The 57,671-nt window shown below is 70.3% G+C and carries 48 protein-coding genes (2 of these 48 only partly in view); 7 read left to right on the forward strand and 41 right to left on the reverse strand.

Annotation, left to right across the window (positions count from 1 at the left end):
* The 13 genes from OEB96_RS28515 to OEB96_RS28575 form a co-directional block, all read right to left on the reverse strand.
* On the reverse strand, nucleotides 1-795 hold the 5' portion of the coding sequence (locus OEB96_RS28515; RefSeq protein ID WP_266219925.1) for a sigma-54 interaction domain-containing protein. The gene continues 573 nt to the left of window position 1, outside the view; the window shows 795 of its 1,368 coding nt (coding positions 1-795); its start codon is at nucleotides 793-795; the stop codon falls past the left edge of the window.
* Nucleotides 796-949: 154 nt separating this feature from the next.
* The gene (locus OEB96_RS28520) at nucleotides 950-1,087 is read right to left on the reverse strand and encodes a hypothetical protein (RefSeq protein ID WP_266219926.1); all 138 of its coding nucleotides are present in this window, start codon (nucleotides 1,085-1,087) and stop codon (nucleotides 950-952) included.
* 511 nt (nucleotides 1,088-1,598) lie between these two features.
* On the reverse strand, nucleotides 1,599-2,252 hold the full coding sequence (locus OEB96_RS28525; RefSeq protein ID WP_266219927.1) for a hypothetical protein: 654 nt from the start codon (nucleotides 2,250-2,252) through the stop codon (nucleotides 1,599-1,601).
* Nucleotides 2,249-2,728: a 3-hydroxyacyl-ACP dehydratase FabZ gene (gene fabZ / locus OEB96_RS28530; protein WP_266219928.1), complete on the reverse strand. Its 480-nt coding sequence runs from the start codon at nucleotides 2,726-2,728 to the stop codon at nucleotides 2,249-2,251. The genes OEB96_RS28525 and fabZ overlap by 4 nt, the downstream gene beginning before the upstream one ends.
* 71 nt (nucleotides 2,729-2,799) lie before the next feature.
* On the reverse strand, nucleotides 2,800-3,363 hold the full coding sequence (locus OEB96_RS28535) for an OmpH family outer membrane protein (protein ID WP_266219929.1): 564 nt from the start codon (nucleotides 3,361-3,363) through the stop codon (nucleotides 2,800-2,802).
* A gap of 8 nt (nucleotides 3,364-3,371) precedes the next feature.
* Complete coding sequence (locus OEB96_RS28540; RefSeq protein ID WP_266219930.1) at nucleotides 3,372-3,914, reverse strand: OmpH family outer membrane protein; 543 nt, start codon at nucleotides 3,912-3,914, stop codon at nucleotides 3,372-3,374.
* 243 nt (nucleotides 3,915-4,157) lie between these two features.
* Nucleotides 4,158-6,821: an outer membrane protein assembly factor BamA gene (bamA, locus tag OEB96_RS28545; protein ID WP_266219931.1), complete on the reverse strand. Its 2,664-nt coding sequence runs from the start codon at nucleotides 6,819-6,821 to the stop codon at nucleotides 4,158-4,160.
* Nucleotides 6,781-7,545 carry an ABC transporter ATP-binding protein gene (locus tag OEB96_RS28550; protein WP_407674685.1) on the reverse strand — a complete coding sequence of 255 codons (765 nt, stop codon included), beginning with the start codon at nucleotides 7,543-7,545 and terminating at the stop codon, nucleotides 6,781-6,783. Before OEB96_RS28550 ends, bamA begins: the two co-directional genes overlap by 41 nt.
* 171 nt (nucleotides 7,546-7,716) lie before the next feature.
* The gene (locus OEB96_RS28555; protein WP_266219932.1) at nucleotides 7,717-8,529 is read right to left on the reverse strand and encodes a hypothetical protein; all 813 of its coding nucleotides are present in this window, start codon (nucleotides 8,527-8,529) and stop codon (nucleotides 7,717-7,719) included.
* 60 nt (nucleotides 8,530-8,589) lie between these two features.
* Entirely contained in the window at nucleotides 8,590-10,626 is a 2,037-nt protein-coding gene (locus OEB96_RS28560; protein WP_266219933.1) for an FtsX-like permease family protein, read from the reverse strand.
* 133 nt (nucleotides 10,627-10,759) lie between these two features.
* Nucleotides 10,760-11,930, reverse strand: a protein-coding gene (gene prfB / locus OEB96_RS28565) for a peptide chain release factor 2 (RefSeq protein ID WP_407674686.1) whose coding sequence is annotated in 2 segments (ribosomal slippage) — nucleotides 10,760-11,827 and nucleotides 11,829-11,930 — 1,170 coding nt in all. Because the reading frame shifts where the segments join, the coding sequence is not laid out codon by codon here.
* 3 nt (nucleotides 11,931-11,933) lie between these two features.
* Entirely contained in the window at nucleotides 11,934-13,364 is a 1,431-nt protein-coding gene (gene purF, locus OEB96_RS28570; RefSeq protein WP_266219934.1) for an amidophosphoribosyltransferase, read from the reverse strand.
* Between the two features lie 93 nt (nucleotides 13,365-13,457).
* Complete coding sequence (locus OEB96_RS28575) at nucleotides 13,458-13,817, reverse strand: phage holin family protein (protein WP_266219935.1); 360 nt, start codon at nucleotides 13,815-13,817, stop codon at nucleotides 13,458-13,460.
* Between the two features lie 100 nt (nucleotides 13,818-13,917).
* Here OEB96_RS28575 and OEB96_RS28580 point away from each other — a divergent pair, with 100 nt between their 5' ends.
* Nucleotides 13,918-14,376 carry a hypothetical protein gene (locus OEB96_RS28580; RefSeq protein ID WP_266219936.1) on the forward strand — a complete coding sequence of 153 codons (459 nt, stop codon included), beginning with the start codon at nucleotides 13,918-13,920 and terminating at the stop codon, nucleotides 14,374-14,376.
* Here OEB96_RS28580 and OEB96_RS28585 read toward each other — a convergent pair.
* From OEB96_RS28585 to OEB96_RS28640, 12 genes are all read right to left on the reverse strand, one after another.
* Complete coding sequence (locus OEB96_RS28585) at nucleotides 14,351-15,382, reverse strand: Rpn family recombination-promoting nuclease/putative transposase (RefSeq protein ID WP_266219937.1); 1,032 nt, start codon at nucleotides 15,380-15,382, stop codon at nucleotides 14,351-14,353. The genes OEB96_RS28580 and OEB96_RS28585 overlap by 26 nt on opposite strands.
* Before the next feature lie 16 nt (nucleotides 15,383-15,398).
* Nucleotides 15,399-16,373, reverse strand: coding sequence for a phosphoribosylaminoimidazolesuccinocarboxamide synthase (locus tag OEB96_RS28590; RefSeq protein WP_266219938.1), 975 nt, complete (start codon nucleotides 16,371-16,373; stop codon nucleotides 15,399-15,401).
* 94 nt (nucleotides 16,374-16,467) lie between these two features.
* On the reverse strand, nucleotides 16,468-18,756 hold the full coding sequence (locus OEB96_RS28595) for a protein kinase domain-containing protein (RefSeq protein WP_266219939.1): 2,289 nt from the start codon (nucleotides 18,754-18,756) through the stop codon (nucleotides 16,468-16,470).
* 83 nt (nucleotides 18,757-18,839) lie between these two features.
* Nucleotides 18,840-19,316, reverse strand: coding sequence for a dUTP diphosphatase (gene dut / locus OEB96_RS28600; RefSeq protein WP_266219940.1), 477 nt, complete (start codon nucleotides 19,314-19,316; stop codon nucleotides 18,840-18,842).
* Between the two features lie 74 nt (nucleotides 19,317-19,390).
* The gene (gene pnp / locus OEB96_RS28605) at nucleotides 19,391-21,496 is read right to left on the reverse strand and encodes a polyribonucleotide nucleotidyltransferase (protein WP_266219941.1); all 2,106 of its coding nucleotides are present in this window, start codon (nucleotides 21,494-21,496) and stop codon (nucleotides 19,391-19,393) included.
* 324 nt (nucleotides 21,497-21,820) lie between these two features.
* Nucleotides 21,821-22,090 (reverse strand): 30S ribosomal protein S15, encoded by a 270-nt coding sequence (gene rpsO, locus OEB96_RS28610; protein ID WP_266220085.1) that lies wholly within the window; start codon nucleotides 22,088-22,090, stop codon nucleotides 21,821-21,823.
* A gap of 110 nt (nucleotides 22,091-22,200) precedes the next feature.
* Nucleotides 22,201-23,268: a tRNA pseudouridine(55) synthase TruB gene (gene truB / locus OEB96_RS28615; protein WP_266219942.1), complete on the reverse strand. Its 1,068-nt coding sequence runs from the start codon at nucleotides 23,266-23,268 to the stop codon at nucleotides 22,201-22,203.
* Entirely contained in the window at nucleotides 23,265-23,708 is a 444-nt protein-coding gene (gene rbfA, locus OEB96_RS28620; RefSeq protein WP_266219943.1) for a 30S ribosome-binding factor RbfA, read from the reverse strand. The genes truB and rbfA overlap by 4 nt, the downstream gene beginning before the upstream one ends.
* An 86-nt stretch (nucleotides 23,709-23,794) precedes the next feature.
* Complete coding sequence (infB, locus tag OEB96_RS28625; protein ID WP_266219944.1) at nucleotides 23,795-26,752, reverse strand: translation initiation factor IF-2; 2,958 nt, start codon at nucleotides 26,750-26,752, stop codon at nucleotides 23,795-23,797.
* Between the two features lie 3 nt (nucleotides 26,753-26,755).
* Entirely contained in the window at nucleotides 26,756-27,172 is a 417-nt protein-coding gene (locus tag OEB96_RS28630; protein WP_266219945.1) for a YlxR family protein, read from the reverse strand.
* Nucleotides 27,169-28,563, reverse strand: a complete 1,395-nt coding sequence (nusA, locus tag OEB96_RS28635) for a transcription termination factor NusA (RefSeq protein WP_266219946.1) — start codon at nucleotides 28,561-28,563, stop codon at nucleotides 27,169-27,171. Before nusA ends, OEB96_RS28630 begins: the two co-directional genes overlap by 4 nt.
* Before the next feature lie 66 nt (nucleotides 28,564-28,629).
* On the reverse strand, nucleotides 28,630-29,256 hold the full coding sequence (locus tag OEB96_RS28640) for a ribosome maturation factor RimP (RefSeq protein WP_266219947.1): 627 nt from the start codon (nucleotides 29,254-29,256) through the stop codon (nucleotides 28,630-28,632).
* A gap of 402 nt (nucleotides 29,257-29,658) precedes the next feature.
* Between OEB96_RS28640 and OEB96_RS28645 the strand changes: the two genes are divergently transcribed.
* A complete protein-coding gene (locus OEB96_RS28645; protein ID WP_266219948.1) occupies nucleotides 29,659-30,426 on the forward strand; it encodes an RNA polymerase sigma factor in 768 nt (255 codons plus the stop codon).
* Here OEB96_RS28645 and OEB96_RS28650 read toward each other — a convergent pair.
* On the reverse strand, nucleotides 30,311-30,826 hold the full coding sequence (locus tag OEB96_RS28650) for a hypothetical protein (RefSeq protein ID WP_266219949.1): 516 nt from the start codon (nucleotides 30,824-30,826) through the stop codon (nucleotides 30,311-30,313). The genes OEB96_RS28645 and OEB96_RS28650 overlap by 116 nt on opposite strands.
* A gap of 30 nt (nucleotides 30,827-30,856) precedes the next feature.
* Between OEB96_RS28650 and OEB96_RS28655 the strand changes: the two genes are divergently transcribed.
* A complete protein-coding gene (locus OEB96_RS28655; protein WP_266219950.1) occupies nucleotides 30,857-31,315 on the forward strand; it encodes a hypothetical protein in 459 nt (152 codons plus the stop codon).
* 6 nt (nucleotides 31,316-31,321) lie between these two features.
* On the opposite strand, the gene OEB96_RS28660 is transcribed toward OEB96_RS28655, so the two are convergent.
* The 7 genes from OEB96_RS28660 to queA form a co-directional block, all read right to left on the reverse strand.
* Nucleotides 31,322-32,239 (reverse strand): hypothetical protein, encoded by a 918-nt coding sequence (locus OEB96_RS28660; RefSeq protein WP_266219951.1) that lies wholly within the window; start codon nucleotides 32,237-32,239, stop codon nucleotides 31,322-31,324.
* Between the two features lie 113 nt (nucleotides 32,240-32,352).
* The gene (recJ, locus tag OEB96_RS28665; protein WP_266219952.1) at nucleotides 32,353-34,158 is read right to left on the reverse strand and encodes a single-stranded-DNA-specific exonuclease RecJ; all 1,806 of its coding nucleotides are present in this window, start codon (nucleotides 34,156-34,158) and stop codon (nucleotides 32,353-32,355) included.
* A 160-nt stretch (nucleotides 34,159-34,318) separates the two neighbouring features.
* Nucleotides 34,319-35,803 (reverse strand): protein translocase subunit SecF, encoded by a 1,485-nt coding sequence (gene secF / locus OEB96_RS28670; RefSeq protein WP_266219953.1) that lies wholly within the window; start codon nucleotides 35,801-35,803, stop codon nucleotides 34,319-34,321.
* Nucleotides 35,804-35,826: 23 nt separating this feature from the next.
* Nucleotides 35,827-37,986: a protein translocase subunit SecD gene (gene secD, locus OEB96_RS28675; protein WP_266219954.1), complete on the reverse strand. Its 2,160-nt coding sequence runs from the start codon at nucleotides 37,984-37,986 to the stop codon at nucleotides 35,827-35,829.
* A gap of 24 nt (nucleotides 37,987-38,010) precedes the next feature.
* Entirely contained in the window at nucleotides 38,011-38,493 is a 483-nt protein-coding gene (yajC, locus tag OEB96_RS28680) for a preprotein translocase subunit YajC (protein WP_266219955.1), read from the reverse strand.
* 181 nt (nucleotides 38,494-38,674) lie between these two features.
* The gene (gene tgt / locus OEB96_RS28685) at nucleotides 38,675-39,922 is read right to left on the reverse strand and encodes a tRNA guanosine(34) transglycosylase Tgt (RefSeq protein ID WP_266219956.1); all 1,248 of its coding nucleotides are present in this window, start codon (nucleotides 39,920-39,922) and stop codon (nucleotides 38,675-38,677) included.
* Entirely contained in the window at nucleotides 39,919-40,983 is a 1,065-nt protein-coding gene (gene queA, locus OEB96_RS28690; protein WP_266219957.1) for a tRNA preQ1(34) S-adenosylmethionine ribosyltransferase-isomerase QueA, read from the reverse strand. Before queA ends, tgt begins: the two co-directional genes overlap by 4 nt.
* A gap of 89 nt (nucleotides 40,984-41,072) precedes the next feature.
* Here queA and OEB96_RS28695 point away from each other — a divergent pair, with 89 nt between their 5' ends.
* The gene (locus OEB96_RS28695; RefSeq protein ID WP_266219958.1) at nucleotides 41,073-42,647 is read left to right on the forward strand and encodes a hypothetical protein; all 1,575 of its coding nucleotides are present in this window, start codon (nucleotides 41,073-41,075) and stop codon (nucleotides 42,645-42,647) included.
* Nucleotides 42,648-42,753: 106 nt separating this feature from the next.
* Here OEB96_RS28695 and OEB96_RS28700 read toward each other — a convergent pair whose 3' ends face one another.
* On the reverse strand, nucleotides 42,754-44,784 hold the full coding sequence (locus tag OEB96_RS28700; RefSeq protein WP_266219959.1) for a Kelch repeat-containing protein: 2,031 nt from the start codon (nucleotides 44,782-44,784) through the stop codon (nucleotides 42,754-42,756).
* A gap of 172 nt (nucleotides 44,785-44,956) precedes the next feature.
* On the opposite strand from OEB96_RS28700, the gene OEB96_RS28705 reads away from it, so the two are divergent.
* The gene (locus tag OEB96_RS28705; protein ID WP_266219960.1) at nucleotides 44,957-46,825 is read left to right on the forward strand and encodes a serine/threonine-protein kinase; all 1,869 of its coding nucleotides are present in this window, start codon (nucleotides 44,957-44,959) and stop codon (nucleotides 46,823-46,825) included.
* Nucleotides 46,826-46,858: 33 nt separating this feature from the next.
* Here the strand turns inward: OEB96_RS28705 and OEB96_RS28710 are convergent, their stop codons facing one another.
* Nucleotides 46,859-48,085 carry a hypothetical protein gene (locus OEB96_RS28710; protein WP_266219961.1) on the reverse strand — a complete coding sequence of 409 codons (1,227 nt, stop codon included), beginning with the start codon at nucleotides 48,083-48,085 and terminating at the stop codon, nucleotides 46,859-46,861.
* Between the two features lie 12 nt (nucleotides 48,086-48,097).
* Here OEB96_RS28710 and amrB point away from each other — a divergent pair, with 12 nt between their 5' ends.
* A complete protein-coding gene (gene amrB / locus OEB96_RS28715; RefSeq protein ID WP_266219962.1) occupies nucleotides 48,098-49,294 on the forward strand; it encodes an AmmeMemoRadiSam system protein B in 1,197 nt (398 codons plus the stop codon).
* A 112-nt stretch (nucleotides 49,295-49,406) separates the two neighbouring features.
* Here amrB and OEB96_RS28720 read toward each other — a convergent pair whose 3' ends face one another.
* A complete protein-coding gene (locus OEB96_RS28720) occupies nucleotides 49,407-50,075 on the reverse strand; it encodes a TetR/AcrR family transcriptional regulator (protein WP_266219963.1) in 669 nt (222 codons plus the stop codon).
* Between the two features lie 300 nt (nucleotides 50,076-50,375).
* On the opposite strand from OEB96_RS28720, the gene OEB96_RS28725 reads away from it, so the two are divergent.
* Nucleotides 50,376-50,912 (forward strand): hypothetical protein, encoded by a 537-nt coding sequence (locus tag OEB96_RS28725; protein WP_266219964.1) that lies wholly within the window; start codon nucleotides 50,376-50,378, stop codon nucleotides 50,910-50,912.
* A 93-nt stretch (nucleotides 50,913-51,005) separates the two neighbouring features.
* On the opposite strand, the gene OEB96_RS28730 is transcribed toward OEB96_RS28725, so the two are convergent.
* The 5 genes from OEB96_RS28730 to OEB96_RS28750 form a co-directional block, all read right to left on the reverse strand.
* Nucleotides 51,006-53,816: an MMPL family transporter gene (locus OEB96_RS28730; RefSeq protein WP_266219965.1), complete on the reverse strand. Its 2,811-nt coding sequence runs from the start codon at nucleotides 53,814-53,816 to the stop codon at nucleotides 51,006-51,008.
* Nucleotides 53,817-53,915: 99 nt separating this feature from the next.
* Nucleotides 53,916-54,587, reverse strand: a complete 672-nt coding sequence (locus OEB96_RS28735; protein WP_266219966.1) for an HU family DNA-binding protein — start codon at nucleotides 54,585-54,587, stop codon at nucleotides 53,916-53,918.
* A 475-nt stretch (nucleotides 54,588-55,062) separates the two neighbouring features.
* On the reverse strand, nucleotides 55,063-56,109 hold the full coding sequence (locus OEB96_RS28740; RefSeq protein WP_266219967.1) for a uracil-DNA glycosylase: 1,047 nt from the start codon (nucleotides 56,107-56,109) through the stop codon (nucleotides 55,063-55,065).
* Nucleotides 56,106-57,458 (reverse strand): bifunctional phosphopantothenoylcysteine decarboxylase/phosphopantothenate--cysteine ligase CoaBC, encoded by a 1,353-nt coding sequence (coaBC, locus tag OEB96_RS28745; RefSeq protein ID WP_266219968.1) that lies wholly within the window; start codon nucleotides 57,456-57,458, stop codon nucleotides 56,106-56,108. Before coaBC ends, OEB96_RS28740 begins: the two co-directional genes overlap by 4 nt.
* A protein-coding gene (locus OEB96_RS28750; protein ID WP_266219969.1) for a riboflavin synthase crosses the window boundary here: on the reverse strand, nucleotides 57,455-57,671 show its end. 461 nt of this gene lie beyond the right edge of the window; only the last 217 of its 678 coding nucleotides appear in the window; the start codon falls outside the window, past its right edge — the gene reads right to left on this strand; it ends in the stop codon at nucleotides 57,455-57,457. Before OEB96_RS28750 ends, coaBC begins: the two co-directional genes overlap by 4 nt.

Genomic DNA, 57,671 nt, shown 5'->3' on the forward strand with positions numbered 1-57,671 from the left:
CGCAATCACGCGGATGTCGACGGTGAGTTCCTCGGTTCCCCCGACCCGCCGCAAGCGATGGTTCTCGATCACCCGCAGCAGCTTGGGCTGCAGATCCTTGGGAAGCTCTCCGATCTCGTCGAGGAACACCGTGCCGCCATCGGCGAGCTCGAACGCCCCAGGTCGAGTCTCACCGCCCTCCTCGCGGCCAAACAGCTCGCCTTCGATGAGCTCGGGAGCCACGGCCCCGCAGTCGACCACGACGAACGGCCCAGTGGCGCGCGCCGAGGCCTGGTGTACGGCTCGCGCCACCAGATCCTTGCCCGTTCCCGTCTCGCCCTCGAGCAGGATGGTCACCTCCGTGGGGGCCACGCGCTCGAGGACCCCGAAGATCTTCCGCATCGCCAGGCTGCGTCCGAGCACCTCGCCAAAGCGCTCCTGATCGCTTGGCAGGATCTCGGCCCGCGCATCACGAGGCAGGAAGCGCAGCTGAACCTTGCCGACGCCGAGCACGTCGCCTGGCTTGAGGAACGCGTCGGTGATGCGCGCGTTGCCGATGAAGCTACCGTTGGTCGAGCCCCGATCGATCACGCGATAGGTGTCCCCTTCGCGCTTGATCTCCACGTGCTGTCGACTCACCGACTCGTCGGGCAGCACCACGTCGCACTGGCGGGACTTGCCGATCACCACGCGATCGGTCTGCACCTCGATTTCTCGACCGCGTAGCTCGCCGCTCAGTACCTGCAGTCGATACCCCTGGTGCCGAACTTGGAGCGCCTCGGGTTGAACCTGCGTGGAGTCACCAACGTCGTGCACGCCCTCACGCTACCAGCGCTCGCGCGGCCTCAAAAGGAGGCATCGAAAACGTGGGGCCGGGACGCCCACGCAAAGAGAGGGACGCCCACGGGGCGTCCCTCTCTCGCGGAGTCCCGGGCGGAACCCGGGATGAAGCTGGCCGGTCGAACCGGCGCTAGATGTAGAAATCGACGACCACGGCTCCGCGCCGGGCCTGCTCCCCAGACTCGACTTCGGGGCTGGGCTTGGCGCGCTCGAACGCAGGCTCGTGCAGCGGAAGCTCGAGGCGGGGAGCCTCGACGGGTCGCGGCACGCGATGACGATGGGTCGGACGCTCGGTGATCCAGTTCGCTGGCATACGTGGTCCTCGTGAGTGGCTTGGACGCAACGCGATGGCCTCGACTTCGACCCGAGTCGCCGAGCCGGCGACTCGACGACCGAGCTCGAGCCCGTTGGGGGTGCCCGCACGAATGGTTGAATTTTCGGCGATGCCCCCCACGAAGTCGACTTTTTGCCCAAGTGAAGACCCGGACTCTGGGTCCTCCGCTTGCCGCAAAATGCCGCTGCGCGCCGTCACCACTGAGATCAGAGTACCGCCGCTGTTCTCTCGCGCAAGGAGCCTCACATTTCACATCACCGCACCTGTGTGTCACTCCCATGCATGTGAGCGCCGGTCCCAAGGCCACACACAGGTCGAAGGGCGGGGCGCGCATCCCCATGTCGCGGAATTGGCAACGACACGACGTCGACTACGCCGCGGGACATCGCGCAAAGCACGCTCCATCGATGGGGCCTCGGTCACCTCGCCGAGATCACTGCGGGTTTCAGAACTCGACGACCACCCAGTGGTCGCCTTCGCGCTCCAAGCGGGCCACGTGCCCCTGCCCCATGTCCAGCGCCGCCTCGTCCGCATCGGCCAAGATCGGATCCGCAAGATGACTCGCCAACCGGTCGCGAGCCGCGCGGAGCGCCTCCCCCTGCTCGCCTTCGGTCCAGGCCCGACGGAGATCTTCCTCCGACAGCCCAAGCCGATAACGCCGGGGCGCGAGCCGCAAGAGCACGTCCCAGCGCTCTGCGCGGGTCGCTCGCACCAATGCCCCAAGCGCCTGCCGGGGGGTCCGCTGCGCATATCCGTCGGTAGGATCCTCGCCAAAGCGCCAGCCGTCGGCGGTCCACACCACGCGCACCGGGTGATCGGGGCCAAGGAAGACCACCGCTTCGGGGATGACCTCGAGCGGCTCGTCGAGCGCCTTGACCCAGCTCCGTCGGGCGGTCCCGGTCAACATCGAGTCCACATCGACGTGCCCCCGCGCCCCCATGACGACGAACTCGCGGATCGCCTCCGCGTCACTGCGGGACACGGCCCGTGACAGATCGCGCGACGCCACGCGCAGCGTACGCCCCTGACGGGGCACTCCGCAGCCGAAGCAAACCATCGTCGCGATCGCCCAGGCGACCAGCGTGCCCCGACGACTCATGTCCGGTCCTGCTCCTCGTCCTTGGGCCCGTTGCTCTTGGGCTCGATGACGGCGGTGATGGTGGCGCTGCTCTTGATCTGCGACCCCACCCGGATCTCGCCCTCGAACTTGCCGACCCTTCCCAGGCGCAGCGCCTTGACGCGGATCTCGAGCCGCTCGCCGGGAACCACGGGGGCGCGAAAGCGGGCCTTCTCGATGCCCAGGAACAAGCAGTGGTGGTGCTCCTGATCGAAGTGGCCCACGAGGTGGGCGAGCACCACGGCTGCCTGTGCCATCGCCTCGACCTGCACCACGCCGGGCATGATGGGGTTGCCCGGGAAGTGGCCCTGGAGGATGGGATCGCTCATCGAGACCATCTTGATGGCCACGATGGAGGGTCCTCCTTCCGCCGCTTCGTCGACGGATTCCACCCGATCGATGAACAGGAACGGGTAGCGATGCGGCAGGATGCGTTGGACCTGGACGGCGTCGAGCATGGCTGGAGACGGCGGCCGAGCATATCAGCCACCGTCTCGACGATCACGCGGGGACTTCCGATGGCCAGCCCCTACTTGGGGTGCTTGGCGTCGTATCGCTTCACGACCTCGGCGGTGATGTCCAGGCCGTCCTTGGCGTAGATGACGGTCATCGGATCACGCACCAGCACCAAGTCGAGGCCCATCTCCTTGGCGAGGTCGGCGACGATGGTCTGCGCGTTGGCGTACATCGTCTCGAGCAGCTTGTTGTGCTGATCGCCGAGTTCCTGTTCGAGCGCCATGAGCATGTTCTGCAGCTCGATCGACTCGCGCTGCAGCTTCTCCTGGGCAACGGCGAGTTCTTGCCCGCTGAGGCTGCCCAGCTTGGCGGCCTCGGCCTCGAGCGCGCTGCGCTTCTTGTCGAACTTTGCTTGCTTGGTCTTGCTGCTCTTCTCGAGCTTGGCCCGGGCCGCCTTGCCGGCCTTGGTCTCGTTGATCACGCGCTGCATGTCGACCATCGCGAGCTTCTTGACCTTGGGGACCTCGGCCGCGGCGGAGCTCGGGCCGAGCCCGGCGGCGAGGCCGGCCGACAGCGGCGCCCCCACGAGCATGAGCCCGGCCAGGAGGGTGCGGAGAGAACGGTGGGTCTTGTCCATCGGGGCGCTCACTTGTGCTGCTTGTCGTAGCGAACGATGACGCGGTTGGTCAGATCGAGCTTGGGGTCGGCCCAGAGCACGGTCATCTCGGAGCGGACGAGCACGACCTGGATCTTCTCCTCCAGGGCGATCTGCTCCACGATGTCCGCCACACGGGTGTAGATCTGCTCGGTGAGGAGGGCTTCCTTCTCCATCACCTCCTGCTGCAGCTCCATGCCGAGCTGCTCGAGCTCGGCCTGGCTGCGCATCAGCTCCTCCTGGCGCTTCATCAGCTCGGCCTGGGAGAGCATGGGCGCCTTGGCCTGCAGATCGGTCAGCCGCTTCTGCAGATCCTTGGCCTTGCGATCGATGCGGGCCTGGCCCTTGGCGAAGGTATCCTCGAGATCCTTCTTGGCGCGCTTGCCCTCCTTGGTCTCCATGATGCATCGCTGCACCTCGACGATGGCGATGCGCTCGAGCACGGGGACCTCGGCGGCCGCCGCCTCGATGACGGGTGACGCAACGGTCAGCAAGGCGGCGGCGGCAAGGGTGAGGCGAAGCATGCGGGGCATGACGGCGGGAACCTTATCGGCGGCCCTTGGGGGCGGCAAGCGTCGCCCTCAGACGTTGGGCCCCCGAAAGCATTCAGGGCCCCACGTTCGACGTGCGCAGGGTCGCATTCCAACGAGGGCCCGGGTCACGGCTTGCACCACGGAGGCCTGGCTCCAGGCCGTCGCGCCGGCATCGCACCGTGAAGGGGCACCGCCTTCCGAGCGGCCCAGCCGCGCCCCGCCGTCCTGACCCCGCGGGTGGGGCTAGAACGAGTTGCCGATCGAGAACTCGAAGACGATCGGATCTTCGCCTCGTCGCAGGTCGGTGGCGCGCTGGCGATCGAGCGGAATGCCCCACTCGAAGCGCAGCGGTCCGATCGGCGACTGCCAGCGGAACCCGAAGCCCACCGAGTATCTCAGGTTTCGCAGGGCCCAGATTCGCTCGCGACCGCCGATCTCGGCCGGGCAGGGATCGGCCTTGGGCAACAGCTCCGGGTTGGCCTCGGCACAGTAGAGGGGCTCGGTGTTGAACGCGTTGCCCATGTCGAAGAACACGACGCCCTTGATGTTGGCGGGCGGGATCATCATGAACTCGAGCTCGGCATTGAGCGAGGTGAGCAGGTTGCCGCCGATGCCATAGGGGAACAGGGTGGCGGTGGGATCCGGGGAGCTGGCCACCAGGATCCGCGGGCCGAGCGAGCGCAGCGGGAAGCCGCGGATCTGGCCGTCGCCGTAGATGCCGCCCGGGAAGTAGCGCTCGAAGATCGGCACGCCCTGGTCGAGGTTGTTGTGGATGAAGCCGATCTGCAGGCGGGTCTTGAACACGAGCCAGGCCCGGAATGCCTGCTTGCTCTTGATCACCGGGAAGTAGAACCGCGAGTCGAGCAGGTAGCGGTTGTACTCGTTCTGCGAGCCGAGGTAGCGGCTGGCGAACTCGGTGTTGAGCTGGTGGTACATCCCCTGCGTGGGGAACAGGAAGTTGTCGCGCGTGTCGTACACCAGCCGCGCGGTGACGGCCGAGGTCAGGCCGTTGGAGAACAGGTTGTTGATGAGGGCCTGCTGCGGGATCGACACCAGCGAGCCGGGCGAGAACACGCCCGCCACGCTGCCCGGCAGCCCGAAACCCACGGTGACGTACTCGAGGTTGTAGCCGAGGAACGCCGTCAGGTTGCGAACGATGGGGTAGCCCCAGCTGACCCGAAAGCCGGTGGACTCACGGGAGAAGCTCGGGAAGATGTTCTGCGAGTTGAAGACGTTGAGGACGAAGTTCCACTTGCTGTCGAGGAAGTAGCGCGTGAAGTACGAGACGTTGAACAGACGGCGCAGGCTCGACCACTGCACGACCACCGACACGGTGGATCCCCGGCCCAGGAAGTTGTCGTAGTTGACCTGGCCCTGCAGCACGAAGTTCTCGATGGTCGAGAAGCCGGCGCCGATCTGGAAGGTGCCGGTGAGCTGCTCGGTGACCTCGACGTTGAGCACCACCTTGTCCTCGGCGGAGCCGCGCGAGGTGGACACGTCGACGTTGGAGAAGTAGCCCAGGCGCAACACCCGGAACTGTGACTCCTCCTTGCCGGTCTCGGAGTAGAGGTCGCCCTCGGACAGCAGGAGCTCGCGGCGGATGACCTTGTCGGCCGTCTTCTCGTTGCCCGAGATCTCGATGCGCTCGATGTAGACCAGCGGGCCCTTCTGGACCTCGAGGGTGGCGAACAGCTCGAGCGTCTCCTTGTCCTGCCGGGCATTGTTGATGACGTTGACGTTGGCGTAGCCGGCGTCCTTGTAGCGCAGCTCGATGTCCTCGCGGATCTGCTGGACCTTGCCCAGCGAGGCGACATCGCCCTGCTTGAGGACGGGGGTGATGGACTCGGCGAGGACCTCCTCGGAGAACAGCTCTTCCTCGCCGGGCGCGAGGATCTCGCGTGCTCGGAGCTCGCCGATGGTGTACTGCGGGCCCTCGTCGATGGGGATGGTGAGGTAGACGAAGCGACGGTCGGGCGACAGCGAGAGCTCGGGGTCCTTGGGGCTGGCATCGAGATAGCCGCGATCGCCGTAGAACGAGCGGATGAACTGGTAGTCGGTCTGGAACGCGTCGCGGTTGAACACGCCGCCCGCCCGCTTGGGGAACGCGACGGACAGATAGCCCCCGACCCGGGTGCCGATGTTGCGGCGCAGCTCGCGGTCGGTGAAGGCGGTGTTGCCCACGAAGTCGATGCCGCGCACGATGACCTCGGTGGACTCGCTGATGACGATGGCGAGATCGATCTTGCCGGGCTCGTCGGGGACTTGCCGCAGCTCGTAGGACACGTCGGCGAGGAACAGGCCCGAGTCGGTGTAGAGGACCTTGACCTTCTCGACGTTGTCCTTGACCTTGCCGAGGTCGAGCACCTCGTTCTTCTCGAGGTCGAGCACCTCGTTGATGTCGTCGAGCTTGACCTTGTCGTTGCCCTCCACGACGATCTTGCGGATGGTCGGGCGCTCGGTGACGACGTAGGTGAGCAGCACGCCGCGCGAGGTGAGCTCGCCCTCGACCCGCACGTCCTCGAAGTAGCCCAGGCTCCACAGGCGACGCAGGTCGGAGGCGAGCTTGCCGCGGGTAGCCAGCTCGCCGACCGAGCTGTCGAGCTCGAGGAGCATGGCTTCGGACTCGACGCGGCGGTTGCCCTCGAAGCGGATCTCGACGATGGGCTGGCCGTAGATCTCGCCGGGGACCTCGGCGAGCACGAGCAGCGGCCGCAGCTGCAGGCCGTGCGCGACGAGGGAGGGCCCGGCGGCGGAGGCAGCGGGAGCGGCACGGCCAAGCGAGGGCCACACGAGCACGAGCAGGCCACAGAGCGCGGCGCACAGCCCCCACGGGAGCCAGGCGCCCGACGGTCCGCGAGTGCGCGCGCTAGGGAGCAGCCGCAGCATCGGCCTCGCGGGCGCGCGCATCGTCCTCCCTGGCTCGATCCCCCGTGGTGTCTCCGATGAGGTGCCCGTCGGCCATGCGGATGACCCGCGGGAAGCGGTGCGCCAGGTCGAGGTTGTGGGTGACCACCAGCATGGTGATTCCGTGCTCCTCGTTGAGCCGGAACATCAGCGCGTGGACTTCCTCGCTGGTGCGCGTGTCGAGGTTGCCGGTGGGCTCGTCGGCGAGCAGGAGCTTGGGGCGCATGACGAGCGCACGGGCGATGGCGACCCGCTGCTGCTCGCCGCCGGACAGCTCGCCGGGACGGTGGCGCAGGCGATGCGACATGCCGACGGCCTCGAGCATGGCCTCGGCGCGCGCGCGCGCCTCTCGCTGGGGAACGCGACCGATCATGGCCGGCATCATCACGTTCTCGACCGCCGAGAACTCGGGCAAGAGGTGGTGGAACTGGAACACGAAGCCGATCGACTCGTTGCGAAACCGCGCGAGCTGCGGGGGAGGCAGCTGCACGATGTCGACGCCGTCGAACAGGATCTCGCCGTCGGTGGGGAGGTCGAGCGTGCCCAGGCAGTGCAGCAGGGTGGACTTGCCGGCCCCGGAGGCGCCGATGATGGCGACCATCTCGCCGCGGTGCAGGACCAAGTCGATGCCTTCGAGGACCCGCAGCGAGCGGGCCCCTTGCACGAACTCCTTGGTCATCTCCCGCACCTGCACGAGGACGGGCGCCGATTCGGCGGGCTGGCCCATGGGCGGCAGACCCTAGAATGGGCCGCGCGGGGGTGTCAACGCGATGCGCGGGGGCCTGTGACGTGCGGCAGGCCCGGGATGATCCGGGCTCGGGGCAAGGGATCGGGAGGGCCGAGCCATCCCTCCGCCCTTGCCAAGGTGGGCCCCTACCCCCTCGGGGTGGTCATCGGGTCAGTTGCGGCAGCACAGTACGCCGCCGGACTCGGGGCCCCCCTTCACCACGAAGTCGGCCTCCAGGAGGCTCGAGGGGCCGCAATCCCACGGAGCCGGTAGTGCGTTGCAGAGGTTTTGACTGTCGCGGTTCAGCGGAGCGCAGCCGTTGAGCATGTCCCAGCCGATGTCGCCGCAGCCGAACACGTCGTCGACCCCGGCGGAGCAAGTGTGCCCGCCCATGCTCGACTGGCCGGTGGCGAAGAACGCATTCCCAAAGGTCTCGGTGTTGCAATTGGCGACGCCGGCCGCCATCACCTCGAAGCGATCCGCGCACACGTGCCAGCCCTCGCTGCACAGATCCTCCACCGAGCACCCGGCGCCCGCGGGCAAGGGGCCGTCGTCACCGCCGGCGCGACCGCAGGCGGGCACGTTGGCGTACATGCCGGGCACCATCCACCCGCCGGCACACGCAGCGATGTCGGGGTAGGCGACCTCGTCCACGAAGGCCTCGCGCTCACCGTCGGCGCAGCCGTTGACCGGGACGGGGCCGGTGCTCTCGCTGCTGCTGCTCTCGCCGGGGCCGCTGCTGCTGCCGCTGGTACCGGTGCCGTCGAGCACGCCGGAGGTGCTGCTGCTGCCGCTGCCGGTGGCCGATCCGGTGCCGGCGGTGGTGTCGAGCGAGCCCGTGGTCGATTCGGCGGGAGTGCCGGAACTCGACGAACTGCCGGAGGTGGATCCGGTCTCGCCGCCGTGGGAGACCTCCTTGGCCGGTTCGTTGCAAGCGAGCAGCAGGAGCACGCTCGCGAGGAAGGAGGCGGGACGTGAACGCATCACGCCCGCCATGGTGACCCGCCCGACGCCCCGTGTCGACGTGGGTGGTCTCGGTCCGCCTCAGTCCGCCTGGCGCAGGCCGTCGACCGGACGTAGGCGTGAGGCGACCAGTGCCGGGTAGAGGCTGGAGAAGCACACGATGATCAGCGCGGCCACGCCGACCAGGGCCACCTCGACCGGGTTGACGACGACGGGGAGCTTCTCGATGTAGTAGACGTTCTCGTTGAGCGGCAGGCCGAAGCGATCGAGCGCCCAGCAAAGGCCCAGGCCCATCGCGATTCCGCCGAAGCTGCCCAGGATCCCCACGCACAGCCCTTCGGCGATGAACACCCGCAGGATGCCGGCGTCGCGGGTGCCCATGGCCTTGAGAATGGCGATCTCCTTGGCCTTCTCCATCACGCTCATGAGGTTGCTGGCCAGGATCCCGAACGAGGCGACGAGCACCACGAACAAGAGCGCGATGAACATGGCGACCTTCTCGAGGAACATGGCCGAGAACAGGTTGCGGTTGAGGTCGCGCCAGTCCTCGACGATGATCTCGTCGTCGCGCCCCTGCGCGGAGACGACGGCCGACACGGCGGCCTTGCCGGCATCGACGGCCTCGATGTCGTGGAGCTTGATCTCGATGCCGGTCACGCGGTCGCCGACGAGCAGGAACTTCTGCACGGTGCGCAGCGGGGCGTAGACGTTCTTGCGGTCGTACTCGTACATGCCCGAGAAGAACACGGCCGCGACCTTGGTCCACAGCTGCCCGGGAATGCGACCGGCAGGGGTCAAGCGACCCACGGGGGTGATGAGCTGGACCTGTGCACCCACGCCCACCGAGAGTTCCATCGAGAGCTCCCGCCCCACGAGCACGGGCTCGAGCACGACGTCGGCATCGTCGACCAAGGAGCCGAGCTCGTCCTTGGGCTCGCGGGGCTCGTCCCGAGGCGGAGAGGACTCGCCCTCGCCGCCGTCGTCCGCCTCGTCGCCACCGTCGGGGGCCGGCGGGAGCACGCCCTCTTGGCGTAGCTTGGGGATCTCCACCTCGGGATCCTCCCAGCCATCGGCCGCCCACTCGTCCTCTTGGTCGTCGTTGGCGGCATCGTCGGAGGCACCGTCGTCGGAGGGGGGTGGCGGTGGGAGCACGCCCTCGTCGCGCAGCTTGGGGATCTCCACCGCGGGATCCTCCCAGCCTCCGTCGTCGCCGGTGTCTTCGGACGGACCGAGCAGGAGGGGATCCTTTCCCAGTCGGGGCAACGCCCCCAACGGATCGCCCTTGGGAAGCTTGCCGGCCGGGCTCTCGCCCTTGGCTCCGGCCTCGTCGGACTTGCCCTCGGACTTGCCGGGCTTGCCCTTGATGCCCTCGAGGTGTCGCAGCCGCCATGGTTTGTCGTCGATCACGGCGAGCGGATCGGGATCGGGGATCGCGGCGGGATCGTCGAGATAGGCGTAGTCGCCCTCGCGGACCAGCGAGGGCAGGTTGGTCACGGTGGTGTGCCGGTCGGGCAGGATCCCGGTGAGGATGGCGCCCTGCCGGTTCAGGCCGCTGCGCACCATGATCTCACCCTCGAGGTAGGGGCTGGCCCCCGCGACCTCGGGCACCTGCGCGATGGCATCGGCCAGCGGCAGGTAGTCGGGGAACGGGCGGCCGTCGGCTCGCGACACGCGAATGTGGGCCTTTTGGTTGAGGATCTTGTCGCGAAGGTCGCCCTCGAGCCCGCTCATGAGGCTGAGCACCACCACCAGCGCCATGCAGCCCAAGAGCACGGACATGGTGATGATGGTGGGCAGCAGGTTGAAGAAGAACGACAAGAGCCCGAACACCAGCGCCATCAAGCCGATGACGAGGGTGAGGCCTCCGAACGCCCCGTAGTACTGCTGCAAGGGGGTGGGCCCCATGTCGGTGCCGGGGACCTCGTAGCCGCCGCCCATCACCTCGGGGCCCACGCCCACGTCGAGGGTGCTGGCGTACCAGGCCATGCCGCCGCCCACGAGCATCAAGTAGATGGCCCCGATGATGAGCGGCATGACCCACACGGGGCGCTCGTCACCCATCCGCAGGTGTCGCCAGGCGATGATCCAGTCGAGGCGGGTGAACAGCCAGGCGCTCATCGTGGGGTCCCTCTCGGGGCAGTCCGCGTACGGCCTGCCCCCCTCCGGGGGGCAAGCTGGTTGCGTGCTCGCTCGACATCGGGTGCGGGGGGCATGTCGGGTGTGGGGGGCATGGCTACTGCGGGGGGCATGGCTAGTCGTCCTCGGCCGTGGGCGCGCCCTCCTTGCCCTGGGCGAGGAGGTAGGCCTCGACGAACGCCTGGAGGTCGCCGTCGAGGACGGCGCTGACGTTGCTGACCTTGAGCGCGGTACGGTGGTCGTTGACCTGCTGATAGGGGTGCAGCACGTAGGAGCGGATCTGCGAGCCCCACTCGATGCTCTTCTTCTCGCCCTGCAGGGCGTCGAGCTTGGCCTGGCGCTTCTGCTCCTCGAGAGTCCACAGGCGGGCCTTGAGCATGCGCATGGCCTTGTCGCGGTTCTTGTGCTGCGAGCGCTCGGCCTGGCATGCGACCACGATCCCGGTGGGAAGGTGGGTCAGCCGTACGGCGGAGTCGGTCTTGTTGACGTGCTGCCCGCCCTTGCCGGAGGCGCGATAGGTGTCCTCGCGGAGGTCGACGTCGCGGATCTCGATCTCCACGTCGTCGTCGTCGAGATCGGGCATGACCATCACGCTGACGAAGCTGGTCTGACGCCGGGCCTGGGCATCGAACGGGGAGATCCGCACGAGGCGATGGACTCCGATCTCCGCGCGGAGGTAGCCGTAGGCGTACTCGCCATCGATCGACAGCTCGGCGCTGCGGATCCCGGCCTGCTCGGCCTCCTGCACGTCGAGGATCTGGACGCGAAAGCCCATGCGCTCGCCGTAGCGGTGGTACATGCGCAGGAGCATGTCGGCCCAGTCCTGCGAGTCGACCCCGCCGGCCCCGGCGTTGATGCTGACGATGGCCCCGAGCGCGTCGTGAGGACCGGCGAGCATGCGGCGGAACTCGAGCCGGGCCACCAGATCTTCGGCGTGCTCGAGCTGGGTCCAGGCCTCGCGCACGCTGTCGTCGTCACCCTCCTCGCGGGCGAGCTCGTAGAGATCGCGGCCGTCCTCGTAGACCTTGGTGGCGTCGTCGATGGTCTCGATCAGCTTCTTGATCGTGGACTGCTCGCGCACGACGTCCTGGGCGCGCTCGGCATTGCTCCAGAACTCGGGATCGGCGGTCTGGGCGTCGAGTTCCTCGAGCTTCTCGCGCTTGGCTTCGTAGTCAAAGATGCCTCCGCAGCTCGCCGATGCGCGCGTCGAGGTCGGAGATCCGAAGGGCGACCTTGGCGTGCTCGGGCAACGCGGTGAGGGAGGCGGTGATGGGCGCTTGGGGCATGATCTAGACCTCGATGAGCCGGAGCTGACGGGGGGACGGCTCGCGGGCGATGGGAACGGGATAGTCCCCGGTGAAGCAGGCGTCGCAGAAGCTCTTGTGGTCGTCGGCGCCGACGGCCCGGCGCAGCCCGGGTGCGCTGAGGTAGCCGAGCGAGTCGGCCTCGATGGCGCTGCAGATCTGCTCGACCGACTGGGTGGAGGCGGCGAGTTCGGCCCGCGTGGGCGTGTCGATGCCATAGAAGCACGAGCCATTGACGGGGGGCGACGAGATCCGCACGTGGACCTCGCGAGCACCGGCATGCCGAATGAGTCGCACGATCTTGCGCGAGGTGGTGCCGCGCACGAGCGAATCGTCGACCACCACCACACGCTTGTCTCGCAGCAGGTGCGGCACCGCGTTGAGCTTGAGCCGCACGCCGAAGTGACGGATGGAGTCGGAGGGCTCGATGAAGGTGCGGCCCACGTAGTGGTTGCGAATGAGCCCCATCTCGAACGGGATCCCGCTGTGCCGCGCGTAGCCGAGCGCGGCCACGACCCCGGAGTCGGGCACGGGGACGACGGCGTCGGCGGGCACGGGGTGCTCTTGCGCGAGCTGCTCGCCCATGGCGATGCGTGCCTCGTAGACCGACGCGCCGTCGAGCAACGAGTCGGGACGCGCGAAGTAGACGTGCTCGAACACGCACAGCCGACGTGGCGCACGAGGCAGGCGATGCGAGGTCAGGCCGTGCTCGTCGATGACGAGCAGCTCGCCGGGCTCGATGTCTCGCACCCGCTGGGCCTCGAGCAGGTCGAAGGCGGCGGTCTCGGAGGCGACGACCCAGCCGCCCGCGCGGGGGTTGGCGGCCAGGCCAGCGGGGCCGGTGGGATCGCCGTAGCCCGACAGCCGCCCGAGCACGAGCGGCCGAAAGCCATGGGGGTCGCGAACGGCGATGAGCTTGTCCTCGGTGGTGAGGACCAGGCTGTAGGCGCCGCGCACCTGGCCGAGGGCGTCGACGAGCTGGGCCACGAAGTCGTCGGCCCGGCTGCGGGCCATGAGCTGGAGGATGACCTCGGTGTCGCTGTGCGAGGAGAAGATGGCGCCCTGCTCCTCGAGCTTGGCGCGCAGCTCGGCCTCGTCGACGAGGTTGCCGTTGTGGGCGACGGCGATGCTGCCCAGGCGGCTCTGGGCCCACAGCGGCTGGATGTTCTTGACCAGGGAGCCACCCGAGGTGGTGTAGCGAACGTGGCCGATGGCGATGTCACCGGGGAGCTGGGCCAGCGCGTCGCGCGTGAAGATCTTGCGGACCTGCCCCATGGCTCGCACGGCGTGGAGGATGCCACGATCGTTGCTGACCACGCCGGCCGACTCCTGGCCGCGGTGCTGGAGCGCATGCAGCCCGAGGTAGCTGAGGTTGGCCGCCTCGGGGTGTCGCCAGATGCCGAAGACGCCGCACATGGGTGGGTCCGCCGAAAAACGCCATGGTGCTAGCACACTTCGAGGCAGGTCGGGGCGAGCGCGACCGAGTGGTGCCCGAGCGTCGGGGACCGCTCAGAGGAGCAGCCTGGCGATGGTCTGCAGCGCCGTGAGCGCAACAGCCGCCCACAGCACGCTACGGGTGCGCTCGAACTCCAGGCCGTCGACGATGCGGGCGGTCAGCCCCAGCAGGATGGCGTTGACGAACGCCTGCACCGCGAACACGCCGAAGGGCCCGGTGAGCACGATGGGCAGCAGGAACACCAGAGTGAGCAGGGCCACGAGCAGCTTGCCGAGCACGACCGACAAGATCCCGCAGACCAGGCCGGCCCGCAGGGCGCTGCCGGTGCCCTTGATCCGAACGCCGCGGATCATCGCGGGGAGCAGCAGGAGGCCGAGGGCAAAGCCGAGGACGGAGGCGACGAACGAACCCATGGGAGTTCCCTTGATGGAGATGGTTGGCCGGGTGCCGTGAGCCAGGGCTGATGACGTGCGCCTTGCACCGACCCCCGAGCTTCGAACACTCTAGCGCACGATGAGCAAGCGCCTGCCACCCATCCTGGGATTGGGCCTTGGAATTGCGTTGGCGGCCGGCCTGGGGGGCTGCCGGACGATCAAGGCGGATGCACCGGTCGAGGGGGCGGCCGAGGCCTGCTGCACCCACGCCGATTTCGAGCTGAAGAACTTCGAGGGCTGCCGGATCCCGGGGCGCCACTGCGGCGGCGAGGAGAAGTTCTGGATGCGTGGCAACGTGGTGTGCGGGCCCGTGGACGCGGCGCAGTGCGAGGGCGGGCGCTGCTGCTCGTATCGGCCGATCTATGATCCGAGCCTCGGACAGTCGGTCTCACCCGAGGATGCCGCCGCGACCCAGCCGGACGCGCCCGCGTCGAGCGAGCCGGCCGAGCCGGCACCGACGCCTCCTCCTCCGGCCGAGCCGAGCGCGCCGGCCACGAGCGAGCCGGCCGAGCTCAGCCCTGACGCCCCGTCTCCCTGACAGCGGCGCCCGGCACCATCGACGAGCCCAACGACTCGAAGACGTCGTCGATCGCCTCTGCCGTCAGAACTCGCTCGACGTAGCCGTCCAACTGCTCGGCGGTCGCCCCGGCAATCCGCGCCTCGTGCTTGGGGGTCAAGCGCTTGAACTTGAGCACCAGCAGCTTGGTCAGCATGGTGCGCTGTCCCTTCACTTCACCTTCTCGGAGCATCTGCTCGGAGACCTCTTGGCGAATCTGCTCGGCGATGGTCATGGCGGCTTGCTCGGCCTCGGGGGCTTGCTCCCGGATCTTGGCACGAAACGCCTCCAGGCGCAGTTCGTCGCTGACCAGGGCGATGTAGCGCACCAGCTGCGCCAGTGCGGCCACACCATGGGGCGTGCAGGCGGCCTCGGCGAACGCGGCGCCCCAGTGGCCGAGGTTGTTCAGCAGCTGCGTGGCGTCTCGAGCGTCGCGCAAGACCCACAGCGCCAGGGTGGGGAACGTTGCCAGCGCTCTCGCCTTGATGTCCTCGTTGGATAGGTGGGCGAGATCCTCGACCATGAGCGTGAAGCTCGGCACGAACTGCGCGAGGCCGGCGATGCTCGCTGGGGCAGGGGCGAACATGTCGTGAAAACTACGCGGCGCCGTCCAGCCGCCAGGGGCATGGCTGACGAGCGCCGGGATGATCGGTGGCAGCGGGTCGCCCTCGTGTACTTTGCGGAAGCGTTCCCAGATCCGTGCGAGGTAGGTGAGCATCCGCAGCGGCATGTCGGGGTCGTTGGTGCTCTGGTGCTCGAGCAGCAGGTAGAGGAACGCGCGACCGCCTCGGAGATCGACGGAGAACAGCAGGTCGCTGTGTCGACCTGCGAGTTCGGGGTCGATGAACGAGCCCGGCTCGCAGGCTACGGTGTCCCACGCGATGGCCTCGACGACGGTGGCAGGGAGCATGCTGCGGAACAAGCCGGCGGCGTGCTCGGGGTTTTCGAACGCCGCCTTGAATAGGGCGTCGTGCGGCGTTCTGGTCATCGGGGCCACCTCCGTCTCACAATCCCAGGTTCTCCCGCAGCCGCGGAAGCGGTGGTCGTAGATCCGGCTCGAAGGACTCTCCGGTGACCTGCTCGAAGGCCTCGATGTATCGCCGCGCGGCCTCGAGGCGCACCTCGTCCGTCAGCGCAGGCGGCGGGCCGTCGCCAGCAAAGCCCTGCGAGACGAGCCACCGCCGCACGTACTCCTTGTCGAGCGAGCGCGGATCCTCGCCCGCGGCCATCGCAGCCTCGTAGCCCTCGGCGTACCAATAGCGCGAGCTGTCGGGCGTGTGGATCTCGTCGATGAGCACCACCGTGCCGTCGGAGGCACGCCCCAGCTCGTACTTGGTGTCGACGAGGATGAGCCCACGCTCGGCTGCGAGGCGCTGCCCGAAGGCGAACAGCTCGAGGGCCCGGGCCTCGAGCCGCTCGAACTCCGCGGGCTCGATGAGACCGCGGACGAACAGCTCGTCCTTGCTCACGCTGACGTCGTGCTCGCCCTTGGGCGCCTTGGTGGAGGGCGTGACGACATTGCTCGGCAGGCGCTGGTGCTTGCGCAGGCCGTCGGGGAGCGCATGCCCGCAGAACACCCGATCCCCGCGCTCGTAGGCCCGCCAGATGCTGGTGGAGGACACGCCGGTCAGGTAGCCACGCACGACCATCTCGATCGGGATCGGCTCGCACTCGACCACGCGCATGGCCTGTGGATCGCAGACCTCCCGCAGGTGATTGGGGAACCGGCTCGCGGTCTGCCGAAACCAGTACGCCGCGAGCTGGTTCAGCACCTGCCCCTTGAACGGGATCGTGCCCAGCACGCGGTCGAACGCGGAGATCCGATCGGTGACCACGATGGTCCGCACCCCGTCGCGGGTGAAGTTCTCGCGGACCTTGCCGCTGTAGCGCCCGCCGAGGGCATCGAACTCGGCGGGCAGGACGTCGAGGGCGCCCCCGGGGGCAAGGGCAGCACGGAGCGTGGCGTCGGCGACCGGCATGGCCGCGGAGGGTACACCGCCCATGCCGGGCGGGCTGCGCCTCGAGGTGAGCGAGCCGAGACGACCCAAGCAAGCGTCGTCAGCCCGACGAAAGTCAGGGCGCCAACTCGGCGTCGCTCTCGCCCGGATCCCCGCCCGATCCCCCCGCCACGTCGGTACAGCAGCGAAAGCCCACCACGGGGTTCTTGCTCTTGGCCTTGAGCTTTTGGCGGCTCTGACAGCCCGTGCCGGGGTCGGAGCGAATGCTGCCCCCCATCACCGCACCGTTGGCCGTCCACTCGGCCACGTTGCCGACGAGGTCGAGGACGCCCTCGGGGGTGATGCAGTGGGGATCGGCGCCCGCCTTGCCGGGCGTGCCCGACTCCTGGCCGACCCGACAGCGGTCGGCCTCGCGCTGCGGACCGTAGGGGAAGCTCCAGCCCGCCCGTCCCCGACACGCGCGACTCCACTGGGCCTCGGTGCACAGGGCATGACCACGCACCTCGCAGGCTTGCTTGGCGTGCGCGAGGTCGACGTCGATGGCGGGATCACGATCGACGCCCGGGTACTCCGCACGATCGATGCAAAAGGGCTCGGACTCGGCCTCGATCGCCACCATGCCGTTGGGGCAGCGCTCTGGCCCGTCCGGTGCTGGCGCGTCGGCTACCTCCGGTGGCTCGGCGGGGTCGACGGGATCGGTGGGCCCAGACGGCGAGCCCCACAGGCGCGCGAAGCCGCCACGCGCCGAGGCGGCGGCGAGGGTGCTGCCCACCGCGACGAGACCACAGAGCACGGCCACGATCGTCACCATGAGCCACCCGGGCGGACCGTGGGGGCCGGGCGTCCGGGGCACGCGGAACGGCTCGCGAGCCTGGGCGCGCGCGGGCGAGGAATCGGCGGCTTCGTCGGGGGGCGGCAGCTCGTCGGGAGGCGGCAGCTCGTCCTCGTCGCCGGGAGGAAGCTCGGGCAAGAGGATCCCGATGTCGGGCGAGGTCTCCTTGTCGGGTGGCGCGACGTCCTCGACGTCGCCGAGCAGCGCGTCCAACCCACCACTGGACGGGCGGACGGCCCCTCGAGATGGCCCGGACGGGGGACGGGAAGGCGGCCGAGACGGTGGATGGGCAGGCCCGGAAGGCGGCGCATCACCGAGCGGAGTTCCGTCCGGCGGGGTCTCGTCGTCGTTGATGCTCGCGGTGGGAGCCCCGGTGACGGCGCGGTGAGGCGGGGTCCGATCGGGTGGGCGTGGTCGCGGGGTGGCACCGGCGAGGACCAAGCGCTTGCGCACTCCGTGCTCGCGCTCCTCGTAGGGCATGCGATCCTGGAACAGGCCCCCTACCCCACCGTCGGCGGCCCGATGCCCCGCCGGGCGCAACCAGGCCGATGCGCTGCGTCGCGGGTCTCGTCCGCCCACGAGGATCTGCGCCTTGGCCACGAAGGGCTGCGCCCGCGAGGAATCCTCGCTCGAGGTGGCCCCACCGATGACGCCACTGGCGACGACACCACTGGACTGACCGGGGCCCCGAACCTCGCCGAGGTAGCGCTGGGTGAGCTCGCGCAGGGCCCGGTCGCCTCCGGTGGCGCGCTCGGGCTCCTCGAGCTCGGTGTTGGGATCGACGTCGGCCAGCGAGCGCTGCAGCAGCTCGAGCAGGTGTACGCCGTCGCTCGGCCGCAGCCCGGGATCGGGCGCGAGGGCCTGGCGCACCACGCCGAGCAACAGCCCAAAGCGCCCTGGATCGACGTCGCCTTCCATCAGGGCGGAGACGGCGTCCGAGCCCAGCTCGCCGCTGGCCACCGATGCGATCACCGCCCCCCAGGCAAACACGTCGATGGAGGGCGACAGCGGAGCTCCCGAGAGCACCTCGGGCGCGACCACGTCGCCGCCGAGACTCCGCATGCGGGGGCCGATCACGGTGGGATCGCACTGGCCTGCGATGCCGTACTCCCACAGCATCGGCGTGCCCTCCCACATGAGCACGCTCCCGGGGGTGAGCGCACCGTGGACGAGGCCGTGGCGATGCAGGTAGGCCAGACCACGAGCGATCTCGACGGCCGCCCGGGCCAGCACGCGACGGCTCCCCCCGCGCTCGACGAGGGCGGCGAGGGGCTCGGCGCCGGGCAGCTGCTCGTAGCCGACGACGCAGTAGTCCTCCTCGCGGTCGACGAGCACCACCCGCACCAGCGACGGGTGCCGCAAGCTGGTCAGCGCGTTGGCGCCCGCCATGAACGACGACAGCTCGACCTCGGTCGGCATGAACATGCCGTCGATGACCGTCAGCCACAGCGACTCGTCGCGCGAGATGTCGCGCGCCATGAACACGGGCTGGAACACCTGGGCGCCGACCGAAGCGGGCGCCAGGCGCTCGAGGACGATTTCGCCACAGATGGTTTCGCCGGGTGTCGGCAAGGCGCCTCGGAAGGTGCACCCACAATGGGGCTGCGTCGGCCCGATTGTACCGGTCCCGCGCCCACCGCGCCAAGGGCCCCCTGCTAAGAGTCGGGCGTGGGCGCGGGCGCGGGCCCAAAGCCGCCCGTGCTGCCGTAGCCTCCCGCGCCGCGCCCGGAGCTCGCGTCCGGGTCGACCGGTGGTGCTTCGACGGGCTCGGCCATGCACACCGGTGCGATCACGAGCTGAGCGATCCGATCACCATGGCGCACCACGAACGGGGCATCGCCGAGGTTGACCAGCAGCACCGACAGCTCACCCCGGTAGTCGGCATCGATGGTTCCGGGGGCATTGAGCACGGTGATCCCGTGACGCAGCGCCAGGCCCGATCGCGGTCGAACCTGTCCCTCGAAGCCGGACGGGAGCTGGAGCTGCACGCCGGTGGGCACCAAGGCCCGCCCACCGGGAGGGAGCGGCTGCTCCTGCTCCACGCACGCAAACAGGTCGAGCCCCGCTGCGTCCGCGCTCATGCGTCGGGGCAGCGAGGCTCGAGGGCTCAGCCGGGCGAACGAGACCCGCATCGAGGACCTGCCCCGCCTAGCTCCCCTCCGGGGGGCACCTGGGTTGCCAGAGGTCGCGGGGGAGCATGGCTGGGCTAGGCCCGCATGTTCTGGACCTCGGACGGATCGACGCCAAAGGCGGCCTTGCGGCTGAGGCGGATGCGACCGGTCTGATCGATGTTGAGCACCTTGACCACGACCTCGTCGCCCTCGTTGAGCACGTCGGAGACCTGGTTGACGCGGTGGTTCTCGAGCTCGGAGATGTGCACGAGACCGTCGGTGCCCGGCAGGATCTCCACGAATGCGCCGAAGTCGGCCACGCGGGTGACCATGCCCTGGTAGTAGGCGCCGATCTCGGCCTCGGCCGTGAGCCCCTCGATGAGCCGGCGCGCCTTGGCGATCGACTCCATCGAGGACGACGAGATCGAGACGCGGCCGCTGTCGTCGACGTTGATCTGCGCGCCCGACTGCTCGGTGATGGCGCGGATCATCTTGCCGCCGGGGCCGATGATGTCGCGGATCCGGTCGACCTTGATCTGCATGGTCACGATGCGCGGGGCGTACTGCGAGATGTCCTCGCGCGGACGGTCGAGCACCTCGAGCATGGCGCTCAGGATGTGCAGGCGAGCGTCGCGGGCCTGGGCCAGCGCGTCCTCGAGGATCTGGCGGGTGAGGCCCTCGACCTTGATGTCCATCTGCAGGGCGGTGATGCCGTCGCGGGTGCCACAGACCTTGAAGTCCATGTCGCCCATGTGATCCTCGTCACCGAGGATGTCGGTGAGCACCGCGATCTTGTCGCCCATCTGCATCAGGCCCATCGCCACGCCGGCCACGGGGGCCTTGATGGGCACGCCCGCGTCCATCATGGCCAGGCAGCCGCCGCACACGGAGGCCATCGAGGACGAGCCGTTGGACTCGGTGACGTCGGAGACGATCCGCACCACGTAGGGGAACTGCTCGCCCTCGGGGAGCACGGCCTTGAGCGCGCGCTCGGCCAGCGCGCCGTGGCCGATCTCGCGGCGCGAGGTGCCGCGCATGGGCCGGGCCTCACCCGTGCAGTAGGGCGGGAAGTTGTAGTGCAGCATGAAGGTGCGACGGACGTCGCCGCGGATCGTGTCGAGGCGCTGGGCGTCGTACTCGGTGCCGAGGGTGACGCTGACGATCGCCTGGGTCTCGCCGCGCTGGAACAGCGCCGAGCCATGGGGGCGCGGCAGCGGATGCGCCTCGATGTGCAGCGGTCGCACCGTGCGGGTGTCGCGGCCGTCGATGCGCACGCCGGACTCGATCACCTGGGTGCGCACGACCTCCTTCTCGAGCTTGTCGATGGCGCCCTTGATGTCGTCCTCCTGCTCGGGGTGAGCGGTCAGGAACTTCTCGACCGCCGCCTTGCGCAGGGCTCGGATGGCGTCGTGGCGCTCGTGCTTGCCGAGGATCTTGATGGCGTCGACCATGCCCGCGCGAGCGAAGTCCTTGACGCCCTTGATGAGCGCCTCGTCGACCGCCGGAGGGACGAACGGGCGCTTGTCCTTGCCCGCACGCTCGCGCAGGCGATCCTGCAGGGCGATGAGCGGAGCGGCGGCCTCCTTGGCGAACATCAGGGCGTCGATCATCTCGGCCTCGGTGGCCTCGGCGGCCCCGCCCTCCACCATCACGATGGCGTCGCGGGTCACGCCCACGGTGAGGCTGATGTCGGCGCTCTGCTGCTGGGTGAAGGTGGGGAACGCGACGAACTTGCCGTCGATGCGCGCGACTCGAATGCCGGCGATCGGCCCTTCCCACGGGATCTCGGAGATCGTGAGCGCGGCCGAGGCTCCCGTGATCGACAGGACGTCGGGCTCGTTCTCCTTGTCGTGCGACAGCACGTTGCTGATGATCTGCGTGTCGTTGCGGTAGCCCTTGGGGAACAGCGGGCGGATCGGACGATCGGTGACGCGACAGGTCAGGATCTCCTGCTCGCTGGGCCGGCCCTCGCGCTTGAAGTAGCCGCCGGGGATCTTGCCGGCGGCCGAGCCACTCTCCCGGTACTCGACCGTCAGAGGCAAGAACGGAAGGTCGCGGGGGTCGGCCGAGGACACGGCGGTGACGAGCACGATGGTGTCGCCGGCGCGCACGAGGACCGAGTTGGCCTGCTTGGCCACGCGTCCGGTCTCGATCGTGATCTCTACGTCCCCGACCTTGCAGGTCTCGATGATGGGGTTCATGGGGTGTCTCCTGATCTCTACGAAGGATCTCTATCAGTGGGCTCGATGGCAGCGCCGTGGCGAGCATGGGGCGACGGCGGGCGAGCCTTGGTTGTCAACGAAAGCGCTCCGCTTCGGGCATGCCCGGGCGGCCGCGGGATGCAGCCGTCTCCATGGAGCGCAAGGAAGGGCCAAACGGCCCCAGATCGTGGGGGGCGGCGGGGGGCCGCCGTCCGTGAGTCTCGAGGCGATGGCCATGCGACTCACCGCGCGTGCGCGTACCGACGGGCACGACGGGCGCACGACGAAAGAGGGCGCGACCCCGACCGGGGCGCGCCCTCTGCTTCACTTGCGAATGCCCAACGAGGCGATGACCGTGCGATAGCGGTCGAGGTCCTTCGCCTTGAGGTAGTCGAGGAGGCGACGGCGACGCCCGACGAGCTTGAGCAGCCCACGACGGGAGTGGAAGTCCTTCTTGTGGGTACGGAAGTGGTCCGTGAGGTACGTGATTCGCTCCGAGAGGAGCGCGATCTGGACCTCGGGCGAACCGGTGTCGGTCTCGCCCTTTTGGAACTTGCCGATGATGTCGGCCTTGCGATCGTTGGACAGCGGCATGGTCTTGCGGAAGGGGTTGGCGCCCGGGGCCGAAGCCCTCACGGTACGCGCAGCGTTGTTCTCGTTCGTCTGTTTCGAAGGCGGAGAATGGTGGAGTGGCAATGGGCCTGTCAAGGGCGAGGTGCGGGCGCCACGATGACGCGCTCGGGCTGGAGCCGGCCCTCGGCCGGGTCGTGGCGCACGAGCACCAGGCCGGGACCATTCATGGACGCGACCGCGAGACAGGCCCCGGTGGCGTCGCAGGAGCCCAGGCCCGAACCCAGACCCAGCCCCAGACCCGGATCGGCGAGTGACAGCGACTGCCCCGACGCCAGGCACGCCAGGGCGCGCCGTCCGCTGTCGTCATCGGCCACCCGCAGAACGGGCAGCGGAACGGCCATCGCGGGCGCCAACAGGTGCCCTCGCAGGTGGTCGGCCATGGCCTCCCGCGAGGCTCCGGCCGGGCCTTGCAGCGCCAGTTGCCAGCGCCCGGGTGATCCGTCGCCACGGCGCTGGGCGGTGACATCGGTGACGGCCAGCGGGTGGTCGAGGCCGAGGGCACCGCTGCGCGTGCGGTGCAGGGCACCGAGGTGCGCCGGGAGGCCCAGCCGCTCGCCCACCGCCTCGGCCAGCGAGCGCACGTAGGTGCCCTTGCTCACGAGCAACTCCGCCTCCACCTCCACCCGATCCCCGACCCGAGCCAGCCGACCGGGCACCACCTCGTGCACCACCATGGGGCGAGGCGGAAGCTCCACCTCCACCCCGGTGCGCGCGAGCTCGTGAGCCCGGCGGCCGTCGACGTGGATGGCCGAGTAGGCCGGTGGCGGCAGCCGATGCTCGCCTCGCAGCCAGGCGAGCACGGGCGGGACCCGGGCCTCGGTGTCGGACGGACACGGCATGGACGAGCGCACCTCGCCCTCGGCGTCGGCGGTGGTGGTCGCCGCCCCCAGCACGAAGCGCGCGCGATAGCCCTTGTCCTGGCCGGTGAGGATCGGGGCGAGCTTGGTCGCGGCCCCCACCCCCACCACCAAGAGGCCGGTGGCGCTGGGGTCGAGGGTTCCGCAGTGGCCGACGCGACGCACGCCCAGGACCCACCGCACCCAGGCCACCACGTCGTGCGAGGTGGGTCCGGCGGGCTTGTCGAGCAGGAGCACCCCGCACAGGGAGGGGTCGTCGGTGCGGCGGCGACGGCCGGTCATGACGTGGGCTCGGTGCTCGCGGCCTCGTGCTCGTCGTCGTCGTCGAGCTCCGCGGTTCCACGGTTCGTCGGGCCGTTCGTCGCGGCCTCCGCATGGATCTGCGCGAGCACGGCCTCGATCTTGCGGCCGTGCTCGATGCTGCGATCGACCACGAATCGCAGGGACGGCGTGCGCTTGAGCCGAATGCGACCGCCGAGCTTGGCACGAATGGCCGAGGCGCCCGCGTTGAGCCCTTCGATCACCCGCTGCACCGCGCTGCCCTGCTCGCCGAGCACGTCGACGTAGACCACGGCCGAGCCGAGATCGGGCGAGATCTTGGCCGCCGTGATCGAGATCGCCGCCGCGTTGCTCAGCCGCGGATCCCGGAGGTCGCCGCGCACGATGATCTCGGCCAGGGCGCGGCGCAGGGTCTCCTCGACCCTCGAGAGTCTCGTACTCATGACGTCACGCGCCGCTCGGCCGACCTACGCCCCCCGCTGGGGGGCAAGCTGGGTGCTCGCTCGTTCACTGCCGGTTGCGGGGCCATTTACAAGGTCGGCGGGATCGCCTCCACATCGTAGGCTCGAATGAGGTCGCCCTCGGCAATCGCCGGGAAGCCATCGACCACGATGCCGCACTCGAAGCCTTCCTTGACCTCGCGGACGTCCTCCTTGAAGACGCGCAGCGAGCCAATGGTGCCCTCGTACACCTCGTCCCCGTCGCGGATGACCCGCACGCGGCTGGTCCGTGCAATGGATCCACGAAGCACGCGACAGCCGGCCACCACCCCCAGGCGGGGAATGGGGAACAGCGCGCGCACCTCGGCCTCGCCCGTCTCGCGCTCGCGGTACTCGGGCTCGAGCAGGCCGATCATCAGCTCGGTGCACTTGTCGGTGGCCTCGTAGATCACCGAGAACGTATGGATCGACACGCCCTCCTGATCGGCGATGGGCGCCGCCTTGCCCGCGGTCTTGACGTTGAAGCCGAAGATCACGGCATCGCCCGCGCGCGCGTACTTGACGTCGTTCTCGTTGATCTGACCGACCTCGGCCTTGATGACCTCGACCTTGACCTTCTCGGTCGACAGCTCCTCGAGCGCGTCCTTGACGGCCTGGGCCGAGCCCTGCACGTCGGACTTGAGCACCACCTTGAGCACCGGCGTCTTGCGGCGCGCGAGCATCTCGAGCAGCGAGGGACCCGTACGCACGCTCTCCTTGCGCTTGCGCTGCTCGCGGCGGTGGGTGACCAGCGCCTTGGCGTCGCGATCGCTCTCGACCACGTCGACGCGATCACCGGCCGCGGGCACCCCGGAGAGGCCCAGCACCTCCACCGGGGTGGAGGGACCGGCTTCCTTGAGGCTGCGCCCGCGGTCGTCGAACAGGCCGCGCACCTTGCCCTGGTACTCGTTGGCGACGATGATGTCGCCCTTTTCGATCTTGCCCGACTGGATCAGCACCGTGGCCACGGTGCCGCGGCCCTTGTCGATGCGAGCCTCGAGCACGACGCCCTGACCGCGGCCATCGTCGGGTGCACGCAGCTCGAGGATCTCGGCCTGCAGGGCCAGGTTCTCGAGCAGCTCGTCGATGCCGGCGCCGGTCTTGGCGCTGACCTCGAGGACCGCCGTGTCACCGCCGAACTCCTCGCCGACGAGCCCCTGCTCCATCAGCGCCTGCTTGACGCGCCCGGGGTTGGCCTCGGGCTTGTCGATCTTGTTGACCGCCACCACGATGGGCACCTCGGCCTCGCGGGCGTGCTTGATCGCCTCGACCGTGGTCGGCATCACGCCGTCGTCGGCCGCCACCACCAGGACCACGAGGTCGGTGATCTGGGCCCCGCGCTCGCGCATGGCGGTGAACGCCTCGTGGCCGGGCGTGTCGAGGAACACCACCGGGCCGCGCGAGGTGTCGACCTTGTAGGCGCCGATGTGCTGCGTGATGCCGCCGGCCTCGCCCGCCGCCACCCGCGTCTCGCGGATCTTGTCGAGCAGCGAGGTCTTGCCGTGGTCGACGTGGCCCATGAAGGTGACCACGGGAGCCCGGGACACGCCCTCGGCCTCGTCGCCACGGCTGAGCATGTCGTCCTCCTGGAAGGCGACGTTCTCGACCGTGTAGCCGAACTCGGCCGCGACCAGCTCCGCCGTCTCGGCGTCGATGGCGTGGTTGATCATGATCCCGCGCATGCCCATGCTCCAGAGCTGGCGCAGGATCACGGAGGCCTTCTGGCCCATCTGGTGCGCGAGGTCGGACACCTGGATCGCCTCGTCGACCCGGATGCGCTTCTTCTCCTCGCTCATCTCCACGGTGGAGATGCGCGGAGGTCCGCCGGGCCCGCGGCTGCGGCTGCGGGTCATCTTGCGACGGCGGCCCGCGGCCTGAGCCTTCTCTTCACGCTGCTTGCGCTGGCTGGCGCGGCCCTTGCGATCCTCCTCGGTGGCATCGGTGATGATGACCTGCTGAGGACGCCGCTTGGTCTGCGCCAGGGGGATGAAGCCGAGGATCTTGGGCTCGGAGCGGATCGGCTTGGTGCCGACGATGATGCCGGCCTCGTTGCGCACCACCCGAGGACCATCCTCGACCCCTTCGGGGGGGCTGGCCGGAGCGTCGGCCGCCGCCACGGGAGTCGCCGCCGCGGGGGGGCGACGCTCGCTCGCGGCGGCCGGGGACGCCCCGGAGCGCGAGGGGGTGGCAGCCGGAGTCCGGGCCGTGGTGGGAGCGGGAGTCGGCGCGGACGCTCGAGACGGCGTGCGATGCTCGACGACGGGCTCGGGCCGCTTTTGCTGAATGCGCGAGGCCATGCCGCCGGGGAGTCGACGCGTCCCGGGCGGCAGTGCGATCCGCGAGCCGACCGGGGGAGACACGGCAGGTGGCGCCTCGGGGCTGGGCGGTGCACCCGGCGCAGCCGGAGTGGATGCAGGGGTCGCCTCGGCCGGAGGGGTCGATCGCGCGGTGGGCTCGGAGCGTGGGGCCGTAGGTGCCTCACGTCGAACCACGGGAGCCTCCGCATGCGGAGCGGGCGTGGACGTGCCGGAACGGACGATGGGGCGACTCGGAGACGGCCGCGGGGCCTCACCTTGGCGCGCCGGCCGGAACGCCGGACGTGCGGTGTCGGTGACCATGCCTCCCGAAGCCTTGTTGGCGACGGCCGCGGCTTGCTCGGCTGCCTCCTCACGCTCCGCTCGACGCCGACGGACCTCGGGGCCGCGACGACGAATGACCGACTTGGTCCGCTTGACTGGTCCTCCTCCGCCTCCCGAGCCGGCGTTGCCACCGGACCCCCCGCGAGCTCCGCCCGCACTGGCTCCACCCCCACCCCCACTGCTGCCGGCCGGAGCCGACGCCGAGGAGGAGGACGGCGAGAGGTTGTCGCGGACGCGCTGCGCTTCTTCGGGCGACAAGGTGCTCATCTGATTCTTGATCTCGATGCCGAGGCCTCGGATCACCTTGACCAGGGACTTGTTGTCCTGGTCCAGCTCGCGGGCGAGCTCGTATACGCGGATCTTCGCCATGGGTCAGGCAGACCTCCCCGGCGTCCCAAGACCCCCACGCAGCTCGACGAGCGCGTCGTAGCGGGGGTTTTGGCTGTTGTCGCCGGACCGTTGCATGTTCTGGATCTCGTGGTCGAGGGCGGCGGCCACCGAAGGCCACAGGGCCTCGAGGTCGGGGCCGAGCACCCGGGGGCGGGAGGGGGAGCAGCCCCGTTGTGCGAGGGGCTCGCTTCGGGTGGAGCCGAGGGAACGCTCGAGCGCGCGCCGCTTGAGCGCCCGCTCGAAGCACGAGCGACTGGGGCACAGGTACGCGCTGCGTCCTCGCGTGTGCCGGCCCACCGCGGGCACGACCACGCCATCGGATCGCCGCCGCAGGCGAACGAGCGCCCGCTGCGGTCGTCGCGTGCGACACGCGACGCAGATTCGTACCGGCTCGCTCAATCCACACCTCCGGGACCCTCGTAGGCCATCGCCTCCTCGGGCGAGGGGTACTTCACGTCGAGCTTGAGGTTGCCGCTGGCCACGTCGTTGGCCACGTCGATGATCTCCTCGGCCCGCTCGGCGCTACCGACGCCAGGGACCTCGGCCAGCTCGTCGGCGTCGGCGACCGCCAGATCGCGCAGGCCCCTCCAGCCGAGCTGGAAGATCACGACGGCGAGCTCGTGGCCGACCCCCGGGATCGCGGCCATCTCGGCCAGGCTGCGGGCCTCCATCTCGCGGATCTTGCTCTCGGAGTGGATGTCGATGCGCCACCCGGTCAGCCGCGAGGCGAGCCGCACGTTCTGGCCCTTCTTGCCGATGGCCAGCGAGAGCTTGTCGTCGGGCACCACCAGCTCCATGGTATGGCGCTCGGCGTCGATGAGGACGCGGCTGACCACGGCGGGCTGGATCGCGTTGCACACGAACCGGGCCGGGTCCTCGTTGAAGGGCACGATGTCGATCTTCTCGCCGCGCAGCTCCTGCACCACGGCCTGGACTCGGCTGCCGCGCATGCCCACGCACGCGCCCACCGGATCGACGTCGCGGTCGCGGCTGCTCACCGCGATCTTGCTGCGTGCGCCCGGCTCGCGCGCACAGGCCTCGATGCGGACGATGCCCTCGTAGATCTCGGGGACCTCGTGCTCGAACAGCTTCTCGACCAGCCCGCGGTGGGTCCGCGAGAGGATGATCTGTGGCCCGCGGGCGCTCTTGTCGACGTCCTTGACGAACGCCACGATGCGATCGCCGGGGCGCAGCGACTCGCGCGGCACCTGCTCGCGCACGGGGAGGATCGCCTCGGCCTTGCCGTTGTCGACCTCGACGATGATCGAGCCCCGCTCGAAGCGGCGCACGATGCCCGTCATCAGCTCGCCCTTCTTGTCCTTGTAGGCATCGTACATGTTCTCGCGCTCGGCCTCGCGAACGCGCTGGATGATGACCTGCTTGGCGGTCTGGGCGGCGATGCGGCCGAAGCCGGTGTTGTTGATCTGGAGCGCCGGGATCTCGGGGTAGTCCTTGGCCTGCTGCTCGGCGCGCTTGCGGTCGCCATCGAGATAGAAGATCTGGAACAGGAGCTCGTCGCCCTCCTCGGCCTCGAGGCCGGAGCGCTGGGCCTGCTCGACGCTGATCTCACGGTTCTCCGCGGTGACCTCGTTGACCACGTAGAGCACCTGGAACAAGTTGACGTGGCCGGTCTCGGGATCGAAGTTGGCCTCGATCTCGCGATCCTCGAACACCTTCTTGGCGGCGGCGAGCACCGCCTGCTCGACGGTGTCGGTGAGGACCTGACGCGAGATGTTCTTCTCGCGGCAGACCTGGTCGATGACCGTGCTGAGGTTGATGACTTCTTCCATCGTGAGCCTTCGTGGATCCGGGCAGGCGCGTGCGCTTGGGTGCTCGCTGCTCGCTGCGGTTGGGGATCAGCCTTCGTAGACGAGCCGAGCGCGCCGTACCCGATCGAGGGGGATCTGGTGCTCGTGCCCGCCGTCGGGGTCCCGCAGGGTGACGGTTCCCGAGCGATCGTCGTTGGGGCGTTGGGGATCGGGCGTGACCGCCTCGATGCGACCGTTGAAGTTGCGTTGGGAGTCGCCGGAGCCCAGCGGGGAGAACACCCGCAGCTTGCACAGCCGGCCCAGGTAGCGCGCGAAGTGACTGCGCCGCGAGAGCGGGCGCTCGAGGCCGGGCGAGGACACCTCGAGCACGTAGGGCGCCTCGAGCAGGCGCGCCAGCTCGCCGCTGTAGGGACCCGAGGCCGATGCGCCTGCCGGGTCGGCCGCATCGGCGACCTCGGAGGCGTCCAAAGCGTTGCCGAGGATGGGGCTGCACCGCGCACAGTCGTCGAGGTCGACACCGTCCGGGTGATCGATGAAGACTTGCAGCTTGCGGTGCCGACCCGACACGCTCCACTCCACGTGCACCAGCTCGAAGCCCAGCGTGTGAAGCACGGGCTCGAGCACGGCCTCGAGCATCAACCCACGCGCGCGCTCCACCGTGCCGGGAGGGCCGGCCGGAGAGTTGGTGCCGAGCTGGATCGAGGGTTCGGTCATGGGGGGCGTCGAGCACAAAAAAGAGCGGGACCCGAAGGTGCCCACTCCCGACGAAGCGTCGTGGTGTGAAGACGGACCAGCAGATAGCACAGCGAAAAATGGGCCGCAAGGGCCGCATCCCGCCCGTTCCTCCCCATTCGCGCGACATCCCAGTCACGCCGGCGGGCGGCGCCCGGCCCCGATCGGTGGCCCGCCGTGGGCATGGGGACGACCTGTCCGCGCTGGCCCCCAAACGGCCGAATCCTCGTCAAGCAGCGTCTACGCTCGATAATTCCGCCCCGGAACGTCATCGATGGCCCGTCGGGGGACCACCGTGGATCCGCTCCGAGCCGCTGGTACCCTCGCGGCACGCGTGGGCTCCGCCTCCGCGAGCCTCCCCTCCCCCTTGGATCGTCGGTCGCCGTGAGCCCCCGCAAGCGCCCCCCCGAGAACCGAGGGCTCCACGAGCTGATGGAGCGCTACGTCGACGGCGACCCCTCCGCGTTCTCCCGGCTGCACGAGCGGCTGCAGCCACGCCTGCGGGGGCTGCTGCTCACGATGGTCCGCGACGAGTCGACGGTGGAGGATCTGATCCAGCTGACCTTGCTCAAGGGCCACCTCGCCCGGGACCGGTTCGCGCTGCAGGGAGGGGATCCCGATGGGGCCGTCCGGGCCTGGTACTTCGCGATCGCACGCAACGTGGCCCTGGACCACCTTCGGCACGAGTATCGGTCCCAGCGGCGCCGCGCCGAGGACGAAGGCGACGTGGTCGAGGCGCTGCCCGACGCCGGTCCCGACCCCGAGCAGCTCGGCGAGCGAGTCGAGCACGAGGAGGAGATCGTGCGGCGCGTACGGGCGGCCCTCGCCGCGTTGCCCCCCGGGCAGCGCGAGGTGGTGGAGCTGCACAAGCTGCGCGGGATGAGCATGGCCGACATCGCCAGCCGCCTCGAGGTCCGCGAGGGGGCGGTCCGGGTCCGGGCCCATCGCGCCTACAAGACCCTGGCCCGGCTGCTGTCGCCGTCGGACCTGACGGTGGTGATGCTGCTGGTGGGGGGGACTCCGCACGCGCGCCCCGTCACCCCGCGCCCTGCCGCTGGGCCCTGGCCACCTCCCGTCGCCGTCGACGCCCCATCGCCGCCACCCTTCGCTCGAGCACTCGATGCAGGGCGGGAGCCCCCGTCCAGCGCGTAGGACACAGATCGTGCTCCGCGCCATCGAGTTCCTCGAGCACGAACACCTCTCGCTGCGGAGGAGCCCGCTGCTCCACGTGGAGGGCGGCGATCGCCTCGATGGGCACCGCCCGCCGCCGCGTGCCGTCGTGGAAGCGAACGCTGCGGCCCAGGATCACCACCGACCGCGGCAAGCGGGCGTCGAGCACCCGCTGCACCACTCCGAGCGCCACGATCGTCCCCAGCACCAGCGCTGCGCGAACCACCCATGTCCGCCCTCCGGCCAGCGCCACCCACGCCGAGGGGAGCTCCGCCAGCAGGATGGCCACCGCGAGCAGCACGAACGTGATTGCCACGACCAGCCGAGCCAGCACGCCCGTCCAGTCTTCGGGGCGAGCCACGTGGAAGAGACCCCCGAGCACGGGCGCAGCGTAGCAGCTATGCTCCGCTCCATGCGGCCCCCTGCGCTCGCCCTGGGATCGTGGTTGCTGCTCTCGACCGCGGGGTCTGGCTGCGCCAGCCAGGCCGAGTGCTCACAGGCCAGCTGCGAATCGGAAGCGGTGGTCACGTTCCCGGCCGACCTCTTCGACGGGGGCCTGTCGGGCCCCTTCGACCTGGTGATCGAGGGTGACGGCACGACTGCCATCGCGCGCTGCAACGATCCCAGCGCCCCCGAGACCGCCGACAATCCCGAGGGCCTCGCCTGCAACGGGCAGGGCTTCACCCTCGACGGTCACCCGCTCGCCAACGAGCGCGAGGTCGTGGTCACGATCATCCGGCTCGAGACCGACGAGGTCGTCAGCGAGTCCGTGCGCCTCGATGCGATCGAGGAGATCACGCCCAACGGCCCGGACTGCCCGCCGCTGTGCGTCGTGCGCAACGGCCAGCTTCGAACCGGGGTCGGCTCGTAGGGCTGGCTACTCGAAGTCGACCCGCAGCGAGTAGCCGCCCGCGCCGATCTGTCCTTGATCCACCACGAGGTAGTAGAGCCCCGCTTGCGGGATGTAGTAGCCGAGCTCGGTGATGCCTCCCGCCCCGGCCGAGTTGCACGAGAGCTCCGAGAGCGCCGCACAGTCGGTCCGCAGGCTGAGCACCGGCGCGAAGGCACCGGAGGTCTCCACCCGCGCGAACATGTTGCCGGGATAGGAGGCCTGCAGCGGGAACATGTTCTCGCGGCCCGGACCGCCACAAAAGCCATCGACGCGGCCCTGGCCCTCGGTGAAGTCGTTGTTCCACAGGAACGCCGAGCCGGGGATCTGCTCGATCACCTCGGGGTGCGGATCGCAGGTGTCGATGGTGGGCCAGCCGAAGTCCACGCTGAACGCGTAGCGGCCCTCTCCGCCGTCGGGCGTGTCGATCACCACCGCATAGGTGTTGCCGGCCCGCGCCAGGAAGTGGAACTGGTCGTCGGCGAAGCTGCGCGTGCAGACGCGGGTGATGCCCTGGCTGGCCTCGCAGCCGTTCTCCACCACCCGCAGGGTGGGCGTGAACTCGGGATCCGACTCGCCGGACAGGTAGGTCAGGATCACGTCCACGTCGTAATCGGGCACGAGCAGGTAGACGTCCTCGGGACCGCCGTCCGATCCACACCAGCCCTCGGAGAAGCTCGGACCCGAGAGTTCTCCTCTCATGATCGTGGGGGAGAAGGGCAAGCCGATGGGGTTGGTGCAGGTGCCCGCGCGATTGGGGTCGCCGTCGTCGTCATCGCTCGGCATCCCGTCGCTGTCGAGCACGAAGTCGGGCGCAAACGGATCGGATCGCAAGCCGCAGGCCACGGACGACAGCGCCAACGCGAGCGCCAAGGACGAGGCCACCGACGACGACGAACCGAGCATGACCACGGGTGTAGCATTGTGAGTTTCACCGCTCAAGCACTCGCTTACCCGTAGCGGCCGCGCCCACCAACCATGCCCCCCTCTGGGGGGCAGGCTGGGTGCTCGCTCGCAGACTAGCGGCCGCGGGGGGCATGAACACCCCAGAGGTGCTCGATGTGCATGCGTAGGCGGGACTGGCCGCGAAAGGTGTCGATCTGGGGCACGTAGATGCAGCCCACCCGGTCCCCGCGGGAGAGGCCCCGCAGGCTCGGGGCCTGGGCCTGGCCAAAGGCGATGGCCTCGCAGCGTGCAGCCCCTTGGCGCAAGGTCAGGGCCAGGTGCTTGTCCTTGAGCACGCGCACCGTCTCGACCACGGCGTCGTCACAGCCGAAGCTCGGCGGCTCGAAGCCCATCCCGTAGGGGGCCAGGGTGCGCATGGCTCCAATGAGCGAGGGATCGAGCGCCTCGAGCGGAAGCACGGCGTCGACCACCTCGGCCGACTCGCTCGCCCCCGCCCGTGCGGCCTGCTCCTCCCGTTGTCGAGCCACCGCATCGTCGAAGGCCTCGGTCAGGGCCTCGATGCGATCGACCCGCACCGTGGCTCCAGCCGCCTCGCGGTGGCCGCCAAAGCGCACGAGCAGCTCGCTGCACGCGGCCAGGGCCGCCCGCACGTCCACGGTGCCGAAGCTGCGCACCGAGCCGCGGGCCAGCCCGGCCTCGCGATCGATGGCCAGCACCAGCGCGGGACGGCGGTGGTGCTCGACCACCCCCGCGGCCGCGATGCCCACCACGCCGGGCAGCCACCCGTCGTGCGCGATCACGAGGGCGGCTCGCTCGCTGGCCCGGGGATCCGCGGCCAACAGCGTGAGCGCCTGCACCACCGTCTCCTGCTGGTGACGCTTGCGGCGGGCATTGAGGGTCTCGATCTGCTCGGCCAGCGGCATGGCCTCGGCCTCGGATCGCGCCCGCAGCAGCCGCAGCGAGGGCTCGGCCGCACCCAGTCGGCCGGGTGCGTTGATCCGTGGACCGAGCCGAAATCCCAGGTGCGTCTCGTCGATGGGACCACGCTCGACGCCCGCGGCCGACAGCAGCGCCCCGAGGCCCGGGCGCAGCGGGCCCTGGCTCATGTGCCGCAGCCCGTGGGTCACCAGCACGCGGTTCTCCTCGCGCAGCGGCATCATGTCGCACACGGTGGCCAGCGCCACCAGATCGAGCCACGCCCGGGGATCGGGCAGCGACGGATGACCGCGCTGGGCCAGCCGAGTGCGCAGCGCGGCGCAGAGATAGAAGGCCACTCCCGCCGAGCACATGCCCTTGAACGGGAACGCGCAGTCGGGCTGGTGCGGATTGATGAGCGCATCGGTGGGCGGCATGCGCTCGGGCACCTGGTGGTGATCGATGACCACGGTGTGCAGGCCCCGATCGCGCAGCCACTGCAGGGCCTCCTCGTCCGAGGTCCCGCAATCGCCGGTGAGCACCAGTCCCACCTTGGCCTCGGCGAACGCGGCGGCATCGGCCACGCCGAGCCCGTAGCCCCGGCTGCGATGGGCCACGCGTGCCACCACCTGCACCCCGAGCGCCTCGAGGAAGGTGGTGAGGATGGTGGTCGTGGTCACCCCATCGACGTCGTAGTCGCCGAACACCCCCACCCGCTGGCCACGGCGGCATGCGGCCTCGAGCAGCTCGAGCGCGGCGGGAAAACCCGCCATGGCATCGGGGCGGCGCAGATCCGCGAGCCGAGGATCGAGAACGCGCCGCTGCTGGGCCTCGTCGGTCACCCCGCGGGCCAGGAGCAGCCGTGCCGCCATGGGGGCGATGCGAAGGCGCTGCGCGACGTCGTGCACCTCGGCCGCCGAGCGCTCGCCTCCGCGCAGCTCCAGCCGAGGAGGATCGGGCCAGGGCTCGGACGGGCCCGGCAGCGCGGCAACGGCGGTGGACACCGCGGCATTGTCACCAATACCGCGCACGGGCGCCATGGCTCGGAGCGGCAACGCGCGTCACGAAAGGGGCCAGGATCGCCCCGGACGACGAAGGGATGGGAGATCACCTCCGAGCGTTCGGGTGCGATCCGTTCGGGTCCAGCTTGGCCGGAGCGGGCGACTACTCGTCGCCGTCACCACCCTCGGCACCGCCCTCGGGCCGACGCCGACGCCGACGCCGACTGGTCTTGCGCACACCCGCCAAGGCTTGCTCGGCGGCAGCCGCGACCTCCTCGCCATCGACCTCGACGGCCGGTCCATCGCCGTCGTCGTCGCCACCCGCCTCGTCCGCACGCGCGGCCTTGGCCTTGGTCTCGATCTCCTCCTTGCCCAGCAGGGTCCCGGTGCCCTCGCGCTGCTCCGCCCACTGCAGGTGGCCGCGGCCGGCGTAGAACCGCCGGTTGACCCACAAGAACACGGGCGTCGCGATGTAGAGCGACGAGTAGGTCCCGACCAGGAGGCCCACGATGAGCGCGAACGAGAAGTCCTTGATGGGACCCGAGCCCAGCACGTAGGTGGCCGCCACCACCATCAAGGTGGTGACCGAGGTGAGCAGCGTGCGGCTGAGCGTGTCGTTGAGCGCCGCGTTGGTTGTGATCTCGATCGGCTCGTCACGGTGCAGCGCCACGCGCTCGCGCACGCGGTCGAACACCACGATGGTGTCGTTGATGCTGTAGCCGATGACGGTGAGGATGGCGGCGATGGTCTGGAGGTTGAACTCCTTGCCCGTCAGGGCGAACGCCCCCACCACCAGGAACGCGTCGTGACACAGCGCGACGATGCCCCCCGGCGCAAAGCGCAGGTCGAAGCGCAGCATCACGTAGAGGAAGATGAAGCCGATCGCGAACAGCATCGACTTGATGCCGTCGGTCTGCAGCTGGTCGCCGACCTTGCTGCCCACCGACTCGGCGCCCACGATGTCCACGATGGAGCCCGCGCCGAGCTTGGTCTCGAGGTCGTCGCGGACCTTGGCCCCGATGCCCACGAGCGCCACCTCGACGGGGAACGCCTCGCGCGGCTCGGCGCCATCCCCTGCGGATGGAATCTGCATGCCCACGCCCGCGCCCTTGTCGGCCGCCCCCTGGCAGCCGGCGGCACCGAGCAGGCGCCCGACCTCGCGGTAGTTGGGCTCGATGTCGAACTGCAAGAACAGCTTGGAGCCGCCCTCGGGGTGGGTGAAGTCGAGCAGGGTGGCGTCGCCCACCGACTCGACCGCGGCCTCGCAGGTCTGCAGGGTCGCGTCGTCGATGCTGATCGTCTCCTTGATGCGAACGAGCACCTCGTTGGCGCGATCGGGGACCTCGACCGCCGAGCTGCCCTCGTAGCCGAGCTCGTCGAGGGCACCGCGCACCCGCTCGATGTCGACGGGCTGGTCCTCGGCGAACGCGAGCTGGATCTGCGAGCCGCCCGCGAAGTCGATGCCCATGTTGAGCGGCGAGCCCGAGGTGACCTGGTTGTAGACCAGCGACGCCAGCGATAGGACGATGAGAACGATCGACAACCCGATGAAGCGCCAGCGGTTCTCGACGAACTTGAAGTTGGTGCCGGGGGGCACCAGCTCGAAGAACTTGTGGACCTTCTTGTCCTTCGTGTCTTCCTTGGCCATGACCGTGCGTGCTCCTTCCCAATCTAGATGGACACCCGGTCGAAACCGCGGCGGTTGGCCTGGAAGTCGAAGAACAGGCGGCTGCAGAACACCCCGGTGAAGATCGAGGTGGCGATGCCGATGAGCAGGGTCACCGCGAAGCCCCGGATGGGCCCCGAGCCGTACTGGAACAGCACCAGCCCCGCGATGGCGGTGGTGAGCTGGGCGTCGAAGATGGTGGTGAACGCTCGATCGTAGCCCGACTCGATCGCCACGCGGGCGGTGTTCCCGTCGCGTAGGTAGTCGCGTATGCGTTCGAACACGATCACGTTGGCGTCGACCGCCATGCCGATGGTGAGCACGATGCCCGCGATGCCCGGCAGCGTGAGCGTGGCACCGAACAGCGCCATCGCGGCCAGGATGAGCACCATGTTGAGCAAGAGCGCAAACACGGCGATGAGGCCCGAGCCGCGGTAGTAGACGATCATGAACAGCACCACGCCGCCCAGGCCATAGAGGAAGGCCGTGGCGCCGGACTGCACCGAGTCCTTGCCGAGGTCCGCGCCGACCCGGATCTCGAACTCCTTTTGCAGGCGGGCGGGCAGCGAGCCGCTCTTGAGCACCTTGGTCAGGTCGTTGGCGGCCTCGCGGATCGACTGCCCGGGGGTCGCCCCCAGGGTGATGACGAAGCTGGCCCCGATCCGCTCGTTGAACACGGGGTCGGAGCGCACCGCGTCATCGAGCACGATCGCCATGCGCCGGCCCACGTTGGCCCCCGACAGCTCCTCCATGGCGCGCGCGCCGATGCGGTCGAGGTTGACGCTGACCTGCGGCTGCTGGGTCTGCGGGTCGGGGCGCACGGTGGCGTTGACCACGTGCTCGCCGGTGACCCCGGCGCGGGCCTTGACCACGAAGGTGCGCCACACCACCTCGGGCTCGGCGCTGGCCCCCCGGGTGTAGACCGACACCGGGCCGTAGAACACGGCCAGGTCGCTGGGCAGGCGCCAGTCGGGCGGCAGGCTCTTGAAGAAGTCCTCGAGGGTCGAGCGCTCCTTGGCATAGAAGGCGTAGGGGTCCTTGACCTGAACGCCTGCGTCCTTGCCGTAGCCGGACAGCTGGTGCACCGAGATGCCCATGCCCTTGGTGACCAGCCCCGCCTCGTAGATCGCGCGCAGGTAGGGCTTGCCGGTGTCGCGGAACGGGGTCTCGTCGTCGACCAGGTGCATCGACAGCACGGCCTGGCGCTCGATGATCTTGAGCAGGCGACGGAAGTCGCTCGCGTCCTCGTTGACCGCCGCGCGGGCGGTCTCGGACAGGCCCAGCACCACGGTGGCCTGGTCGGCCGCGGTCTCGGCGTCCTGATCCATGAACACCAGCTCGGCCGTGATGCGATCGTCGACGATGGTCTTGCCGTCGGTGGCGATCTTGTCGGCGAAGGTCTGGCGGATGATCTGCTCGGCCTCGCGATCGGGGATGGTGAGCTTGAAGGCGCCCGGGTCTCCGCGCAGCTCGGTCTCGAACGCCTGCGGCACCCCGGCCTCGATCTGCAGCACGTCGATGACGCCGCGCGCCGCGTCCTTGGCGGCCGCACGCACCTCCGTGGCGGTGTCCGACAGACCCGGCAGCTCGACCACCAGCTGGCGGTTCTTGGGATAGATGTTGGGCTCGGCCACGCCCATCGCGTCGACGCGGCTGCGCACGGTGTCGAGCGCGGTGCTGACCGACTGGCTGCGCTGCTCGGCGAGCCGCGCCTCGGGGACCCGCAGGGTGATCACCCCGTCGGCCTCGCTGGGGCCGTCGTCGGGCTCGATCCGCTGCATGAAGTCGCCGATCACGCCCAGCACGTCGTCGGTGGCGGTGGCCACGTCCTCGGGCTTCTCGAAGTGGATCTGCAGGGTGTCGATGCCCTCGCGGGTGACCTTGACCTTCACGTCCTTCTTGTCGCGAAAGCCCGCCTCGAGCTCGCCCGCGATCTGGTCGAGCTTCTTCTGCACGGCCTCGTCGACCGCAACCGAGTACTCGAGGTGCAGGCCGCCCTGCAGATCGAGCCCCAGCTGGAACTTGCTCTTGAAGTTGTCGGTGATCCAGGCGGGCAGCGTGATCGCATCGGGCGCGATGGCGGCGATGGACGGCAGCACCATGAGGATCGCCATGGTCATCAATGCGGCCAGGGCCGCGGCCTTGAGCTTGAGGAAGCGACGCATGGTCGGGGCCTGCTCGTGGTGACGTTATGCGCCCTTTTGGGCGGCTTCGGAGGAATCGGCCTCGTCGTCGGCCTTCTTGGAGTCCGTCTTCTTGGACTTGTCGGCGGCCTTGTCGTCCTTGGCGGCGGCCTTCTTGTCGTCCTTCTTGCCCGCGCCGGCCTCTTCGGCCTTCAGCACGTTCTCCTGGAGATCCTCGATCTTGCTCTTGAGCACGCGAATGCGCACGCGATCGGCGAGCTCGACGACCGCGATCTTGGGATCGTCGGCGTTGGTGATCCGCCCCAGGATGCCGCCCTGGAGGACGACCTGGTCGCCCTTCTTGAGCGCCTCGACGCGCTTCTTGCGGTCCTTCTCCTGCTTGCTCATCGGCCGCAGCACGATGAAGTAGATCACCACGAACATCAGCAGGATGGGCAGCATCCCGCCCAGACCCCCCGCGGGAGCGCCTTCGGCCATCAGCGGAGCGCCGCCGGGCGACAGGGGAACGATCGAGAGGTTGGTGATCATCGGAAGACCGACCGGCCGCGCCGGGAGTGACAGGGAGGGACGAGCGCAAGATATCGCCCGAAGGTGGCTCGTCTGACGGTGCGGCCACGAACGGACGCACCACGAGCAGCCCTCGCAGGGGCGCGCGAGAGGCGGCAGGGGTAGCAGAGCCCCCCGGGGCGGTCAAGACCGCAGGCGTGGCCTAGGGAGCGAGGTAATACCGCGTGATCACGGAAGAAAGCGCAGCGTCGACGTCGGCGAAGGTGCCCGCCCGCACGGCGCCACGCAGCACCGCGACCCACTGATGGAAGAAGTAGAGGTTGTGCAGCGTGGCCAGCCGCAGGAACAAGGGCTCCCCCTGGCGGTGGAGATGCCGCAGATACGCGCGGCTGAAGCGCCGACACGTGAGGCAGCCACACGTGGGATCGACCGGGCCGGGATCGTCGCGTAGCCGGGCCCAGCGCAGGTTGATCCGACCATGCCACGTGAAGAGCTGGGCGTTGCGAGCGTGCCGGGTGGGCATGACGCAGTCGAACATGTCGACCCCCGACCGTACGGCCGCCAGCAGATCGTGCGGGGTCCCGATCCCCATCACGTAGCGCGGCCGGTCCTGCGGCATCAGGGGGGCCACCGCGGCCAGGGTGGCGTGCATGTCCGGGATCGGCTCGCCCACGCTCAGTCCGCCGAGGGCCAGGCCATCGAAGGGCAGCGCGCGCATGACCTCGAGGTGAGCGCGCCGCAGCTCGAGGCTGGTCCCCCCCTGAACGATGCCGAAGCACAGCTGCCCCGGCCCCAGGATCTCACCGCGAATCGCGGCGGCCTCCCGGGCCCAGGCCGTGGTGCGTGCCACCGCCTCGCCCATCGCAGCCGCATCGGCCTGGCCCGGGGGGCAGTGGTCGAGGACCATGCAGATGTCCGAGCCCAGGCACGCCTGGGCCTCGAGCACGCTGCGAGGCGTCATGCGGTGGGCCGAGCCATCGAAGTGGGTGCGGTAGTCGACGCCCTCGTCGTCGATGGTCTGAAGGCCGCGCAGCGAGAACACCTGGAAGCCGCCGCTGTCGGTGAGGATGGCGCGCGGCCACGTGGTCATGCCGTGCAGGCCTCCGAGCGCTCGCACCAGCGCCGCGCCCGGGCGGTGGGTGAGGTGGTAGGCGTTGCCGAGGATCACCTGCGAGCCCACGCTCGCGAGCTCGTCGGGGGTCAGGCCCTTGACCGCCCCGTAGGTCCCCACCGGCATGAAGCACGGGGTGTCGACCGGTCCGTGGGCGGTCCACAGGCGGGCCGCGCGGGCGGGACCGGCCTGGGCGAAGACCTCGAACGTACCCGGCGGGCGGATCTCGAGCGTGGGATCGTCGGCGGGCAGGCCCGCGGCGGGGTCGGGTCGCAGCGCGGGATCGGGGGGCCCCGGATCGATCACGGCGGGGCGCTCGGCGGTGGGCGCATCGTTCACGAGGGTTCCTCGTTCGGGTCGGGCGTGTCGGGCTCGCGAGCCACGAGCATGCAATCACCGTAGCTGTAGAAGCGATAGTCGTGCCGGACCGCCTCGCGGTACCACGACAGCACGCGCGACCGGCCCGCCAGCGCGCACACCAGCATCAGCAGGCTGCTGCGGGGGAGATGGAAGTTGGTCAGCAAGTGGGTGACGACCGAGAAGCGAAAGCCGGGGGTGATCACCAGCGAGGTGGTGCCCACGGTCGGCGGCAGGCGGCCTCCGTGCGCGGCGGCGATGCCCTCGAGCGCACGCGTGGTGGTGGTGCCCACGGCCACGATCGGCCGTCCCGCGGCGCGAGCGGCCTCGATGCGGGCCGCCGCATCGCTCGTGAGTTCGATGCGCTCGGCCCCCACGCGATGCTCGGTCACGTCGGTCACGTCCATGGGCAGGAACGTTCCGGGACCGACGTGAAGGAGCAGCTCCACCACGTCGAGGCGCGCGAGCATCTCCTCGTCGAGGTGCAGGCCAGCGGTCGGCGCGGCCACCGAGCCATCGTCGCGGGCGTAGACGGTCTGGTAGCGCTCGAGGTCCCCGGGCCCGGGACCCTGCGGGCGCGCGATGTAGGGCGGCAGCGGAAGCTCTCCGCGCTCGTGCAGCACCGACAGCATCCGTCCGTGCTCCACGGTGAAGCGACGCGCCCGCGCGTCCACCGGATCGGCGCCCTCGTAGCGCAGGCACAGCCCACCGGCGTGTAGGGCGTCACCGGGGCGCAAGCGCTTGGCGCCGCGTACCCATGCGCTCACGGTGGCCCCCACGCCCTGGGCCGGCGAAGGATCGGCGACCAGCAGCTCGAAGCGGCGACCGTCGTCGCGCGTGGCATGGAGCCGCGCTGGCACCACTCGCGAGGCGTTGACCACCACCAGCGCATCGGGCGGTAGGTGCTCGGGCAGCGACCGCGATCGCACGTGAACGGGCGCCTCCCCCGTGCACACCATCAGCCGCGAGTCGCCACGCCGAGCGGCCGGCGCTTGTGCGATCCGCTCGGGCGGCAGGTGGTAGTCGAAGGCCTCGGGGCCCATGGGGCAGGTGGAGCTTGGAGCAGGCCAAGGCACCCGTGCAAGGGCAAGGCTCCCCCTGCCCCACCGGAATTCATGGCACTGTGGTTGGCGTGCCTCCCGTCACGCTTGCGCTGATGCTGTCGCTGTGGGCTGCTCCGGCCACCGCCTCGGGGCCGCCGCCAGCCGCCGAGCCGCCGCCCGGGCCTCCGGCCACCGAGGCCGCACCACCCACCGAAGCACCCTCGGACGACTACGTGCAGCAGGCCCCGCTCGACGTGGAGACCCTGCTCACCGACAGCAGCAAGGCCTACCTCCAGGCGCGAGCCCGGCTCGAGGACCACCCCGAGCTGGCCGCCGAGGCCATCCTCGATCGCCTCGCCACCGTGCCGCCGCCGACCAGCACCGATCGCAAGCGCCTGCTCGACGTGCTCGCGGTGCTCGGCCTGCCCGATCACGTGGAGCTGTTCGCCCAGGAGCTGCGCCGGGCCGTGGCGCGGGCCGAGGACTTCCAGGACGAGTCCAAGGCGCTCAAGCAGTGGCTCCCCCTGCTGGTCGAGCAGGGCGCGGTGGCCGTCCCCTCGCTCACCGCCCTCGTTGCCGATCGAGAGCTCAACCTCATCACGCGCGGGACGATCCTCGAGGCGCTGGTCGAGGCCACGCCCTCCGCCGACGTGGCCAACCTCGTGCCCCTGGTCGGACGCGGCGCGCGACCGCTGCGCCAGCAGCTCTACCGCTCGCTCAAGCGACGGGCCGGCCGCGACGCCCAGGCCGCCGCGGTGCTGGTGGCCGCCACCGACGAAGCCCTGCGCCAGGCCGAGACCGCACGCGTCCCCGCCCTGCTCGCGCTGCGCGGCGTGCTCGCCCGCGACGACGACGGCTTCATCACCACGCTGGCCACGCTGGCCGAGGACGAGACGACCGCGTTCGCCACCCGGGTCGCCGCCCTGCGGGCGCTGTCGGGCCGCAGCGTCGCCGCGGCCCACGATGCGCTCGTTCGGGTGGCCACGCGAGCGCTGGCCCCCGAGCAGCGCGGCACCCAGCGCGGGGAGCTGTTGGCCTGGCTCGCGCTGCGTGGGCTGCCCGCCGACCAGGCACGCCCCCTGATCGAGCAGCATCGGCTCCAAGCCGACGATGCGCCGCGGCTGGCCGAGCTCGGCTTCGCGCACGTCACCCTGCCCTCCGATGGCAGCTGGCTCGCCCCCGCCCTCGACAACCCGTGGCCCCAGGTTCGCCAGGCCGCGCTGGCGCGGGTCGAGGGCCCATGCCCCTCCTCCAACGAGAAGCTGCTCGAGCAGCGCGCGCACCTGGCCGGGCGCCGGTCCGAGGACGATCGCGCGGTGGCCCGCAGCGCCGTTGCAGCGCTGGGTCGCTGCGGCGCGGGTGATCGCCTCGCGGGGCTGCTCGGGGACCTCGACCTCGACATCGAGCTGCGGGCCGAGGCAGCCCGTCAGCTCGCTCGCCTCGGCGACGACGAGAGCATCGCCGCCATCGCGTCCGTGCTCGACGCGGGCACCGACCGTGCGCTGGCCCGTCGCCTGGCCAGCGCCCTGCGTCACATGCCCAGGGCCACCCCGGCCGGCGACGCGCTGCTGTGCGAGGTGGCCACCCGCAGCGACGAGGCCGGCCATGCCGCACGCGAGAGCCTACGGGCGCTCCACGACGATCCATCCCAGGCCTGCCAGTAGCGCGCACCCGAGCACGCGCGCCCTGCCTGCTCGCTCGATACTGGCTCGATACTGGCTCGGTCCTCGCTCGGCATCGCGCCGCATGTGCGCGCGACGGCTGGCGCCTTCACAGCCGGGTCAGCCGGACGCCATAGACCCGCATGTCGCCCGTCCCCGACGCGCCCATGCCCACCGACCACGGCCGCGGATCGTCATCGTCGAACGTCACGGGGCACTGCGCCACCACCTGCCCTCCCTCGCGCAGCAGCACGCCGCTGGGCCGCACCTCCACGCGCAGGACCTTGGCCTCGTCATCGAAGCGGATCCCGAACGGCGCGCAGCTGAAGTCCTGCACGCGCTCCTGCGGATCGCGAAGGTGTGCCTGGATCCGGTCGGGCTCGAGCGACACCGACACCGCCTCGACCCCGCCGTGTCCCAGCACGATGTGCGGCACCACCTCGCCCGAGTTGACCTGCACCGTCGCCTCGAAGCGCAGGCTGGTGCTACGAAAACCGCGGGCGTGGGCCCGCACCCGAGGAAACCGGGGATCGGTGCTCTCGGTCGCCAGCAAGCGCAGCGTCTCGCCCTCGAGCACCACGCGCTCGGGATCGTGCACCACCCAGCTTCCCAAGGCCGCGCGATCGACCTCGGGGATCCGCTCGTCGGGACCGTCGAGGGCCGGTCGGATGCGCAGCGCCAGCGGCTCGACCAGCGCCCCCGTGGCCGGATCGCGCCCGCCGAGCAGCAGCACGCTGCCGTCGGCCAGCGCCACGGGCGTGGTGTCCACGCGCCGATCGGTCGACATCGGCCGACCCGGCCCCGGAACGAAGAGATCGAGCACGTCGGTCCCGTCCTGACCGACCCCGGCCACGGGCAGCAGCACCCCATCGGCGAGCACGCGCTCTCCGGGCAGCGTGACCAGGCCGCGTCGCATGACCTCCGAGCCGCCAGCCCCCAAACCGCCAGACAGATCCGCAAAGCAAGGGGCCTCTCCCTCGCACCATCCCGCCCACGGCCGGTACTCGTCGCGCGTGTGCTCGGTGATCCAGTGGATCCGCCCGTCGGCCATGGCCAGCACCACCAGTCCCCCCTCGAGCACCGTCACCCCGACCACCGCGAGGCCCTCGTCCAGCGGACCGCGTGGCTCGCCTCCATAGCGGCGAAACCGCAAGGAGTCCGGACGATAGCGCTCCACCACGTGCACCGGCTGCCCCGCCGCGTCGGTGCCTCCGGCCAAGAACGCCACCCCGTCGCGCTCGAACACCACGGTGGCGCCGAAGCGCGGAATCACCACCTCGGGCCCGGGGCGGAACACCAGCGACGAGCCCACCGCCTCGATCCACACCGCGGTTCCCAGCACGCTGGGGTCGTCGTCGTCATCGTCGAGGGCGCACTCCTGCGCGTCGTTCAAGCGCTTGCACCCGCCGACCAGCAGGATGCGCCCGTCGGGCCCCACCGCCGCCGCATGGTAGGCCCGCGCCGGATCGTCCTCGGGCGGCAGCACCACCGGCAGCGGTGCGCCCACCGGATCTCCCTCGTCGTCGAGATCGATGAGCACCACGTCGTCGCGCGCCGCCGTGCCCTCGCTCGTCCCTCCCACCACGAGGAACCGCCGGTCGCCCAGCGCGTGCACCGAGTGCCCCACCCGGGTGATCGATGACGCGCCTCGCAGCCGCGTCGTGTCGCCATCCTGATCGTGGAGGTGGACCACGGCGCCCGCCAGCTGGCCCTGCGCGTCGCGCCCTCCCACCGCCACCACGTCCCCCTCCCGCCCGACCGCCGCCGCCATCCCGATTCGCGGGCCCACGTCGTCCTCCACCGGGCACATGCCATCGACCCGCGCGAAGTAGACGGGAACGTCGCCTTCCTCGGCCAGCCGCGCCGTGCGACCCACCGCCTCGACCGTCTGACCGAGCAGCCCTTCCACCGTGACCCCGACCACGGGAAGGTCGCCCCACGCCATCGTCTCCTCCCCGTCCGACAGCAGCACCTGCGTGCCTCCACTGGTAGGGAAGTCCCCGCGCGCCTGCACCCGCAAGCTGCTGATGAGGTCGTCGTCGATCCCACAGCCCACCTGCGCCACCAGGCGCGGCGGCTCCGGCCCGCCGCAGGCCGACAGCGCGCCCAGCAGTGCCAGCGCCAGCCCATGGCCGAGCACCTTCCGCGCGCGAGCGCACCCGAGCATACCTCCGCACGTCCGGCCGAGGCCTTGGCCCGAGCGCTGGCCGAGGCTTGGGCCAGTCCTTCGGAAGGAAGGTCGCGGCCGCATCGGCCGGGCGCGCTCGCTGCCCCGCTCTGACATCGGCCAACGATGATAGCATGCCGCCACGGTGTCCTTCCCGAGCTCGGGCGCGCCCGCGGCGGGCCATGCAGATCGGGCCGGCGATGGGACCACGCCGGTCGCGTTCGGCAAGTATCGCCTCCATCATCGCATCGCGCGGGGCGGCATGGGCGAGGTCTACCGCGCGAGCCTGGTCGGCGAGCTCGGCTTCGAAAAGCCGCTGGTCATCAAGACCATCCTCCCCGAGCTCGCCTCGCAGCCGCGCTTCATCGAGATGTTCGCGGCCGAGGCCAAGACCGCGGTCGCCCTGAACCACGGCAACATCGTCCCCATCTACGAGCTCGGTCGCGCCGAGGACACCTTCTACATCGTGATGGGCTACGTCGACGGCCCCTCCGTCGCGCAGCTGCTGGCCGCGCACCGTCGCAAGGAGCAACCGCCTCCACTGCCCGTCGCGCTCTCGATCGTCCGGGGCGTGCTCTCGGGTCTCGCCTATGCCCACACCGAGGAACCCGGCCGTCCTGCCGTCGTCCACCGCGACGTCACGCCACGCAACGTCATGGTCGATCGCAGCGGCCAGGTTCGCATCGTCGACTTCGGCATCGCGCTGCCGGCCCGTGCCGCCACGGCCACCCGCGCGGGCTCGATCGGCTACGTCGCCCCCGAGCAGGCACGCGGTGGCACCGTCGATCCCCGCGCCGACGTGTTCAGCGCGGCCTGCCTGCTCTACGAGCTGGTCACGCTGGAGCGCGCCTTTCCCCACGAGGGCGTGTGGACCGTCCCCGAACTCACCGCGCTTCCGCCCGCGGTGCAGGCACCGCTGACGCGCGCCCTGTCGCTCGATCCAGCCGAGCGTCCCGCCGACGCCAGTGCCTTCCTCGGCACGCTCGGCGAGGCCATCACCCGTCACGCCCCCACGTTCTCCGAGTCCGATCTCGCCGCTCACCTGCGCTCCATCCACCCCGACGGGCGCTGGGAACCCACCGAGGACTCGAAGGCCGCCGGAGACGTCGAGGACGTCACCCCCACCACGCGGGTTCGCCCCACCACCATGACGTTCGCCACGCGGCTGACCGCGGTGACCTCCGCCCCGGCAGACACCGCCGACGAGGCCGAGCCCGACTCGATCGACGGCAGCCGCAAGACCGGGGCAACGACCGATGCCCACGACGATGCCACGCGCACCACCGCACCGGCCACGCCGTCGCGAACGTGGCCGGTCGCGCTGATCACCGCCACGGCGGCGCTCGTGGGGCTGTGGCTGTGGTCGCAGCGCTCGCCCTCCTCCGACCGCGATTCCATGGCCAGCCGCGTGTCCCCCGGGACCACGCCATCGATCACCGTCCCCGTGCCGCCCCGAGCTCACCAGGACGGCAGCCCCGACGACGACGCCCACGTCGCGGGCTCGGGCTCGGGCTCGAGTTCCGGCGCCACGGGCAGCACCACCAGCCTCGTTCCTCACGAGCCCCTGCCGCCCGCCCTCGTGCTCCACGTGGATCCGCCCGACGCCACCGTCAGGATCGGGACCCAGCGCTTCGAGGGCGGCTCGCCCTTCACGCTGCCGCTGCCCACCCGCGGCATGCTCGAGGCGATCGTCGAGCACCCCGAGCACGAGCCCCAGACCATCGAGCTGCGCGCCGGAGCGCCGGGCGAGCGCTCGGTCACCCTGGCCTCCGCCCCCAAGGCCCCCCGCGGCCGCGGCAGTCTGCAGGTGCTCGCGCCCTCGGTGTCATGGGCCGAGGTCACCGTGGACGGCCGCCGCTTCGGCGTCACTCCGACCCGCAAGCTCGAGCTCGCCGCCGGAGACCACCGGGTCGTCGTCCGCTGCATCCCCGACGTGTGCCCCGAGCCACGGATCCTCCTGCGCCGCACCGTCGAGATCGAGCCCGGCCAGACCCTGCGCGTCACCGCCCAATAGCGCCGAGTCGAGGGCCGCTCGGGGCCGAGCCACCTACGGGCGCAGGAAGCCCTTGCCATCGATCGACAGATCCGGCCGTGGCTCACCGCCCACCACGACCCCCACCGTCACGGCCCCCGCGATCACCCCGCCGATGAGCAACCACGGCACCGCGCGTCGCAGCCGATCTCGGGGCGAGACGAACGAGCTGCTCGACAGCACGATCGACCGAGCCCGAGGCGGCGGCGCAACGGCCGGCCAGGGCTCGTCGTCATGGAGCACCGCCGTCGCCTCGAAGCCCCCCGTCGCGAGCACGTGATCGATCCCGGGCGTCCAGCCGTCCCGCTCCTCGTACCACGCCGCACCAAACCCCTGGCCGCACGCATAGCGCTGCACGCCCAGGCGATCGTCGCGCAGCCGAGCCAGCAACAACCAGTCTGCACCCGAGAAGTCGCACAGGCGCTCTGCCATCTCGCGATCCGTCGGCAGCCCCGGGTCCAGGACCGACGCATCCTCGGGCACCACCCATGGCGCGTCGGTGCTCACCACGGCCCCCACCGGGGCATGGCCCGGCCGACGCACCACCACCAGGTGATCCCCCGGAGGTACCGGTCGCCGTCCCGGCACCCCGTCGATCTCCACCGCCAGCGGGCCCTGGGATCCCCCGGAGATCTGCAAGCTCGGCCACCGTGAGGCCTCGGCAAGCACCGCCGCCTGCTGTCGGGCGTAGGCCTCCACCACCGGCGGCGGCACCTGGCGCGTGGAGGGCGTGGTCTCGGGATCCAGCGCCACCGCGGCGGCCAGGGCTCGCTCGAACCCTTCCGCATCGCCCTCCGCCCACGACAGCTGGGCCCGCAACACGTGGGCTTGCCACGCCAGCGTGGCGGCACCGGGCACCGTGGGAGCCGCCAGCACCGTCTCGAGCAGGCCGTCCACCGCGGAGCGTGCGGCGGGAAGCTGCCCCTCGCGATACGCCGCGCTCGCCTCGTCGAGCATCGAGCGCCAGCCTGCGACCTTCTCGAGCGAGGCCCGCGGCAGCGACAGCGTCACCCGGGCCCGCGCCAGCGCCGAGGCATCCTCGATCACCGCCTGCCGCGGCAGGCCGGCCCGCATCGCGAGCTCGTCGACCAGCCGTTGCTGCAACGCGGGCGCGACCGTAGCCTGGTCGTGCCACACCACGCCGATCGTCTCCCCGCCCGCGACGTCGGTCGGGTCCACCGCGGGCGCGACCGCGGGACCAACGGCCACGGTCCATGTGGCCGCGAGCAGCAAGAGGTGCACCCCCGGAGTTTCATGGACCGGCCCAAGCTACGCAAAGTCGATCGTTTCGAGCACCGCCGGGAGGGTCAGGATCTGCTCGTGGTGCGCGATCCGCTCGGTCTGGCCGAGCCCTTTGCGCTCGAAGTCGAGCTTGCTCCCGTGCTCGACCTGCTCGACGGGACCCGTACCCTGCCCCAGATCCGCCAGTCCTTGCTGATGGGGGCCGGCCTCGACCTCCCCCTGCCGGACCTCCAGGACTTCGTGGCGCAGCTGCGCGAGCAGGGCCTGTGTGACGACGACTCCTTCCGCGAGCGCTGGGCCGAGCTGCACACGGACTTCCTCGAGGCTCCGCAGCGCCCCCCCACCCTGGCCGGGCTCGTCTACCCGGCAACGCCCCATGCGCTCGCGACCGAGCTCGAGCGCGCCATCCCCTCGGTCCCATCACGGACCCGGCCCGATGGCACCGTGATCGGCGTGCTCGCCCCCCACGGACCGATCGCCCAGGTGGGACCGCTGCTCGACGAGACCCTGCGCGGCCTGCCTGCTCCCGACCGACTCGAGCACATCGTCCTGCTCGGCACCGATCATGGCCCGGGCCTGCTCCCCTATGCCGTCACCGCCAAGCCCTACGCCACCCCCCTGGGCGCCCTACCTCCGGCCATCGATCTCATCGATGCGCTCGAGCGCCGAGTCCCATGGATCCGCCGCGAGGAGCTGCGGCACCGCAACGCGATCAGCCTCGAGCTGGCCGCAGTGTTCCTCCTCCACTTCTATGGAGAGCGCTGCCCCCCCGTGATTCCCGTGCTGTGCGGCGCGACCGGCCTGATGGACCCTGAGCAACGAGATCAGCGCGAGCGCTTCGAGCTCGCCCTGGGCGGCCTGTGCGAGGATCGCCCCGTGCTGTGGTGGCTCAGCGCCGAGCTCTCCCACGCGGGACCGGCCTACGGCCGCCCGCCGCTTCGGCCCACCGATGCCATGGAGCTGCAGGCTCGCGACGCCGAGCTGCTGGCGGCCCTGCGCACGGGCGACGATGCGACCCTGGCCCAGATCACCCTGCGCGAGCACCCGCAGGGCCCCGCCAGCGGAGGTCCCACCCTGGTCGCCGCCGCCCGCATGCTGCCGGCCGGCTACCGTGGCGAGCTGTGCCGCCAAACCAGCGTGCCGGCTCCGGGTGACGAGCCCGGCGTGGTGGGGATGGCGGGCATGCGACTGCACGCGCCTGCACGCTGACGAGCGCGTCCTCGCCACGCCATGCCAGCCTCCCAATGACAGAAGGCCGGTCGCCCCGAGGCGCCGGCCTTCTGCTGGTTGTCGTGGGGCTCGCTGCCCCTGGTCCTGCCAATCAGCTCGCCAGCGACGACTCGGCCGAGACCACCGTGGTCTCGGCTCGCATCGCCGCCATCGTGGCCGCCACGTGGTCGGCCCCGCACAGCATGCGGATGATGAGCTCGGCGGCCTCTTGCGGCCGCATGGGCAGCTTGCCCTCCGGGTCGACCGTGCTCTGGGCCGCAAGGCCCTGCACCATGGCCAGTACGCAATCGGCGGCCCGGTCGACGTCCACGTCGCGGAACACCCCGCTGGTGATCCCGCGCTCGATGACACCCGAGTAGAGCACCCGCATCACGCGGAACGACTCCTCGAGCTTGTCGCGGAAGCTCGCGTCCTGCGGGGCCATCCCGATCAGCAGATGCTGCAGGCGGGTCTCGTCGGGCTCGTCTTCCAACGTGCGAAGGTGGGCAACCACCAAGCGGTAGAGGGTGCGATCGGCTGGCTGGTCGGAGACCGGGTCGAACGACCAGCGCCTCTCCAAGTTGCGTACCTGCGTGTCGAGGATGTCCTGGAACAGGGTCTCCTTCGCACGATAGTGGAAGTAGACCCCGCCCTTGCTCAGGCCGGCCTCCTTGGCGATGTCGAGGAGCCGCGTTGCGGCAAAGCCTCGGCGTACGAAGCAGCGAGTGGCGGCTGCGCGAATCTGCTGTTTGCGCCACTCATCGGAGCGCTGTCGAGTCATGGTTGTCCTCCGGGTCGGTGTTGGGGGCTTCCCCGCCCGTGAAGGACCCCACGCTAATCCCTGCGGCCGTGTAGGAGTCCAGCGCTTTTTGTGGTCGACCGACGGACAGTGTTCACGGCCTCCAGGCGTGCAATCTCGTTCGCACTGTCGAGGCTGGCCGAGAACCGACCCGTAGGCCGGTCCTCGACCGTGGTCGTTTGCACTACGATATTCGAACCGAATCGGCCCGATGATGGGAATGGGACCCGTGAATACCCTTCCCCAGGGCCGCGTCTGCCAAGCCACCAAAAAGGACTGCCCATGCCCAAGACCGCCCACGCAAGCTTCCTGATGCCCTCCGTGCTCCTGGCCGCCCTCGTTGGGCTCGGCGGATGCCACATCAGCTTCCAATCGGGTAGCGGCAGCCAATCCCCCAACTCGACGACGAGCGCCAAGCCGGCCAAGCGAAGCCCGAGCAAGGCGACCAGCTCGTCGAGCACCAGCAGCAAGCCGATCAACAACAAGTCCAGCAGCAAGCCGACCAGCTCGGATCCCGCGCCCGCACCGGCCAAGACCACCGACCCGCAGCGCAACGACCCCGAGCCCACCGAGCCCACCGACCCGCAGCGCAAGACCAACCCGCAGCGCACCGAGCCCACCGACGACGGCCCCACCCGCAACCCCAAGCACCTCGGCAAGGCCGACAAGAACGGCACCGTCGAGGACGGCGGCGGATCGTCGGGCGGAGCCAGCACCATGGATCGCCCGGGCAACGTCACCACCCCGACCAAGGACGACGGCGGCTCGGGTGGCGCCAGCACCATCAAGCGCCCCAGCACCGTGACCGCGCCCCAATAGCCAACGACAGCAACCGACGACGCACGTCGTCCTCGAGCCCGAGAGCCGCGACCCCCTGGTCGTGGCTCTTCTTCGTTTCGAAGGTCCCGCCGCCTACCGAACCCGTCGGATCACCAGCAGCACCGCGGGCAGCACGAGCAGCGTCGCCAGGAGGCAGGTGCCGATGCCGATCATCATCAGGCTCCCGAACGACTTCATGCCGCCGTGGGCCGAGACCGCCAGGCCTCCGAAGCCCACGATCGTGGTCAGGGCCGCCACCGCGATCGCTCCACCCGTGCCGCGGATCACCGTGTCGAGCCGACCCTCGAGGGGCTCGTCATCGTGCTCCACCTCGCGGCAGCGATGCATCATGTGCACGCCGAACGCGATCCCGATGCCGAGCACCAGCGGCATGCTCACCACGTTGGCCACGTCGAAGCGGATCCCGAACATCGCCATGATCCCGGTCATCCACAGCCAGCCGATGGCGGTGGGCACCAGGGACAGGCCGGCGTCCTTGAGGCTGCGAAAGTCGATCGCCAGGATGAGCACCACCAGCACCGCCGCCATCACGGCCGCGCGCTGGAAGCCCTCGATCACGATCTCGCCGTGGCGGACGTGCACGGTCGCAAGGCCCGAGACCTTGGGATCGATCTCCACCATGTCGAGGCGGAAGCGCTCGGCCACGTCGCGCTCCCAAAAGCGTCCCGCCGGCACGGCGTAGAGCGCCACCTCCTGGCCATCCTTGGAGACGTAGCGGCGGGCGAACAGCGACGGGAGATCACCGGGCGCATAGTGGCCGCGCTCGGCCACCGCCGCCGCCGTCTCCCACGCGGGGCGAAGGAGGGCAGCGGCCCGCGTCTCGAGGCCCGCAAGCCGCGTGCGACCGGCTTCGTCCAGTGACTTGGCTCGATCGCGCAGCCCCTTGAAGGCCGCCAGCGCCTCGTCCATGGCGGCCAGTACATTGGGCGGCATGTTGGCCTGGGTCATGGCCAGGCGCGACTCGTCGAGGGCATCCACCACCGCCGAGGCGGCCTTCTCCAGCTGCTGTGGCGTGGTGGAGCGAGCGGCGAGCGCTTCGAAGTCCGGGGTCACCATGCCCGAGAAGTCGGCCCGCAGCGCGGCGAGCCGCTCGGGGGTCAGCGGCGGCAGCAGGTCGCTGGGCGATTGCACCCCCGCCACGGTCGACAGCGCGCGCAGTCGTTCCGTCATCGCCCGCGCGTGCTCGATCGAGTCGGCTCGCAGGTTGGCGAACACCGGGCTGGCCACCGGGTCGTACTCGAGACGATCGAGCGCACGAGACGACTCGGTGCTCTCGGGGAGGAAGTCGAAGTAGCGCGGGTTGAAGCCGACGCTCGGCACGGCGATCGCTCCCGCCACCGCCGTGCCCACGCCCAGCACCAGCAGCGGCACGGCGAGCTTGCGCGTGAGCTCCGGCAGCGAACGCAAGCCAGGAGGCTCGGGAGGCATGCGCACCTTGCCCGGCTTGCGGCGCAGGAGCGCGGGCAGCAGCAGGAAGGTGGCCCCGACCACGATGAGCAGACCGATCGACGTGACCACGCCCAGCTCGCCGAACGCGGTGAAGTCGGTGGTGGCCGAGGTCAGGAAGGCCGCCGAGGTGACCACCGCGCCCGTCAGCACACCGGGACCCGTGCGAACCATCGCCGAGCGCACGGCGTCGCCCGGGTCCTTGCCTCCGCGCAGTTCCTCGTTGAATCGCGAGATCGCGTGCACCGAGAAGTCGATACCGAGCCCGAGCAGCACGGCGACGAAGCTCGACGTCACGAGGTTGAGATCGTCGTAGAGGACGTGGACCACCGCCAGCGTGCCCACCACCCCGGGCGCCAGCGGGATCAAGGCCACGAGCATCTGTCGGAGCGAGCGAAATAGAAGCAGGCACAGCAGCGCGATGCCGAGGGTCGTGGTGACCGACGAGACCTTCAGGCCCAGCTCCAGGATGTCGAGCTCGTCGGCGGACAGCGCCGGCGTTCCCGTCAGGTCGGCGGTGATGCCAGGCGGGGCGTCGGCCAGCACCTGATCGCGCAGCGATCGCATGCGCTGGACCATCGGCGCCACGTCCACGCCTTCGTCGCTTTGCAGCTCGGGGAACACGTTCACGAGGTGTCCGTCGCCGGCGGCGGTCACCAGGTAGCCACGCTCGTCGAGGCCGGTCTGGCCCTCGAACCCTGCGTCGTTGGGCAAGCGCGCCAGCGGGTCCTCGCCTGTGATCGCGGCATCGAGCACGCTCGCGAGCATGGCCAGCCGACGCAGGCCTTCATCGGCGCTCGCGGCCGCCTCGGCCGGACTGGGGGGGGCGCCCGGGGTCGGCGGTGCACCAGTGGGCGGGGCGCCTGGCGGGGGCGGAGCGCCCGGCGGAGGTGGTGCATCGTCGCTGCCCTCGGCCGCGTCGGCTCCGTCGTCCGCGTCGGCTCCCTCGTCCGCGTCGGCTCCCTCGTCTGCTCCTTCCTCTTCCTCGTCGTCGCCACCCTCGGCGTCTTCGAGCTGAGCGTAGATCTGCTGCTCGAGCGCGCCGAGCCAGCCGGGCAGACCCATCTCGACGAGCGCGGCGAGGTCGGTGCCCGGCGGGAGCTGCTGGCGCATCTGGGCCAGGGCACCGGGCTGCTGCAGCAACAGCAACGGCGCCACCGTGCTCGCTTCGACGTGGCCGAGCACGCGACCGGCGAACTCGGGCTCGGCCTCGAGCGCGGCTTGCAATCGATCGACCACCTCCCGCCGCTGCGACGGCTCCCCGCCCTCCACCAGGAACACGGCGCTCTCGGGTCGGCCGAAGCGCTCGTAGAAGTCGACGAGCAGCGCCTGCTGCGGATCCTTCTCGGACACGAGACTGGTGCGCGAGGTGCTGACGCCCAGGCCCGGGATGAGCAGCCCCGCACCGAGCATCAACACGCCCACGATCAGGAGCAAGACCGCAGGTCGGCGAAGGCCTGCTTCGGCCAAAGCGGCGAACCCCCGTGCCCTCCAATCCTCGGCCATGGACCGTCCCCCGTCGTCCACCAAGCGCGGCTAGCCCGTGCCACGCGAGCGCGTGCGTCGGCGGCTCGACACCCGCTGCATGGGTGACGGCGCGAGCTCGGGCTCCGGCTCGCTCCGCCCTCCGTGCCCCGTGGCCACGTCGAGGGCGTCGGGCCCGGGCTCGTCGTCGCGTGGCGTGAGCCGCCGCTTGCTGGGCCCAACCGCGAGCGTCCGTGCGCTCGCCGCATCACGAGCGCGCGCCTTGACCTTGGCGCGGGCCTTGGCCTTCTTCTTGTTGGGGCCGACGTTGACCGAGGCCGCGACGCGCTCGCTCGACTCGACGTCCGGCCATCCGGTGGCCGGGCCACCATCCGGAGGCTCGCCCGACAGCTCGGCGCCGTCCCCCACGCGCAGCGTGGGGTTCATGGCGTCGCGGAGCTCGCGGCTGGCCTTGAAGTCGATGGTGTTGCAGGCCTCGATCTGAATCGGCTCCAGCGTGCGCGGGTTGACGCCCCGACGCGCACTACGGCGCTTCTTGGTGAAGGTACCGAAGCGCGGGAAGGTGAACCTCGGGCTCTGGCTGCGCGTGACCCTTGCGCGTGCGAAGTAGCTGGCCAGCTCGTCGAAGGCGATGCCGAGGATCTGGCCGATGAGCTTCTTGCTGGTGTCGGGGGGCAGGTCGCGAGAGCGCGCGATTCGTTCGATCAGTTCTGCCTTGGTCATGACCGTCGGGCGCGAAGTCGGACGACGTGGAAGCCCTCGGACGCCGAAGGAATCCGGCATGCCGGGCCGCCAAAGATAGGAGTGTGGCGCGGGTGCGTCAACCGTTTTCCGTGTGGTTCGGGCTCGTCGCGCAAGCGGACGACGAGCCCCGGTCGTCGACTGCATCGTTGGGTCGTACCACGCACGGTCGAGACTTCGAACAAACGCGCGCGACTTTCACCAAGGGCTCGGAGCACCCACGGTCTCGGAGCACCATGCATGCGCCACGGGCTCGATGCGCACGTGATGGCCTCACGTAGTGGGTCACCACTACCCACGGCACGTGCGCTGATCGCAGAGCATCCTCTCACACGAGAAGGTCTTGACTTGCCGGACGGCCGGCGCCGTGCTTGGCCGCGATCGACACCGCGACCAGTGCGGGCGTGCATGCCGAGCGAGCGAGAACGGCACGTCGCACCCGAGCGAGCGCTCGCGCTCAGCGGCTCGTGCCGCGCACGAACGTGAGCGCGCGCCGAAGATCGGTCATCACCATGTCGGTGGGCGAAGGACGGCCGGGTACGGGCTCACGACCATCACCCTCCTGGCGCAGCACGTAGGCCGGGTGATAGGTGACGACCAACGGGATCTGGATGCGCGCGGACGGGTCCTCCTTGGGCGCCCCCGCGTCATAGAAGAGCCGCCCTCCTCGCATCGCGCGGAGCGTCATGTCCTCGCGTCGCGACAGCAGCATGCCCGCATGGCGCCCCAGCGCCACGATCACCTTGGGCTCGATCGCACGGATCTGCGCCTGCAAGAACGGCGAGCAGCGATCGACCTCGAGCGGCTTGGGATCGCGGTTGCCCGGCGGGCGACACTTGAGCACGTTGGCGATGTAGACGTCGTCGCGGGACAGGCCCAGCTCGGCGAGCCAGCGGTTGAGCAATTGTCCGGCTCGTCCCACGAAGGGCTCACCCTGCCGATCCTCGTCGGCACCGGGTGCCTCCCCCACGAACATCAGATCGGCCTCGGGATTGCCGACCCCGAACACGATGTTGGAGCGCGTGCGAGCCAGGGGGCAGCGCTGGCAGTCGCCCACGTTCTGTCGCCGCAGGTACTCGAGCTTGGTGGCCGGACTCCAGCGCTGGGCCTGCTGGCGCAGCGCCTCGCGATGGGCGACGACGGCCGGCGCTTCCTGGACGGCGTCCGTCGGGGTTGGTGCCGACGCATCTGCCTGAACTTGGGCGGCGGGAGCGACGGTCTCCACGCGAGCGGCAGCCGAAGGCTCGGCGCGGGCCGGACGCTCCGACGCGCCGCCGGGAGGCGGCGTGGGGCGGGTCTCGACCGGCGGCGGGCTCGTCGGAGGCTCGGCCCGGGCCTCGCTCCGCTCCACCGTGGCGAGCGCGGCGGGCTCGGCGGTCCTGCCCGGCGTGGTGGATGCAGCGGGCAGAAGCCGCGCGCTCACGTACTGCTGGTCCCACCGACCGCGTCGATGCTCGAGCGCGAGCGCGAAGCGACGCGCCAGCGTGGCCGCGTCGTCGCTCATGCCGAAGCCTCCGCAGGTGTCGTGGCCTCCGCAGGTGTCGTGGCTTCCGCAGGTGTCGTGGCCTCCGCAGGTGTCGTGGCTGCCGCAGGTGTCGTGGCTGCGAGCGCACGCCCGTGCAGCCGGTCGAGCAACCATCCGGCCAGCGCTTCCTTGGCCACGGGAGCCCCGGCGTCCTGCAGCTCGCCCTCGCGAAACACCAGCAGGCCCGTGTTGGTGTCGCTGCCAAAGCCCACGCCGGGAACGCCGACGCGATTGACGAAGATCGCATGGCAGCCCTTGCGCGCGAGCTTGGCCTCGGCCGCCTGCCGCAGGGCGCCGTGCACGTCGTGGCCCTCGTCGACCGTCTGCGCCCCGAACCCGAGGAAGAAGCTGCGAGCGCCGAAACGATCGACCAGGGTGGCCAGCACGTCGACGCCAGGGACCCATGCGGCCGCCTCGAGCGCGCGGGGGAGCTCGAGCTTGTCGAGCTTGCCCGCGCTCGGATTGCGCGGCGCGAGGTCGGCCACCGCAGCCACCATCGCGACCAGATCGCAGGGCCCCTGCTCGAGGACCCCGCGCATGGCGGCGAGCATCTGGTCGGCCGTCTCCACGTCCACGCGGGTGACTCCGGGTGGAGTCGTGCGCTGCACCGGACCAGCCACCAGCGTGACCTCGGCGCCGCGCCGCGCCGCCTGCTCGGCGATCGCAAAGCCCATGGCGCCGGTCGATGCGTTGGTCAGGAACCGCACCGGATCGAGGTAGGCCCGCGTGGGCCCGGCCGACACCACTACGCGTCGACCCGCCCAGCTCTGGACCCCGCGCAACATCGGCTCGGCGTGCTCGGCGATGATCGCAGGATCGATCATCCGGCCCTCTCCCACCCAGCCGCAGGCCAGCTCGCCGCGATCGGGTCCGACGAAGCGATCTCCTCGCGCGACCCCGCGTGCGGCCAAGGTCGCGAGGTTGTGCTGGGTGGCGGGGTGACGCCACATGTTGGTGTTCATCGCAGGCGCCCACAGGATCGGCGCGCGGGTGGCCAGGAGCACCGTGCTCAGCAGATCGTTGGCCATGCCCGCCGCGGCGCGGGCCATGAGGTCGGCGGTGGCCGGAGCCACCACCACCAGGTCGGGCCAGTCGGCGAGCTCGATGTGACCCACCTGCCCCTCCTCGCTGGCATCGAGCAGCTCGATGCGTACGGGACGACGGCTCACGGTCGACAGGGCCATCTCGGTGGCGAAGGCCCGCGCCGCGGGGGTCATCACCACCTGAACGTCCCAGCCCCGGGCCACGAACGCACGGACGAGCTCGGGCGCCTTGTAGGCGGCGATTCCACCGCTGACCCCCAAGAGCACCCGTGGTGCGGACGTCATCGGCGGCCGTCTCCCGGATCGAGGTAGCCGGCCTCGACCAGGGCGTCGACCGACAGTCCGGGCGGTGGTGGAGGCTCGGGCGCACGACCATACTCGAGCAGCCGCGCCACGTAGCGCGCCACCAGGTCGACCTCGAGATTGACGCGACGACCCGCTGCGAGACCGTCGAGCGTGGTGACCTGCAGCGTGTGCGGCACCAAGCCCACCGAGAGT

Origin of the sequence: Paraliomyxa miuraensis (assembly GCF_026337845.1) — a bacterium.
Lineage (GTDB): Bacteria > Myxococcota_A > Polyangia > Nannocystales > Nannocystaceae > Paraliomyxa > Paraliomyxa miuraensis.

What these genes read in the sequence shown, in the direction of transcription:
- OEB96_RS28525 (WP_266219927.1), bottom strand. Translation starts at nt 2,252, where the DNA reads ATGAGTCGTCGGGGCACGCTGGTCGCCTGGGCGATCGCGACGATGGTT.
- fabZ (WP_266219928.1), bottom strand. Translation starts at nt 2,728, where the DNA reads ATGCTCGACGCCGTCCAGGTCCAACGCATCCTGCCGCATCGCTACCCG.
- OEB96_RS28535 (WP_266219929.1), bottom strand. Translation starts at nt 3,363, where the DNA reads ATGGACAAGACCCACCGTTCTCTCCGCACCCTCCTGGCCGGGCTCATG.
- OEB96_RS28540 (WP_266219930.1), bottom strand. Translation starts at nt 3,914, where the DNA reads ATGCCCCGCATGCTTCGCCTCACCCTTGCCGCCGCCGCCTTGCTGACC.
- bamA (WP_266219931.1), bottom strand. Translation starts at nt 6,821, where the DNA reads ATGCGCGCGCCCGCGAGGCCGATGCTGCGGCTGCTCCCTAGCGCGCGC.
- OEB96_RS28550 (WP_407674685.1), bottom strand. Translation starts at nt 7,545, where the DNA reads ATGGGCCAGCCCGCCGAATCGGCGCCCGTCCTCGTGCAGGTGCGGGAG.
- OEB96_RS28555 (WP_266219932.1), bottom strand. Translation starts at nt 8,529, where the DNA reads ATGCGTTCACGTCCCGCCTCCTTCCTCGCGAGCGTGCTCCTGCTGCTC.
- OEB96_RS28560 (WP_266219933.1), bottom strand. Translation starts at nt 10,626, where the DNA reads ATGAGCGCCTGGCTGTTCACCCGCCTCGACTGGATCATCGCCTGGCGA.
- purF (WP_266219934.1), bottom strand. Translation starts at nt 13,364, where the DNA reads ATGTGCGGCGTCTTCGGCATCTGGCGACACCCCGAGGCGGCCAACCTC.
- OEB96_RS28575 (WP_266219935.1), bottom strand. Translation starts at nt 13,817, where the DNA reads ATGGGTTCGTTCGTCGCCTCCGTCCTCGGCTTTGCCCTCGGCCTCCTG.
- OEB96_RS28580 (WP_266219936.1), top strand. Translation starts at nt 13,918, where the DNA reads ATGAGCAAGCGCCTGCCACCCATCCTGGGATTGGGCCTTGGAATTGCG.
- OEB96_RS28585 (WP_266219937.1), bottom strand. Translation starts at nt 15,382, where the DNA reads ATGACCAGAACGCCGCACGACGCCCTATTCAAGGCGGCGTTCGAAAAC.
- OEB96_RS28590 (WP_266219938.1), bottom strand. Translation starts at nt 16,373, where the DNA reads ATGCCGGTCGCCGACGCCACGCTCCGTGCTGCCCTTGCCCCCGGGGGC.
- dut (WP_266219940.1), bottom strand. Translation starts at nt 19,316, where the DNA reads ATGCGGGTCTCGTTCGCCCGGCTGAGCCCTCGAGCCTCGCTGCCCCGA.
- pnp (WP_266219941.1), bottom strand. Translation starts at nt 21,496, where the DNA reads ATGAACCCCATCATCGAGACCTGCAAGGTCGGGGACGTAGAGATCACG.
- rpsO (WP_266220085.1), bottom strand. Translation starts at nt 22,090, where the DNA reads ATGCCGCTGTCCAACGATCGCAAGGCCGACATCATCGGCAAGTTCCAA.
- truB (WP_266219942.1), bottom strand. Translation starts at nt 23,268, where the DNA reads ATGACCGGCCGTCGCCGCCGCACCGACGACCCCTCCCTGTGCGGGGTG.
- rbfA (WP_266219943.1), bottom strand. Translation starts at nt 23,708, where the DNA reads ATGAGTACGAGACTCTCGAGGGTCGAGGAGACCCTGCGCCGCGCCCTG.
- infB (WP_266219944.1), bottom strand. Translation starts at nt 26,752, where the DNA reads ATGGCGAAGATCCGCGTATACGAGCTCGCCCGCGAGCTGGACCAGGAC.
- nusA (WP_266219946.1), bottom strand. Translation starts at nt 28,563, where the DNA reads ATGGAAGAAGTCATCAACCTCAGCACGGTCATCGACCAGGTCTGCCGC.
- OEB96_RS28640 (WP_266219947.1), bottom strand. Translation starts at nt 29,256, where the DNA reads ATGACCGAACCCTCGATCCAGCTCGGCACCAACTCTCCGGCCGGCCCT.
- OEB96_RS28655 (WP_266219950.1), top strand. Translation starts at nt 30,857, where the DNA reads ATGCGGCCCCCTGCGCTCGCCCTGGGATCGTGGTTGCTGCTCTCGACC.
- OEB96_RS28660 (WP_266219951.1), bottom strand. Translation starts at nt 32,239, where the DNA reads ATGCTCGGTTCGTCGTCGTCGGTGGCCTCGTCCTTGGCGCTCGCGTTG.
- secF (WP_266219953.1), bottom strand. Translation starts at nt 35,803, where the DNA reads ATGGCCAAGGAAGACACGAAGGACAAGAAGGTCCACAAGTTCTTCGAG.
- secD (WP_266219954.1), bottom strand. Translation starts at nt 37,986, where the DNA reads ATGCGTCGCTTCCTCAAGCTCAAGGCCGCGGCCCTGGCCGCATTGATG.
- yajC (WP_266219955.1), bottom strand. Translation starts at nt 38,493, where the DNA reads ATGATCACCAACCTCTCGATCGTTCCCCTGTCGCCCGGCGGCGCTCCG.
- queA (WP_266219957.1), bottom strand. Translation starts at nt 40,983, where the DNA reads ATGGGCCCCGAGGCCTTCGACTACCACCTGCCGCCCGAGCGGATCGCA.
- amrB (WP_266219962.1), top strand. Translation starts at nt 48,098, where the DNA reads ATGGACCGGCCCAAGCTACGCAAAGTCGATCGTTTCGAGCACCGCCGG.
- OEB96_RS28720 (WP_266219963.1), bottom strand. Translation starts at nt 50,075, where the DNA reads ATGACTCGACAGCGCTCCGATGAGTGGCGCAAACAGCAGATTCGCGCA.
- OEB96_RS28725 (WP_266219964.1), top strand. Translation starts at nt 50,376, where the DNA reads ATGCCCAAGACCGCCCACGCAAGCTTCCTGATGCCCTCCGTGCTCCTG.
- OEB96_RS28735 (WP_266219966.1), bottom strand. Translation starts at nt 54,587, where the DNA reads ATGACCAAGGCAGAACTGATCGAACGAATCGCGCGCTCTCGCGACCTG.
- OEB96_RS28740 (WP_266219967.1), bottom strand. Translation starts at nt 56,109, where the DNA reads ATGAGCGACGACGCGGCCACGCTGGCGCGTCGCTTCGCGCTCGCGCTC.
- coaBC (WP_266219968.1), bottom strand. Translation starts at nt 57,458, where the DNA reads ATGACGTCCGCACCACGGGTGCTCTTGGGGGTCAGCGGTGGAATCGCC.